Source organism: Sanguibacter suaedae (assembly GCF_016342785.1).
In the GTDB taxonomy this organism is placed as follows: domain Bacteria; phylum Actinomycetota; class Actinomycetes; order Actinomycetales; family Cellulomonadaceae; genus Sanguibacter; species Sanguibacter suaedae.
Window position 1 is genome coordinate 214,505 of record NZ_JAEINH010000003.1, and the last position, 56,365, is coordinate 270,869.

58 protein-coding genes and 1 tRNA gene (1 of these 59 only partly in view) are annotated in these 56,365 nt (G+C 72.3%); 25 read left to right on the forward strand and 34 right to left on the reverse strand.

All coding sequences use genetic code 11. The features are described 5' to 3' along the window. Positions 1-67 precede the first annotated feature (67 nt). Together JAV76_RS05050 and JAV76_RS05055 are read right to left on the reverse strand one after the other, a co-directional pair. Complete coding sequence (locus JAV76_RS05050) at positions 68-1,723, reverse strand: monocarboxylic acid transporter (protein WP_198732937.1); 1,656 nt, start codon at positions 1,721-1,723, stop codon at positions 68-70. Then, entirely contained in the window at positions 1,720-2,091 is a 372-nt protein-coding gene (locus JAV76_RS05055) for a DUF485 domain-containing protein (protein WP_198732938.1), read from the reverse strand. The genes JAV76_RS05050 and JAV76_RS05055 overlap by 4 nt, the downstream gene beginning before the upstream one ends. A 169-nt stretch (positions 2,092-2,260) precedes the next feature. Between JAV76_RS05055 and JAV76_RS05060 the strand changes: the two genes are divergently transcribed. After that, entirely contained in the window at positions 2,261-2,833 is a 573-nt protein-coding gene (locus JAV76_RS05060) for a type II toxin-antitoxin system PemK/MazF family toxin (RefSeq protein WP_307843997.1), read from the forward strand. A gap of 176 nt (positions 2,834-3,009) precedes the next feature. After that, positions 3,010-3,270 (forward strand): 30S ribosomal protein S20, encoded by a 261-nt coding sequence (gene rpsT / locus JAV76_RS05065; protein ID WP_198732939.1) that lies wholly within the window; start codon positions 3,010-3,012, stop codon positions 3,268-3,270. A 111-nt stretch (positions 3,271-3,381) separates the two neighbouring features. Here rpsT and holA read toward each other — a convergent pair whose 3' ends face one another. The 13 genes from holA to JAV76_RS05130 all read right to left on the reverse strand — a co-directional run bounded on the left by holA (position 3,382) and on the right by JAV76_RS05130 (position 19,485). Beyond that, positions 3,382-4,401, reverse strand: a complete 1,020-nt coding sequence (gene holA, locus JAV76_RS05070; protein ID WP_198732940.1) for a DNA polymerase III subunit delta — start codon at positions 4,399-4,401, stop codon at positions 3,382-3,384. 51 nt (positions 4,402-4,452) lie between these two features. Next, positions 4,453-6,996 carry a ComEC/Rec2 family competence protein gene (locus tag JAV76_RS05075; RefSeq protein ID WP_198732941.1) on the reverse strand — a complete coding sequence of 848 codons (2,544 nt, stop codon included), beginning with the start codon at positions 6,994-6,996 and terminating at the stop codon, positions 4,453-4,455. A gap of 1 nt (position 6,997) precedes the next feature. Further along, entirely contained in the window at positions 6,998-7,870 is an 873-nt protein-coding gene (locus tag JAV76_RS05080; protein ID WP_307843998.1) for a helix-hairpin-helix domain-containing protein, read from the reverse strand. Positions 7,871-7,933: 63 nt separating this feature from the next. Continuing rightward, the gene (locus JAV76_RS05085; protein ID WP_307843999.1) at positions 7,934-8,776 is read right to left on the reverse strand and encodes a DegV family protein; all 843 of its coding nucleotides are present in this window, start codon (positions 8,774-8,776) and stop codon (positions 7,934-7,936) included. Between the two features lie 35 nt (positions 8,777-8,811). Then, entirely contained in the window at positions 8,812-11,802 is a 2,991-nt protein-coding gene (leuS, locus tag JAV76_RS05090) for a leucine--tRNA ligase (RefSeq protein WP_372403158.1), read from the reverse strand. Between the two features lie 20 nt (positions 11,803-11,822). Next, positions 11,823-12,479: a vitamin K epoxide reductase family protein gene (locus JAV76_RS05095; protein WP_198732943.1), complete on the reverse strand. Its 657-nt coding sequence runs from the start codon at positions 12,477-12,479 to the stop codon at positions 11,823-11,825. Then, positions 12,476-13,855, reverse strand: a complete 1,380-nt coding sequence (locus JAV76_RS05100) for an MFS transporter (RefSeq protein ID WP_307844000.1) — start codon at positions 13,853-13,855, stop codon at positions 12,476-12,478. The genes JAV76_RS05095 and JAV76_RS05100 overlap by 4 nt, the downstream gene beginning before the upstream one ends. Continuing rightward, positions 13,852-14,541, reverse strand: coding sequence for a metal-dependent transcriptional regulator (locus JAV76_RS05105; RefSeq protein ID WP_198732944.1), 690 nt, complete (start codon positions 14,539-14,541; stop codon positions 13,852-13,854). Before JAV76_RS05105 ends, JAV76_RS05100 begins: the two co-directional genes overlap by 4 nt. A gap of 14 nt (positions 14,542-14,555) precedes the next feature. Next, on the reverse strand, positions 14,556-15,341 hold the full coding sequence (locus tag JAV76_RS05110; protein ID WP_372403199.1) for a metal ABC transporter permease: 786 nt from the start codon (positions 15,339-15,341) through the stop codon (positions 14,556-14,558). Positions 15,342-15,388: 47 nt separating this feature from the next. Beyond that, the gene (locus JAV76_RS05115) at positions 15,389-16,189 is read right to left on the reverse strand and encodes a metal ABC transporter ATP-binding protein (protein ID WP_307844001.1); all 801 of its coding nucleotides are present in this window, start codon (positions 16,187-16,189) and stop codon (positions 15,389-15,391) included. Beyond that, a complete protein-coding gene (locus JAV76_RS05120) occupies positions 16,186-17,160 on the reverse strand; it encodes a metal ABC transporter solute-binding protein, Zn/Mn family (protein ID WP_230401857.1) in 975 nt (324 codons plus the stop codon). Before JAV76_RS05120 ends, JAV76_RS05115 begins: the two co-directional genes overlap by 4 nt. Positions 17,161-17,191: 31 nt before the next feature. Further along, the gene (locus JAV76_RS05125; RefSeq protein WP_198732946.1) at positions 17,192-19,156 is read right to left on the reverse strand and encodes a metallophosphoesterase family protein; all 1,965 of its coding nucleotides are present in this window, start codon (positions 19,154-19,156) and stop codon (positions 17,192-17,194) included. Positions 19,157-19,158: 2 nt separating this feature from the next. After that, complete coding sequence (locus JAV76_RS05130; protein ID WP_198732947.1) at positions 19,159-19,485, reverse strand: histone-like nucleoid-structuring protein Lsr2; 327 nt, start codon at positions 19,483-19,485, stop codon at positions 19,159-19,161. Between the two features lie 133 nt (positions 19,486-19,618). On the opposite strand from JAV76_RS05130, the gene JAV76_RS05135 reads away from it, so the two are divergent. After that, positions 19,619-20,080, forward strand: coding sequence for a PPOX class F420-dependent oxidoreductase (locus JAV76_RS05135; protein WP_198732948.1), 462 nt, complete (start codon positions 19,619-19,621; stop codon positions 20,078-20,080). A gap of 8 nt (positions 20,081-20,088) precedes the next feature. On the opposite strand, the gene ku is transcribed toward JAV76_RS05135, so the two are convergent. Next, on the reverse strand, positions 20,089-21,084 hold the full coding sequence (gene ku / locus JAV76_RS05140; protein WP_372403162.1) for a non-homologous end joining protein Ku: 996 nt from the start codon (positions 21,082-21,084) through the stop codon (positions 20,089-20,091). On the opposite strand from ku, the gene JAV76_RS05145 reads away from it, so the two are divergent. The 3 genes from JAV76_RS05145 (at position 21,083) to JAV76_RS05155 (ending at position 26,057) form a co-directional block, all read left to right on the forward strand. Next, positions 21,083-23,428 (forward strand): ATP-dependent DNA ligase, encoded by a 2,346-nt coding sequence (locus JAV76_RS05145; protein WP_230401858.1) that lies wholly within the window; start codon positions 21,083-21,085, stop codon positions 23,426-23,428. The genes ku and JAV76_RS05145 overlap by 2 nt on opposite strands. Positions 23,429-23,518: 90 nt before the next feature. Then, positions 23,519-25,048 (forward strand): malate:quinone oxidoreductase, encoded by a 1,530-nt coding sequence (locus tag JAV76_RS05150; RefSeq protein ID WP_198733068.1) that lies wholly within the window; start codon positions 23,519-23,521, stop codon positions 25,046-25,048. 22 nt (positions 25,049-25,070) lie between these two features. Next, positions 25,071-26,057: an aldo/keto reductase gene (locus JAV76_RS05155; RefSeq protein WP_198732950.1), complete on the forward strand. Its 987-nt coding sequence runs from the start codon at positions 25,071-25,073 to the stop codon at positions 26,055-26,057. Between the two features lie 19 nt (positions 26,058-26,076). Here JAV76_RS05155 and JAV76_RS05160 read toward each other — a convergent pair whose 3' ends face one another. Then, the gene (locus JAV76_RS05160; protein ID WP_198732951.1) at positions 26,077-26,586 is read right to left on the reverse strand and encodes a flavodoxin domain-containing protein; all 510 of its coding nucleotides are present in this window, start codon (positions 26,584-26,586) and stop codon (positions 26,077-26,079) included. 106 nt (positions 26,587-26,692) lie between these two features. Between JAV76_RS05160 and JAV76_RS05165 the strand changes: the two genes are divergently transcribed. Next, positions 26,693-27,460: a hypothetical protein gene (locus JAV76_RS05165; RefSeq protein ID WP_198732952.1), complete on the forward strand. Its 768-nt coding sequence runs from the start codon at positions 26,693-26,695 to the stop codon at positions 27,458-27,460. Here JAV76_RS05165 and JAV76_RS05170 read toward each other — a convergent pair. From JAV76_RS05170 to idi, 8 genes are all read right to left on the reverse strand, one after another. Continuing rightward, positions 27,450-28,058: a thymidine kinase gene (locus JAV76_RS05170; RefSeq protein WP_198732953.1), complete on the reverse strand. Its 609-nt coding sequence runs from the start codon at positions 28,056-28,058 to the stop codon at positions 27,450-27,452. The genes JAV76_RS05165 and JAV76_RS05170 overlap by 11 nt on opposite strands. A gap of 60 nt (positions 28,059-28,118) precedes the next feature. After that, entirely contained in the window at positions 28,119-29,027 is a 909-nt protein-coding gene (locus tag JAV76_RS05175; protein WP_198732954.1) for a prenyltransferase, read from the reverse strand. After that, the gene (locus tag JAV76_RS05180; RefSeq protein ID WP_198732955.1) at positions 29,024-29,368 is read right to left on the reverse strand and encodes a lycopene cyclase domain-containing protein; all 345 of its coding nucleotides are present in this window, start codon (positions 29,366-29,368) and stop codon (positions 29,024-29,026) included. Before JAV76_RS05180 ends, JAV76_RS05175 begins: the two co-directional genes overlap by 4 nt. Then, entirely contained in the window at positions 29,365-29,694 is a 330-nt protein-coding gene (locus JAV76_RS05185) for a lycopene cyclase domain-containing protein (protein WP_198732956.1), read from the reverse strand. Before JAV76_RS05185 ends, JAV76_RS05180 begins: the two co-directional genes overlap by 4 nt. Further along, complete coding sequence (gene crtI, locus JAV76_RS05190; protein ID WP_198732957.1) at positions 29,691-31,259, reverse strand: phytoene desaturase family protein; 1,569 nt, start codon at positions 31,257-31,259, stop codon at positions 29,691-29,693. The genes JAV76_RS05185 and crtI overlap by 4 nt, the downstream gene beginning before the upstream one ends. Continuing rightward, the gene (locus tag JAV76_RS05195) at positions 31,256-32,110 is read right to left on the reverse strand and encodes a phytoene/squalene synthase family protein (RefSeq protein WP_198732958.1); all 855 of its coding nucleotides are present in this window, start codon (positions 32,108-32,110) and stop codon (positions 31,256-31,258) included. Before JAV76_RS05195 ends, crtI begins: the two co-directional genes overlap by 4 nt. Beyond that, on the reverse strand, positions 32,107-33,135 hold the full coding sequence (locus JAV76_RS05200; protein WP_307844002.1) for a polyprenyl synthetase family protein: 1,029 nt from the start codon (positions 33,133-33,135) through the stop codon (positions 32,107-32,109). The genes JAV76_RS05195 and JAV76_RS05200 overlap by 4 nt, the downstream gene beginning before the upstream one ends. A 107-nt stretch (positions 33,136-33,242) precedes the next feature. After that, positions 33,243-33,800, reverse strand: a complete 558-nt coding sequence (idi, locus tag JAV76_RS05205; RefSeq protein ID WP_198732959.1) for an isopentenyl-diphosphate Delta-isomerase — start codon at positions 33,798-33,800, stop codon at positions 33,243-33,245. An 87-nt stretch (positions 33,801-33,887) separates the two neighbouring features. On the opposite strand from idi, the gene JAV76_RS05210 reads away from it, so the two are divergent. Then, complete coding sequence (locus JAV76_RS05210; RefSeq protein WP_307844003.1) at positions 33,888-34,424, forward strand: MarR family winged helix-turn-helix transcriptional regulator; 537 nt, start codon at positions 33,888-33,890, stop codon at positions 34,422-34,424. A 186-nt stretch (positions 34,425-34,610) separates the two neighbouring features. Further along, entirely contained in the window at positions 34,611-36,419 is a 1,809-nt protein-coding gene (locus JAV76_RS05215) for a S8 family peptidase (RefSeq protein ID WP_198732960.1), read from the forward strand. Between the two features lie 132 nt (positions 36,420-36,551). Here JAV76_RS05215 and JAV76_RS05220 read toward each other — a convergent pair whose 3' ends face one another. Continuing rightward, on the reverse strand, positions 36,552-37,145 hold the full coding sequence (locus tag JAV76_RS05220; RefSeq protein WP_198732961.1) for a hypothetical protein: 594 nt from the start codon (positions 37,143-37,145) through the stop codon (positions 36,552-36,554). A gap of 210 nt (positions 37,146-37,355) precedes the next feature. Here JAV76_RS05220 and JAV76_RS05225 point away from each other — a divergent pair, with 210 nt between their 5' ends. Continuing rightward, a complete protein-coding gene (locus JAV76_RS05225) occupies positions 37,356-37,799 on the forward strand; it encodes an Hsp20/alpha crystallin family protein (RefSeq protein ID WP_198732962.1) in 444 nt (147 codons plus the stop codon). Positions 37,800-37,851: 52 nt separating this feature from the next. Further along, a complete protein-coding gene (locus JAV76_RS05230) occupies positions 37,852-38,490 on the forward strand; it encodes an alpha/beta hydrolase (RefSeq protein WP_198732963.1) in 639 nt (212 codons plus the stop codon). A 39-nt stretch (positions 38,491-38,529) separates the two neighbouring features. On the opposite strand, the gene JAV76_RS05235 is transcribed toward JAV76_RS05230, so the two are convergent. Further along, positions 38,530-39,171, reverse strand: a complete 642-nt coding sequence (locus JAV76_RS05235; RefSeq protein ID WP_198732964.1) for a CYTH domain-containing protein — start codon at positions 39,169-39,171, stop codon at positions 38,530-38,532. Positions 39,172-39,312: 141 nt separating this feature from the next. Between JAV76_RS05235 and JAV76_RS05240 the strand changes: the two genes are divergently transcribed. The 4 genes from JAV76_RS05240 (at position 39,313) to JAV76_RS05255 (ending at position 42,363) form a co-directional block, all read left to right on the forward strand. After that, on the forward strand, positions 39,313-40,293 hold the full coding sequence (locus tag JAV76_RS05240; RefSeq protein ID WP_198732965.1) for an NAD(P)/FAD-dependent oxidoreductase: 981 nt from the start codon (positions 39,313-39,315) through the stop codon (positions 40,291-40,293). A gap of 101 nt (positions 40,294-40,394) precedes the next feature. Continuing rightward, the gene (locus tag JAV76_RS05245) at positions 40,395-41,204 is read left to right on the forward strand and encodes a hypothetical protein (protein ID WP_198732966.1); all 810 of its coding nucleotides are present in this window, start codon (positions 40,395-40,397) and stop codon (positions 41,202-41,204) included. Next, on the forward strand, positions 41,201-41,629 hold the full coding sequence (locus JAV76_RS05250; protein WP_198732967.1) for a phage holin family protein: 429 nt from the start codon (positions 41,201-41,203) through the stop codon (positions 41,627-41,629). Before JAV76_RS05245 ends, JAV76_RS05250 begins: the two co-directional genes overlap by 4 nt. Continuing rightward, positions 41,626-42,363 carry a DUF3618 domain-containing protein gene (locus JAV76_RS05255; protein WP_198732968.1) on the forward strand — a complete coding sequence of 246 codons (738 nt, stop codon included), beginning with the start codon at positions 41,626-41,628 and terminating at the stop codon, positions 42,361-42,363. Before JAV76_RS05250 ends, JAV76_RS05255 begins: the two co-directional genes overlap by 4 nt. Before the next feature lie 70 nt (positions 42,364-42,433). On the opposite strand, the gene JAV76_RS05260 is transcribed toward JAV76_RS05255, so the two are convergent. Further along, positions 42,434-43,177: an MBL fold metallo-hydrolase gene (locus JAV76_RS05260; RefSeq protein WP_198732969.1), complete on the reverse strand. Its 744-nt coding sequence runs from the start codon at positions 43,175-43,177 to the stop codon at positions 42,434-42,436. A gap of 110 nt (positions 43,178-43,287) precedes the next feature. Between JAV76_RS05260 and JAV76_RS05265 the strand changes: the two genes are divergently transcribed. Beyond that, positions 43,288-43,728, forward strand: a complete 441-nt coding sequence (locus tag JAV76_RS05265; protein WP_198732970.1) for a pilus assembly protein CpaE — start codon at positions 43,288-43,290, stop codon at positions 43,726-43,728. On the opposite strand, the gene JAV76_RS05270 is transcribed toward JAV76_RS05265, so the two are convergent. After that, positions 43,716-44,126, reverse strand: a complete 411-nt coding sequence (locus tag JAV76_RS05270; RefSeq protein ID WP_307844004.1) for a YchJ family protein — start codon at positions 44,124-44,126, stop codon at positions 43,716-43,718. The two genes, JAV76_RS05265 and JAV76_RS05270, sit on opposite strands and share 13 nt — an antisense overlap. Before the next feature lie 78 nt (positions 44,127-44,204). Beyond that, entirely contained in the window at positions 44,205-44,828 is a 624-nt protein-coding gene (locus tag JAV76_RS05275; protein ID WP_198732971.1) for a hypothetical protein, read from the reverse strand. A 527-nt stretch (positions 44,829-45,355) separates the two neighbouring features. Here JAV76_RS05275 and JAV76_RS05280 point away from each other — a divergent pair. The 9 genes from JAV76_RS05280 (at position 45,356) to JAV76_RS05320 (ending at position 54,820) form a co-directional block, all read left to right on the forward strand. Further along, entirely contained in the window at positions 45,356-46,708 is a 1,353-nt protein-coding gene (locus JAV76_RS05280) for an extracellular solute-binding protein (protein WP_198732972.1), read from the forward strand. A gap of 37 nt (positions 46,709-46,745) precedes the next feature. Then, positions 46,746-47,693, forward strand: a complete 948-nt coding sequence (locus tag JAV76_RS05285) for a carbohydrate ABC transporter permease (RefSeq protein WP_372403202.1) — start codon at positions 46,746-46,748, stop codon at positions 47,691-47,693. Then, complete coding sequence (locus tag JAV76_RS05290; protein WP_198732974.1) at positions 47,693-48,595, forward strand: carbohydrate ABC transporter permease; 903 nt, start codon at positions 47,693-47,695, stop codon at positions 48,593-48,595. The genes JAV76_RS05285 and JAV76_RS05290 overlap by 1 nt, the downstream gene beginning before the upstream one ends. A 95-nt stretch (positions 48,596-48,690) precedes the next feature. Next, positions 48,691-49,281, forward strand: coding sequence for an NADPH-dependent FMN reductase (locus tag JAV76_RS05295; RefSeq protein WP_198732975.1), 591 nt, complete (start codon positions 48,691-48,693; stop codon positions 49,279-49,281). 8 nt (positions 49,282-49,289) lie between these two features. Then, entirely contained in the window at positions 49,290-50,159 is an 870-nt protein-coding gene (locus tag JAV76_RS05300) for a DUF72 domain-containing protein (protein ID WP_198732976.1), read from the forward strand. A 29-nt stretch (positions 50,160-50,188) separates the two neighbouring features. Beyond that, on the forward strand, positions 50,189-51,085 hold the full coding sequence (locus JAV76_RS05305) for an ABC transporter ATP-binding protein (protein WP_372403170.1): 897 nt from the start codon (positions 50,189-50,191) through the stop codon (positions 51,083-51,085). A gap of 80 nt (positions 51,086-51,165) precedes the next feature. Continuing rightward, positions 51,166-52,152, forward strand: a complete 987-nt coding sequence (locus JAV76_RS05310; RefSeq protein ID WP_198732977.1) for an ABC transporter substrate-binding protein — start codon at positions 51,166-51,168, stop codon at positions 52,150-52,152. Beyond that, positions 52,149-54,269 carry an iron ABC transporter permease gene (locus JAV76_RS05315; RefSeq protein ID WP_198732978.1) on the forward strand — a complete coding sequence of 707 codons (2,121 nt, stop codon included), beginning with the start codon at positions 52,149-52,151 and terminating at the stop codon, positions 54,267-54,269. Before JAV76_RS05310 ends, JAV76_RS05315 begins: the two co-directional genes overlap by 4 nt. Before the next feature lie 134 nt (positions 54,270-54,403). After that, on the forward strand, positions 54,404-54,820 hold the full coding sequence (locus tag JAV76_RS05320) for a VOC family protein (RefSeq protein ID WP_198732979.1): 417 nt from the start codon (positions 54,404-54,406) through the stop codon (positions 54,818-54,820). A 68-nt stretch (positions 54,821-54,888) separates the two neighbouring features. Here the strand turns inward: JAV76_RS05320 and JAV76_RS05325 are convergent. The 4 genes from JAV76_RS05325 to JAV76_RS05340 all read right to left on the reverse strand — a co-directional run. Beyond that, positions 54,889-54,961 (reverse strand) — tRNA-Ala (locus JAV76_RS05325). 45 nt (positions 54,962-55,006) lie between these two features. After that, entirely contained in the window at positions 55,007-55,687 is a 681-nt protein-coding gene (locus tag JAV76_RS05330) for a histidine phosphatase family protein (protein ID WP_198732980.1), read from the reverse strand. After that, positions 55,684-56,127 (reverse strand): ribosome silencing factor, encoded by a 444-nt coding sequence (gene rsfS, locus JAV76_RS05335; protein WP_198732981.1) that lies wholly within the window; start codon positions 56,125-56,127, stop codon positions 55,684-55,686. The genes JAV76_RS05330 and rsfS overlap by 4 nt, the downstream gene beginning before the upstream one ends. Positions 56,128-56,136: 9 nt before the next feature. Next, on the reverse strand, positions 56,137-56,365 hold the final stretch of the coding sequence (locus tag JAV76_RS05340) for a hypothetical protein (RefSeq protein WP_198732982.1). 1,073 nt of this gene lie beyond the right edge of the window; the window shows 229 of its 1,302 coding nt (coding positions 1,074-1,302); its start codon lies off the right edge, out of view; it ends in the stop codon at positions 56,137-56,139.

Genomic DNA, 56,365 nt, shown 5'->3' on the forward strand with positions numbered 1-56,365 from the left:
CCAACCTTTTAAACACCCCCCCCGGGCGCGGCTCCGCCCCCCCCGGGCCCCCCCCCCCGACGCCGGCTCAGTGGGACGTAGTGGCCTTCTCGGACCCCGCCCCCGTGAGCGACCGCACCTCCATCTCGGCGAACTTGGCCGCGTCGCCCTTCTCCTTGCTCGTGAGCGTCCCGACGATCCCCAGGAGGAACGCGAGCGGGATGGTGACGATCCCGGGGTTCTCCAGGGGGAACCACGCGACGTCGATCCCCGTGTCGCGGATCATCGACGCGCTGGTGCCGTCCGGGTTGACCTTCCCGGACACCACCGGGGAGAACGCGATGAGCACGATGCAGGAGACGAGCCCGCCGTACATGCTCCACAGCGCGCCGCGGGTGTTGAAGCGCTTCCAGAAGAGCGAGTAGATGATGGTGGGCAGGTTGGCGCTGGCCGCCACGGCGAACGCCAGTGCGACGAGGAACGCGACGTTCTGCCCGTTGGCGAAGATCCCGCCGACGATGGCGAGAGCCCCGATGACCACGACGGTGATCCGCGCGACGCGCACCTCTCCGTCGGGCTTGACCTCGCCCTTCTTGATCACGGACGCGTAGATGTCGTGGGCGAAGCTCGCGGCGGCGGTGATGGTGAGCCCGGCGACGACGGCGAGGATCGTCGCGAACGCCACCGCCGAGATGACCCCGAGGAGGATCTCGCCACCGAGCTCGAACGCGAGCAGCGGCGCGGCGGAGTTCACCCCGCCGGGCGCCGCGAGGATCGTGTCGGACCCGACGAGCGCTCCTGCCCCGTACCCGAGCACGAGGGTGAAGAGGTAGAAGATCCCGATGAGCCAGATGGCCCAGACCACCGAGCGGCGGGCCTCCTTGGCGGTGGGCACGGTGTAGAAGCGCATGAGGACGTGGGGCAGGCCGGCGGTCCCGAGGACGAGGGCGAGCGCCAGGGACAGGAAGTCGAGCTTGCTCGTCTCGCTCGCCCCGTAGCGGGCGCCGGGCTCGGCGAGCGCCGGGTTGCCCGACATGTCGATGGCGCCCTGGATGAGGTCCGAGAGGTTGAACCCGAACTTCGCGAGGACCCACACGGTCATCACGCCGGCTCCGGCGATGAGGAGGATCGCCTTGATGATCTGCACCCACGTGGTGCCCTTCATCCCCCCGACGAGGACGTAGAGGATCATCAGCGCCCCGACGACGGCGATCACGACGCCCTGCCCCACGGCGCCGTCGATCCCGAGAAGGAGGGCGACGAGCCCGCCCGCCCCGGCCATCTGGGCGAGGAGGTAGAAGAAGACGACCGCGAGGGTGCTGATGGCCGCGGCCATCCGCACGGGCCGCTGCTTGAGCCGGAACGACAGGACGTCGGCCATCGTGAACTTGCCGGTGTTGCGCAGCAGCTCGGCGACGAGCAGCAGGGCGACGAGCCAGGCGACGAGGAAGCCGATGGAGTAGAGGAAGCCGTCGTACCCGTTGACGGCGATGGCGCCGCAGATCCCGAGGAAGCTCGCGGCGGACAGGTAGTCGCCGGCGATGGCCGTCCCGTTCTGGGGTCCGGTGAAGCTGCGCCCCCCGGCGTAGTAGTCGGCCGCCGTCTTGTTGGTCCGCGAGGCACGGAGCACGATGACGAGGGTCACGGCGACGAACGCCAGGAAGATCCCGATGTTCACGACCGGGTTGCCGATGTCCTCGGCGGCGAGGACGACGACGGGCTGGGCGGTGGTGGAGGTGCTCATGCGACGTCCCGTCCCTCGATGCGCTGGCGGAGCTCGTTGGCGATGGGGTCCTGGTGCTTGTTCGCCCACCGGGCGTAGGCCATGGTGATGGCGAACGTCGACACGAACTGCCCCAGGCCGAGGACGAGACCGACGTTGACCGTCCCCCACACCGGTGTGCTCATGAAGTCGTGCGCGTAGTCGGCGAGGAGCACGTAGGCGAGGTACCAGACGAGGAAGAGCGCGGTCATCGGGAAGACGAAGCGGCGGAACCTGCGACGCAGGTCCTGGAACTCCGGGCTGTCCTGCACCGTCTGGTAGTCGGTCCGGGTGAGTCCGTCAGGACCGCGCTCGTCGTCGAGGGGGCCTGGCGTGGAGGGGTCGGTCATCGCGTCTCCAGTCGTCCGGGTGCCGCGCCTCGTTGCGCTTGCACACCGGAGCAAATGTGACGGAAAGCACGTTCCGCCGCAACCCGGAGGAGTCGGTTCCCTTGCGGCCGTGCTCGGAGCGCACAGCCCGTGCGCAGGGCACTGCCCGCGTGACGGGTAGATTTCGCGCGTGAACACACGATGGACGACCCTCCTCGGCGTCGCCGCTCGCGCGCTCCGCCGGGCGACCCGCACCTCCGGCAGCCAGGAACGACCGACCACAGGGCGACGGTCCCCCGCACCGTCGCCCCGGCCCGCCCCCGGGGCAGGCACGGGTGAACGCCCGGCGCCGAGCCCGTCCGGCTCGGGCTACCCCGGCGACTACGACGGTCGCATGGTCGCCCGGTACGCCCCGCGGCCCGACGGCGCCCCCGACCCCGGCGAGATCGTCTGGACGTGGGTCCCCTACGAGGAGGACCACACCCAGGGCAAGGACCGGCCCGTCCTGCTCGTCGGGCACGACGGGGCGTGGCTGCTGGGCCTCATGCTCTCGAGCAAGGACCACTCCGACGACGCACATCGCCGCGGCACGGGCGGGCCCCGGTGGACGGACATCGGCGCCGGGGCGTGGGACCCTCGCGGCAGGGAGAGCGAGGTCCGCCTCGACCGGGTGGTCCGCGTGGACCCGGCCGCGGTCCGCCGCGAGGGCGCCGTCCTGGACCGTCCGACGTTCGAGCGCGTCGCAGGGCTCCTGGACCGCTGATCGGGGCTGGTAGCACCCATCGCACGCCTGCTACTGTTGTGAGTTGCGTGCCCACCCGGGTCGGTGGACACCATTCCAGTGCCTCTCCACGGGTTCCCCACCCCAGTCCCGGCGCTGGAACTGCCTTCTACGACCTGTTCAGATCGCTTCGGCGACAATTACAAGAGAGTCCTCACGTGGCGAACATCAAGTCCCAGATCAAGCGGATCCGCACGAACGAGAAGGCGCGCCTGCGTAACAAGGCCGTCAAGTCCGAGCTCAAGACGCACGTCCGTCGTGTGCGCGAGGCCGTCGCCAGCGGCGACAAGGACGCTGCGACCGCTGCACTGATCAGCGCATCGACCAAGCTCGACAAGGCCGTGTCCAAGGGAGTCATCCACTCCAACCAGGCCGCGAACCGCAAGTCGGCTCTGGCGAAGGCCGTCAACGGCCTGTGAGTCTCCGCTCGTCCGCCCTCCGGGGCGGTCGAGCACCGCGAAGGCGCCACTTCCCGTGTCGGGGTGGCGCCTTCGTCGTCCCCGGACACCGTGCCCGGCGCGCGCCGGGCCTCAGCGGCCAGCGGCGCCCGCCACGGTGAGGACCGCGCGCTCGACCGCGAACACGGGGTCCCGGCTCGCGCCCTTCACCTCGGCGTCCGCCTGCGCCGTGGCCGTGATCGCCGTCGCGAGCCCCTCGGGGGTCCACCCCGCGAGGTCCTTGCGCGCACGGTCCACCTGCCAGGGGGCGAGGCCGAGGTCGGAGGCCGTCCCACCACGACCCCGGAGGCTGGCCACCTTGGCGAGGGTGCGCAGCTTCATCGCGAGGGCCGCGACCACCGGGACCGGGTCCGCGCCCGTCGCGAGCGCGTGCCGCAGCAGCGCGACCGCCTGCCCGGCGTCACCCGCGATCGCCGCGTCGGCCACCCGGAACCCGGTCGCCTCGACCCGGCCGCCGTAGTACTTCTCGACGGCCGCCTCGTCGACGGCCCGGTCCGAGTCGGCCACGAGCTGGGAGCACGCCGCGGCGAGCTCCCGCAGGTCGCTGCCGACCGCCTCGACGAGGGCCCGCACGGCACCCGCCGAGGCACGACGCCCGGCACGCCGGAACTCGGCGCTCGCGAACGCCACCTTGTCGGCGTCCTTCTTCACCGCGTCGCACGTCACCACGGGCGCGCCCGACGCACGGATGGCGTCGAGCATCTTCTTGCCGCGCACGCCGCCCCGGTGCTCGACGACGAGCCACACGTCGTCGGCCGGGCGGGGCAGGTAGTCGACGACGTCGGTGATGAGGGCGTCCGACGCCGTCTCGCACCCCTCGAGGACGACGATGCGCGGCTCCCCGAAGAGCGACGGGCTGGTGAGGACCGCCAGCATCCCGGGCTGGTACGCGGCCGCGGTGACCTGGGTGCGTTCCACCTCGGGGTCGTGGTCGCGCGCGAGACCGGTGAGCCGCTCGACCGCCCGGTCGACGAGGAGCCCCTCGCTGCCGTGGACGAGGACCACCGGTGCGAGGGTCGCCTCGTCCCACGTCAGCCCCGGCTGCTTGGCCGAGGACGATCGGGATGCGGGACGACGCGAGGGGGCAGCCATGCGCTGATCGTGCCACGGCCCCACCCACGTCTCCAACGACGCGACGGGGCCTCACAGGCACGAGCCGGCGACGAGGACGTCGTCACCCCGCACGACGAGGCCCACCGTCCCGCACAGGTCCGTGCGGACCACGGCCGCACCCACCGACCGGTAGAGGTCGAGCGCGTCCACCGTGGGGTGACCGTAGGTGTTGCCCGCACCCGAGCTCACGAGAGCGACGCGCGGCGCGAGGAGCCCTGCGAGCGCCCGGTCCTGGGTGGCGGACCCGTGGTGGGCCACCTTGACGACGTCGACGGGCTCGTCGGGGCCTGCCTCGAGCACGGCCCGCACCCCCGCCTGTCCGCTCGTCTCCAGGTCACCGAGCCCCACCAGGCGCAGTCCCTGGGCACGGACGTCGAGCGCGACGCTCCCGTCGTTCGCACCGAGCCCGGCACCCGTCGCCGGCCAGAGCACCGACCAGCGGACGTCACCTCCGTCGGGCCCGCCGCCCCCGGGGAGGGTCCCCTGCAGGTCCGGTCCCGCGACGCGCACCGGGATCCCCGCGTCGACGAGCGTCCGCATCGTCGCCCGCTCCTGGTCGGCGGGCTCCGCGACCGGTGAGACGAGCGCCCCGGTCACCGTCCGACCCTGCAGGGCCTCCTGCAGCCCGCCCACGTGGTCGGCGTGGAAGTGCGTGAGGACCAGGAGATCCAGGTGCTCCACACCGAGCGCGTCGAGGCAGTCCCCCACTCCCCCGTCCTGCGGGCCGACGTCGATGAGCAGGGCGTGGCCCGGTGACGTCCGGACGAGCGTCGCGTCCCCCTGTCCCACGTCGCACGACGCGACCACCCAGTCCTCCGCCCAGGGCACCTCGAGGCCGCCGGTACGTCGGACGAGGTCCCCGAGCCAGGCAGGGCGCACCACGGCGAGGACGAGCACGGCGACGAGGAGCAGCGCCACACACCGGACCGCGGGCAGCACGGGCCGGAGCGCGGCGCGCGCTCCGGCGTGGCGTGCCGCGCGTTCCACGTCGCGGGTGCCATCGTCCGAGCGCCACGACGGGGCTCCGCGCGAACGGTCCGCGCGCGACCGTCGCGCACGGGACAGGCGAGAGCTCAGGACCTCGACAGGTCGAACCGCCACGAGTGCCACGCCCGCCGCCGTGACCCCGGCGAGGAGCCACGCGCCTGCCGGCCCCGGGAGCCACGGGAGGCGAGCACCCGGGACGTCGGCGAAGACCTCGGCGACCAGGGCGATCCACGCGGTCGCCCATCCGGCGCCCGTGGCCAGGAGCAGGGAGACCGCGGGTGCCCACGGCGCGAGGAGCGCCCCGAGGACACCGAGGACCGTCGCGGGCACGAGGGCCGGTGCTGCGAGGAGGTTCGCCGGGACCGCGTACAGCGACACCGACGGGTCGAGGAGGACGACGACGGGAGCGCACGCCAGCTGGGCGGCGAGAGGGACCGCGACGGCGAGCGCGGCCCACCGGGGCACGAAGCGTTCGAGCCACCGGGTGACGGGCGCCGTGCCCACGACCAGTCCGGCCGTGGCGAGGACCGAGAGCACGAACCCGAAGGACCGGGACATCCACGGGTCCACGAGGAGCAGGACCAGGACGGTGACGCACAGTGCCGCCATCGACTGGGAGGGGCGCCCCAGGAGGATCGCGAAGAGCGCGACGGCGCACATGACGGCGGCCCGTAGGACGCTCGGCTCGGGGTGGACGAGGAGCACGAAGCCCGCCATGACGACGCCGGCGACGGCGACACGGACCCAGCGGGGTGCCGACAGCACCGTGCAGAGACCGAGCACCGCCGCGGCGAGGATCGCGAAGTGCGACCCGGAGACGGCCGTGACGTGCGTGAGGCTCGTGGCGAGCATCGCCTCGTCGAGGTCGGGGGGCAGCCGGGAGGTGTCGCCGATGGCGACGCCGGGGACCAGGCCACGGGCCTGCGGCGACAGGTCGGCGGTGACGTCGAGGAAGTCCGCCCGGATCGCGTTCACGGCACGCCCGAGCGGCCCGGGTGGTTCGACGACGCGGACCCTGCACGCCGTCAGGGACGACGGGTCGTCCTCCACGAAGGCGAGGGCGGCGCGGGTGTCCCCCGCGTCCGTGGCACCGAGCGTGGCCGGGAGGTCGACGGTCGCGCCGTATGCCAGGTCGAGGAGCTCTGGTCCTCCGAGGACGAGGACGGTGGCGCGCGCCGGGCCGCGCACGTCCCCCGCGTCCACGGTCGTGGCCACCGACGTCACCCGGACCGTGACGCGGTAGCGGTCCCCCTGCGCGCCCGAGCGCAGGGGGACCACCTCGGAGGCGACCACCCCTCGCAGGCAGCCGACGTCCCCGGAGGTGAGCATCTCCCCGACCAGGCCGCCCGACCGCGCGGCCCCCTGGACGGTGACCGTGGCGGCGAGGACGAGGAGCGTGCACGCGACGAGCAGCACCTGGCCCCGGACAGCACCGAGGCCGTGCGGAACGCCGAGCACGACGAGAAGGACGAGGGCCGCCGCGACCGCGACGCCTGTGACCACGCTCCCCGGTGCCGCGACGAGCACCGTGGCCGCGACCCAGCACGCGGCGGCTGCGGGGACCAGGCGGAGGTCGACGACCGGCACGTCACACCGAGACGAGGTCGCGGACCTCGTCGAGCACCTTGGGGCCGATCCCGGAGACGTCGGTGAGCTGGTCGACGCTCGTGAAGGGGCCGTTCGCGTCCCGCCACCCGACGATGCGCGCGGCGAGCGCCGGGCCGATCCCAGGGAGGGTGTCGAGGTCGTCGACGGTCGCCGTGTTGAGGTCCACGACGCCGCCCGCGGCCTGGCCCGGGCCACCACCAGGGCCCGTCGTTCCCGCTCCGGGGACGACGGGTGGGACCTCACCGGCCTGCGGCACGTACACCTGCTCGCCGTCGACGACCTCCCGGGCGAGGTTCACCGCTCCGGTGTCGGCGAGACCGGTCGCCCCGCCGGCGGCCTCGATCGCGTCGAGCACTCGCGACCCTGCAGGGATCTCCACGACGCCGGGTGTCACGACGTTGCCGGCGACGTGCACGAGGACCGTGGCTCCCGACCCCTCGCCAGGTCCTCCTGCAGGGTGGCTCTCGTCGCCGGGCCCGGCGGGCTCCGCCCCACCGTCCTCCCCGGCCCCAGACTCGCTCGCGGGGTCGATCACGGGGTCGATCGCGGAGAGGGGCACGGGGTCCTCGGAGGTCGTGACGAGCGTCCTCAGCACCAGCCCGCCGCCGAGGAGGGCGACGACGACACCGAGGGTGATAGCAACCCGGAGGCTCAGGGTCCAGCGTCGTCGTGCGGTCTCGCGGGCGACCAGCCCACCGTGCTCCATGGGGTGCCCGTGCGCCGCCGTGTAGGCCGTGGATACCGACCCCATGAGCCCGGAGACCGCCCTGAGGCGCTCGCCGTCGTCCGCGTGCGGGGAGGGGTGCTGCCGTGGTGGGAGCCGGGGGGTGGGCTCGAGCCGTCCTGTGGTCACGGGCCCGACGCTAGGTCGGTCGGTCACGGACGTCCCACGGCAGTGCATCACCCTGGGGAGAGGTCAGCCGTCCCCCGACCTGTGGGCGACGTCCCGGGAGACGACGAGCGCGACGAGACCAGGGCCGGCGTGGACGCCGAGGACCGCCGACACCGGTGAGACGAGGACGTCCTGACCGGTGGCGTCCCGCACCCGCCGCGCACAGGCCATGACGAGCTCGTCGTCCCCGAGGTGGTGCATCGCGACGCGTGCCCCCTCCTCCTCGAGCGCCTCCACGGCGGCGGCGACGAGACGGTCGAGGACAGCGGCCCGGCCCCGGACCTTCTGCACGACGTCCACCCGACCGTCGCGCACGCCGAGCACCGGGCGGAGCCCGAGGACGGACCCGACGGCCGCCGCGGCAGGGCTCAGGCGCCCCCCACGACGCAGGTGGTCGAGGGAGTCGACGACGAAGAGGGCGGTGCTGCCGCTGGCCGTCCGCAGGGCGGCCCGGACCACGTCGGCCGTCGGGAGCCCGTCCTCGGCCGCGCGGGCGGCGGCGAGCACCGCGTACCCGAGTGCCATCGCGACGGTGCGGGAGTCGACGACCTCCACCGGCACCGGGCTGGACCGCGCGGCGAGGGCCGCGGCGTGCACCGTGCCGGAGAGGTCGCCGGACAGGTGCACGGAGACGATCCTCTCCGCACCGGCGGACGCGGCGGCCTCGTAGGTGTCGAGGAACGCCTGGACCGACGGCTGGGACGTCGTGAGCCTCTCTCGGCGGCCGAGGAGCGCGGCGAGGTCCTCCGTGGTGAGGTCGACCCCTTCATGGTGGGGCGTGCCGTCGACCACCACCACGAGCGGCACCACGTGGACGCCCGACCTCTCGGCGAGGTCGGGCGGCAGCGACGCCGTCGAGTCGGTCACGACGTGCACCCGCCGGGGTGACGTGGCCACGGAGGCTAGGCCGGCACGATGTTCACGAGCTTGGGTGCCCGGACGATGACCTTGCGGACCCCGCGGCCGTCCATGGCCCGCTGCACGCCGGGGTCGGCGAGCGCGAGCGCCTCGAGGGTCGCGTCGTCGGTGTCGGGCGCCACGTCGGCTCGTCCGCGGACCTTGCCCTGGACCTGGAACACGCAGGTCACGGTGTCCTCGACGAGGTGCTGGGGGTCGGCGACCGGGAACGGCTCGCGGGCGAGCGACGTCTCGTGGCCGAGCCTCGCCCACAGCTCCTCGGCGATGTGCGGGGCGACGGGCGCCGTCATGAGGACGAGCGCCTCCGCCGCCGCTCGGGGTACGGCGTCCAGCCCGGTGAGGTGGTTGTTCAGCGTGATGAGCTTCGCGATGGCCGTGTTGGCCCGCATGTTCTCCATCTCGACGCGCACGTCGGCGATGGTGCGGTGCACCATCCGCAGGGTCTGCGTGTCGGGGGCGTCGTCGGTCACGGTGAGCTCGCCCGTGTCCTCGGAGACGACGTTGCGCCAGAGGCGCTGGAGGAACCGCTGCGAGCCGACGACGGCCCGGGTGTCCCACGGGCGGGACACGTCGAGCGGGCCCATGGACATCTCGTAGACGCGGAAGGTGTCCGCCCCGTACGCCTCGTACATCTCGTCGGGCGTGACGACGTTCTTCAGCGACTTGCCCATCTTGCCGTACTCGCGGGTCACGGCCTCCCCGCCCCAGGAGTAGGTGGTGGTCCCGTCCTCGGCGGTGGTCTCCTCGACCTCGGCTGCGGGGACGTGCTGGCCGCGCGCGTCGACGTAGGCGTACGCCTGGACGTACCCCTGGTTGAAGAGCTTGTGGAAGGGCTCGACGCTCGAGACGAACCCGAGGTCGAAGAGCACCTTGTGCCAGAACCGGGCGTAGAGGAGGTGGAGCACCGCGTGCTCCACGCCTCCGACGTAGAGGTCCACGCCACCGGCGGCTCCGGCGGTCGCGTTGTGCTGCGGCCCCATCCAGTAGGAGTCGAGCGTCGCGTCGACCGGGGCGTCCGCGCCGGCCGCGCTGTTGGTGGGGTCGAGGTAGCGCAGGTAGTACCAGCAGGACCCGGCCCAGTTGGGCATGGTGTTCGTGTCGCGCCGGTAGGAGCGCGGTCCGTCGCCGAGGTCGAGCGTGACGGTCACCCAGTCGTCGTTGCGGCCCAGCGGCGGCTCCGGGGAGGAGTCGGCGTCGTCGGCGGCGTAGGTGCGTGGCGAGTAGTCCGGGACCTCGGGGAGGTCCACGGGCAGCGCGGAGTCCGGCAGCGCGATGGGCTGGTCGTCGTCGCCGTAGACGACCGGGAACGGTTCGCCCCAGTAGCGCTGACGGCTGAACAGCCAGTCGCGCAGACGGTAGGTGACCGTGCCGGTCCCGGCGCCGCGCGACTCGAGCCACGCGATGATGGCGCTCTTGGCGTCGGCGACGGACATGCCGTCGAGGCTGATCTCGTCGTTGGACGAGTTGATGATGGCGCCGTCACCGGTCCGTGCGCCCTCCGGCGTGCCCTCGGGTGCGTCGACCGTGTGGATCACCGGCAGACCGAAGGCCTCCGCGAAGGCGTGGTCGCGCTCGTCGCCGCCGGGGACGGCCATGATGGCGCCCGTCCCGTAGCCCATGAGCACGTAGTCGGCGGTGAACACGGGCACCTGGGCGCCGTTGACGGGGTTCTCCGCGACGATCCCGGTGAACACGCCGGTCTTCTGCTTCGCGTCGGCCTGGCGCTCGACGGCCGTCTTCGCCGCCGCCTGTCGGGCGTAGGCGGTCACGGCGTCGGCCGGGGTGGCGCTCCCTCCGGTCCACGCCTCGGGGGTGCCCTCCGGCCAGGCGGCCGGCACGGCGCTCGCGAGCACGGGGTGCTCCGGGGCGACCACCATGAACGTCGCCCCGAAGAGGGTGTCCGGTCGCGTCGTGAACACCTGGATGCCCGCGGGAGCGTCGTCGACGGCGGGTGCGCCCGGCACGGTGAACGTCACGTGGGCGCCCTCGGAGCGGCCGATCCAGTTGCGCTGCATCGCCTTGACCTTGTCGGGCCAGTCGATGAGCTCGAGGTCGTCCGCGAGGCGGTCGGCGTAGGCCGTGATCCGCATGTTCCATTGGCGCAGGCTGCGCTGGAAGACGGGGTAGTTGCCGCGCTCCGACCGGCCGTCCGAGGTGACCTCCTCGTTGGCGAGCACGGTGCCCAGCCCCGGGCACCAGTTCACCGGGGCGTCCGAGACGTAGGCGAGGCGCTGGTCGTTGACGACGGCACGCTGCTCGCCGACGGTGAGGTCCGCCCACGCGCGGCCGTCGGGCGTCGCCCGCGTGCCCGCGGCGTACTCGGCCTCGAGCTCCGCGATCGGGCGTGCGCGGCCCGTGCCGCCGTCGGGGCGCGGCGCGCTCTCGTCGTACCAGGAGTTGAAGATCCGCAGGAAGATCCACTGCGTCCAGCGCACGTAGTCGCTGTCGGTCGTGGCGAAGGACCGGCGGTCGTCGTGCGCCAGGCCCAGCCGGCGCAGCTGGCGCTGCATGTTCGCGATGTTCTGCTCGGTCGTGACGCGCGGGTGCTGGCCCGTCTGGACCGCGTACTGCTCGGCGGGCAGACCGAACGCGTCGAAGCCGAGGGCGTGGAGCACGTTGTCGCCGAGCATGCGCCGGAACCGGCCGACCACGTCCGTCGCGATGTACCCGAGCGGGTGCCCCACGTGCAGCCCGGCACCCGAGGGGTACGGGAACATGTCCATGACGAAGAAGCTGGGGCTCGCCGGGTCGGCGTGCTGCCCCGAGGCGTCGGTGAGCCCTCCCGACGGGTTGGCGGCGTGGAAGGTCCCGAGCTCCTGCCAGCGCTGCTGCCACCGGAGCTCGATGTCCGTCGCGAGGGCCGCGGTGTAGCGGTGGGCGGGCTCACCGGGGACGCCGCCCGCTCCCTGCGCGGTCGGGGCGGCACCGTCACCGGTGGGAGGGACGGTCGAGCTGGGTGCATCCTGCGTGGTCACCCGGGCGAGTTTACCGCCCGTCAGGCCTGCTGGAGGTGCGCCGCGATCTCCGGGGCCATCCCGATGAGAACCCATGCGACGACCACGAGGACGAGCGCGAGCGCGAGGAGGAGCCGGTTCTTCGTCACGACGGACCGCACGCCCTCGGGGACGCGGATCATGCGCTCCTCGACGAGGTGCACGAACGTGTACCAGGTGAGCGGCACCACGGCGGCCCACACCACCATGCAGTACGGGCAGAGCTTGCCGAGGACCGCGACGGACGTGTGGACGAGGAAGACGACGAGACCGAGCGCCAGGATGGTGCCCACGAACAGCGACCACCAGTACCACCGGGGAAGGCGCGCCCCGGCGAGGACGACCACGCCGGTGGTCACGACCACCGGGAACGCCGCGACGCCGATGAACGGGTTGGGGAAGCCCAGGAGCGCGCCCTGCCACGAGCCCATGGCGACGCTGCAGTCGAGGAAGATGTTGATGGAGCAGCTGGCGACGTGGTCCGGGTCCGCGAGCTTGAGGACCTTCTCGATGGCCAGGGCGAGCGACGCCGCGAAGCCGACCGCACCGAGGACCACGAGGACCCATCCGATGCGCTGGGGCGAGGCGGCCGGCACGGTCGCGAGGCCGTCGTGCGCGTCCTGGTCGGTCGCGGGGGCGTCCGGATGAGGTGCGTTCACTCCGTGCTCCTTCGTGCCTGGTCACCTGCGGACGACGGGTCGCCCGCAGGGGGGGAGGTGCGACCGTCGTCGGTCGCACCTGTGGCGACGCTAGCGGGCGACCCTGGACGTTCGCTGGGGCGCGCACCGTCCGGTGCAGGGTCGTCGAGCACGCTCGCGTCGACCCGGGCGGTGCTCTGCCTCCCGAAGAGGAGGACGACCCCGAGCCCGAGGAGGGTCATGAGCGCTCCCGCCCAGGCGAGCGTCAGGTACCCGAGCCCGCCGGCGAGCATGAGGCCACCCACGAACGCGCCGTTGGCGTTGGCCGCGTTGAGGGACGAGTGGCACAGGGCCGCGCCGAGGGACGGCGCCGCCGGCGACAGGTCCATGAGCCGTGCCTGGAGCGCGATGCCGAGCACCTGGGACGTCACGCCGAGCGCGACGAGGGCCAGGACTGCCGGCACCGGGGACTCCCCCACCAGCGCGAGCACCACGAGGGAGAGCGCGGTGGAGACGTAGCCGATGTAGACGGCGCGCATGACGTCGAGGTCGACGAGACGCCCGCCCACGAGGACGCCCGCGGTCATGCCGACCCCGAAGAGCGCGAGGACCAGGGGCACGCTGCCCTCGGAGAGGCCGGTGACGAACATCAGGGTGGGCTTGACGTAGGAGTAGACGACGAAGAGCCCGCCGAAGCCCACGGCCGTGGCGACGAACGACACCCAGAGCGGACCGTTGCCGAGCGCCGTGAACTCCTTGCGGGCGCTCGCCCCGAGCGGTGCCGGCGTCGCGGGGAGCAGCGCGGCGAGGAACACGACGGTCACGAGGCCCAGCCCGCCGACGATGAGGAAGGTGGCACGCCAGCCGAGCTCCTGCCCGGCCCAGGAGGACAACGGGACGCCGATGATGTTCGCGACCGTGAGACCCGCCATCATCATGGCCACCGCGTGCCCCCGCCGTGCGGCGCCGACGACCGCGGTGCCGAGGACGGCGCCCACACCGAAGAACACCCCGTGCGGGAGGCCGGTGAGCAGCCTGCCCACGAGGAGGACCTCGAGCGACGGGGCCCACGCGGACAGGAGGTTCCCGACGGCGTACGCGCTCATGAGCCACACGGCGAGGGTCTTGCGGGCCGCGCGGGCGGCGAGGACCGTGATGAGAGGCGCTCCGATGACGACGCCGAGCGCGTACGCGGTGATGGCGTGGCCGGCGTCGGCGATGGACACGTCGAGCCCGTCGGCGATGTTCGTGAGGATGCCCATCGTGGCGAACTCGGTGGTGCCGATGGTGAAGCCGCCGAGCGCGAGCGCCAGGAGCGCGGCAGCGGGGTGCCCCGCGGCCCTGCCCCGGAGGCCCGGGGCCCGGCTCGACGTCGCCCCTCGCTGGTCGCTAGTCACTCGGCCACCACCCAGAGCGCGTGGGCGGCACGCAGACCCAGGTCGGTGCGCCGCACGTCGTGCGGGTCCTCGACGGGCGACCACTCGACGCACACCACCCCGGCGTAGTCGCGGCGCTCCACGACGAGCATGCGGGCGTCGAGGCCGATGCCGAGCTCCGTGAAGTACCGCAGGACCTCGGGTTCGGCGTCGGAGATGCGCGCGACGTGCCCGCGCGTCCCGGCGTCGAGGACGGCGAGCGTCCGCGCCGACGGCGACGGGACGCTCCCGTCCGCGGCCGGGATGGGATCCCCGTGCGGGTCCCGGACGGGGTGCCCGAGGCGGGCGTCGATGCGCTCCACCATGAGGTCGGACACCGCGTGCTCGAGGACCTCTGCCTCGTCGTGCACCTCGTCCCACGTGTACCCGAGCTCGGAGACGAGGAACGTCTCGATGAGGCGGTGGCGGCGCACGATCGACAGCGCGTGGCGACGACCGAGGTCGGTGAGCTCCACCGAACCGTAGGGGCGGTGCTCGAGGAGGCCCTGGCGGCCCAGCCGGCGCACGGTCTCCGACACGGTCGACGGACCGACCCCGAGCCTCTCCGCGAGGAGCTTGGTGGTCACGGGCTCGGTGGACCACTCCTGGGCGCTCCACACGACCTTGAGGTAGTCCTGGGCCACGGAGGTCAGCTCAAGATCTGTCACCTCGCAAGCCTAGGTCACGCCCGACGGGTCCTGCGGTGCCGTGTCACGGTGTGCACCACCCCGAAGGTGACGCCCTGGGCGAGCACCACCATGCCCGCCGTGGACGTGTCGAGGTGGTAGCTCCCGTACGTGCCGACGAGGGCGCAGAGTACGGAGACCGCCGGCGCGACGAGGAGCATCCGGTCGAACCGGTCGGTCACGAGGAACGCGGTGGCACCCGGGATGATGACCATCGCGACGACGAGGACGACCCCCACGGCCTGGAGCGCCACCACGACGGTCACGGCGAGGCAGACCAGGAGCAGTGCGCGCAGGCGACGCGGGGACAGCCCGATGGCGTGGGCGTGGATGGGGTCGAAGGCGAGGAGGGTGAGGTCCCGCCGCTTGACGAGGAGCACCGTGGTGGTGAGGACCCCGAGGACCACCACCTGCCAGATGTCGCCGTCGGTGACGCCGAGGAGGTTCCCGAAGAGCACGTGGGAGAGGTCCACGTGGCTCGGTGTCACGGACACGAGCACGAGCCCCAGCGCGAACAGCGACGTGAAGACCACGCCGATGACGGCGTCCTCCTTGAGGCGCGTGGTGTCGCGGACCGTCCCGATGAGCGCGACGGCCCCGAGGCCGAAGACGAGCGCACCGAGCGCGAACGGCAGGCCGAGGGCGTAGGACAGCACGACGCCGGGCAGCACCGAGTGGGACACGGCGTCCCCCAGGAGCGACCACCCGACGAGGACGAGCCAGCACGAGAGGACCGCGCAGACGACGCTCGCGACGACGGTGACGAGGAACGAGCGCTGCATGAACTGCAGCGCGAACGGGTCGGTGAACCAGGCGAGGACGTCGGCGGTCATCGGGCCACCTCCCCACCGAAGCTCAGCGCGAGGTTCTCTGGCGTGAGGACCTCCCCGGGTGGACCTGCGGCGAGGACCCGGTGGTGGACGAGGACGACGTGGTCGGCGAGGGCCGGGAGCGCCGCGAGGTCGTGCGTGGAGACGAGGACGGCTCCGCCGCGTGCGGTGAGGTCGCGCAGCACCCCGGTGATGACGCGCTCGGAGCGCGCGTCGACCCCGGCGAAGGGTTCGTCGAGGAGGAGGACCTGGGCTCCCTGGGCGAGCCCGCGGGCGACGAAGGCACGGCGGCGCTGCCCGCCGGACAGGCGGCCGACCTGGCGGTCGGCGAGGTCGCCGAGCTCGACCTGCTCGAGCGCGGCGTCCACGGCGTCGCGGTCCTCCTGCCGCAGACGGCGCGTGATCCCCAGCCGCCCGTACCTGCCGGTCGCCACGACGTCGCGAACGCTCACCGGGAAGTCGTCGTCGACGGCCTCCGCCTGGGGCACATAACCGACCAGGCCCGTGCGACGCGCCTCGTCCGGGGTGCGCCCGAGGATCTCCAGGGAGCCGGAGTCAGGCCGGAGGATGCCCATGAGGGCCTTGAACACGGTGGACTTCCCCGCACCGTTGACGCCGATGAGCCCCGTGACCTCACCGGTGCGCACGTCGAACGCGGCACGGTCGAGCGCAGGCGGCCCCTCGGCACGGCGCCCGGAGCCGGCCGGGTACCGGTAGGTGACGTCGCGCACCCGCACCGCGAGGTCCGCGGCGGCCCACACGGGGCCCGCGCCCCTGACGGAGCCCTGGCGCGCCCTCACCCGTCCACCTCCTCGCCGGTGAGCCCTGCCACGACGAGCTCGACGTCGTAGGTGAGGAGGTCGACGTAGGTGGGGACGGGGCCGTCCGCCGCGGAGAGGGAGTCGACGTAGAGCTCGCCGCCGTACGCGCTCCCGGCCTCCCTCGCGACCTGCTCCTGCGGACCGGACGAGACCGTGGTCTCGCAGAACACCGCCGGGACGTCCCTGGTCCTGATCGCCTCGATGGCGCTCTCCATCCGTCGTGGGGTGGCCTGCTGCTCCGCGTTCACGGGCCACAGGAAGATCTCGTCGAGCCCGGCGTCCCTGGCCAGGTAGGAGAAGGCGCCCTCGCACGTGGCGAGGACGCGCGCCTCGACGGGGAGCTCACCGAGCGCGGCGGTGAGGGTCGCGTGGAGCTCGACGAGCTCGTCGGCGTACTCGCGGGCGTTCGCCCGGTAGTCGTCGCCGTGCTCGGGGTCGAGCTCGGCGAGCGCGGTGGCGATGCGCTCGGCGTACCGGGCGCCGACGAGCGGCGACATCCAGGCGTGCGGGTTGGGTGGCGGGTCGCCGCCGGTGTCGGCCCGGGTCACGGGAACGGTCTCGATGCCGTCGGACAGCGTGAGGCGGGGGGCGTCGAGGCGTGCGGTGAAGTCGTCGAACCAGACCTCGAGGCCGAGGCCGTTCTGGACGACGAGGTCGGCATCGATGGCGCGGGCGACGTCGCCCGGGGTGGGCTCGTAGCCGTGGATCTCGGCACCGACCTTGGTCACGGACTCGACGTGGACGTGCTCGCGGCCCACCTGCCGGACCATGTCCGCGACGACGGTGAAGGTCGTCACCACGAGGAGGCGGTCCCCGGCGATGTCACGCGGCGAGGGTGCCGTCGTGGCGCAGGCGGTGGCCGTCGCCAGGAGGGTGGCCCCCAGCACGGCTCCGAGCACCCGCGGGGCGAAGCGTCGACGACAAAAGTTCGGCATACCGAACTTTTGCATGGGGGTTCACCCCTGTCCACCCGAGGAGCGGCTACTCCTCCGCCACGCCCTCCGTGGTCTCGTCCCGCGGCTCGTCCGCACCACCCGCGTCGTCCCCGGCACCGCCCTCGGTCGTCCCGCCCTCGTCGGCCTCGACCACGGGCGGCTGCGGGAACGCCAGCCGCGCCCCCACCTCGACGCTCGCGTCGGGGCGCACCTGGACGATCTGGTAGTCGAGCATCACGCGGCGCTCGCGGTCGAACCGGAAGACGGTCATCTCGGCGTCGCCGTTGAGCGGCCCGACCGTGGGCTGCCCCTCGACGGACCCCGCGGTGGACGACCCGATGTACCGGATGCCCAGGCCGTTGCGCAGCGGGCCGTACCGGGTGTGGAAGTGCCCGGAGAGCTGCACCGGGACGCACCCGGAGGCGAGGACCGGTTCCCCGACCTTGGGGGTGTGGATGAGGAGGATGTCCGCCGGGTCGCGCGCCTCGCACGCGACGTCGCGGAGCCGCTCCCCCGCCTCGAGGTAGGTCTCGCCGTCCACGGACGTCGACCCCTGGCCGATCCGGGTCTCGTTCGGGTCGCTGTCACCGAGGATGCGGACCCCGGCGACGTCGACGATCTGGCCGTCGAGGACGGTCACCCCTGCCTCCGCCGCGTGCTGGGACGTGAGCTCGGAGTCGTGGTTCCCGTCCGCCTGGACCATGCGGGCACCGCTCGGGACGGCGCTCGCGAAGGACTCCATGCAGAAGCGCTCGACGGCGGTCCCGTTGATGGTCGTGTCGCCTCCGTTGAGCACGACGTCCGCGCCGGAGAGCTCGGCGACGGACCGGATGAGAGGGGTCATCCCGGTGTTGCAGTGGAGGTCGGTGATCATGAGGAGGGTGACCACGTCCTGGTCCTGCGGCGCGATGACGTCCGGGACCTGCGCCGGCGGCTCGCCCGCCCCCTCCTCGGCCTCGTCGGTCTGCTCGCCCGCGGCGGGACGGTCGGACCCCTCCCCGGCCTCCTCAGGCCCTGCGGACCCTGTGCCCTCCGGGGCCCCCGCAGTGCCGTCGGTGCCCTCGGTGCCGTCAGGGGCGGGATCGTCCGGGTCGGTGCTCGACGCCGGATCCGTGGGGTCCGCCGTCGAGCGTGCGGGGACGTTCTCCTCGAGGCGCGTCCCCGACTGCTCGAGGAGCTCGGCGCGCTCCGCCCACGCCGTGTGGAGGTTCCTGTCGGCCTGGGCGTAGAAGCTCTCGTTGTCCCGGTACACGTCGACGAGCTGTCCGCCGTAGGTGTCGATGACACCCGAGAGCCGCCCGGTGATGCGGGCGCCCTCGAGGGGTGTCCCGTCGAACACCGGGGACGCCTGCGACCCGACGGCCTGGAGCCTCTCCTCGACACGGCCGGCCGTGGTCACCCCGGCGACGAGGGCGACGACCACCGCCACCGTGGTGAGCTCCCACGTCCGCCGGGCGAGCGGGCGCGAGAGCTCCAGGCGGCGTCCCGGGCCGAGCACGAAGTACCCCGCGACGGCGACCACGAGGACCACGAGGAGGGCTGCGACGGTGCGGCGGATCGCGTCCTGGACGAGCGCGCCGACGACGAACGCCACGGTCTCCTGCGGCCCGCCGAAGAACTGCAGGTACCCCTCGACGTCGGACGCGAGGGCGTCGAGCGTGGTCGAGGAGTCCACGAACTGCAGGTCGTCCGGGATCTCCTCGATGGTGACCCGGACCCCCAGCGGGCCGGGGGCCGGGGAGCGCAGCTGCACGGTCCCCAGGGGGCCGAGGTCGACGGTGGCGATGGCGTTCATCGTCACCTCGTAGGTGGCGTTGTGCGGTCCGAGGCTCGCCTCGGTGCGCGCTCCTGCGACGCCGAAGAGCGCGCAGGAGAGGACCACGAGCGTGACGACGAGCGTCCGGCGGAGCCAGCGGGGCGGCACGGGGGCGCTGTGCGGCGGGTGCGCGCGCACCCGGTCGAGGAGGTCCTGCGCACGGGTGCGGGGCGGGTGCGGCGGCTGCGGACCCACGCTCAGTTCCCCGCGGCCCGGTAGCGCGCGACGACGTCGTCGGGGATGCGGCCCCGGGCGGGGACGTCCACGCCGTGGGCCCGCGCCCAGGCGCGCAGCGCAGCGGGGTCGTGGTCGGTGACGACGTGCGTCATGCCCCTCGTCGTCCCGAGCCGGCCCACCCGGCGTGCCGCCGCGACGAACGGCGCGAGGTCCTCCCGCAGGCGTGCGGCATTGGCCGTCGAGAGGTCGATCTCGTGGTCGACGCCGTCGACACCGAAGCGCACGGTCTCGCTCGCCTCACCGCCGTCGAGGTCGTCGGTGAGAAGGATCGTCGTCTGGCGTGCCACGTCTGCTCCAAGCTCCGGTGCGACCCGGACGGGCCGCGGGCGCCCCGATCGTAACGCGCAGGTGCGGGCGTCGCCCGGCGCAGCCCGGGTGCTGCGCCGGGCGGTACGAGGAGGACGTGGTTAGCCTCGACGCATGGCCAGGACGATCGCGACAGCGCAGCGCACCACCCGTGACGAGCTCCTCGAGTTCGTCAGGCCCCGCCACCGGGCGGTCCTCACGACGTACCGGCGGGACGGGAGCCTGCAGTCCTCCCCCGTGGCGTGCGGCACGGACCCCGAAGGCAGGATCGTCGTGTCGACGTACCCGGACCGGGCCAAGGCGGTGAACCTGCGGCGCGACCCGCGCGTGTCGCTGTGCGTCCTCTCCGAGGACTGGGACGGCCCGTACGTGCAGGTCGACGGCCGGGCCGAGGTGCTCGACATGCCGGACGCCCTCGAGCCGCTCGTCGACTACTTCCGCTCGATCTCCGGGGAGCACCCGGACTGGGAGGAGTACCGGCAGGCGATGGCGGCGCAGGACAAGTCGCTCCTGCGGGTGACGATCGAGCGGTGGGGGCCGGTCGCCACCGGGGGGTTCCCCGCGCGCCTCGGCTGACGGGTCCGTCAGTCGGAGCCCGTCCTCGCCCGCCGCGTCTGCTCGACGCTGCGCCGCAGGACGTCCATGAGGTCGACGACCTCCGCGTCCTTCGACTCCCCCTCCTCCGGTTCCTCCCCGAAGGTCGCTGCCGTGTCGAGGGAGTCGCCCTGCTCGAGCTTGGCGTCGATGAGGGTCTGCAGCTGCACCTGGTACTCGTCGGTGAAGCGCTCGGGCTCGAAGTCGCTCTCGAAGCTCTTCACGAGCGCGGCGGACATCTCGAGCTCACGGTCGCTGATCCGCGCCTCCTCGGACAGCGCCGGGAAGTCGGCCTCGCGCACCTCGTCCCCCCAGCGCAACCCCTGGAGGGTGAGCACGCCCTCCCGGACGCGCAGCGCACCGAGCCGCGAGCGCTGCCGCAGGGAGAAGTTCACGACGGCGACCCGGTCGGTGGCCTCGAGGGTGCGGACGAGGAGCATGTACGACTTCACCGACCTGGAGTCGGGCTCCAGGTAGTAGGCGTGCTCGTACATGATCGGGTCGATCTGCTCGGAGGGCACGAACTCGACGACGTCGATCTCGCGGCTGCGCTCCACGGGGAGGGCGTCGAGGTCGTCGCCGGTGAGCACGACGGTGCGCTCGCCGTCGTCGTAGGCCTTGGCGATGTGGGAGTACTCGACGACCTGCTCGCAGACCTCGCACTGGCGCCGGTAGCGGATGCGTCCGCCGTCGGCGTCGTGGACCTGGTGGAGGCCGATGTCGTGGTCCTCGGTGGCGCTGTAGAGCTTCACGGGCACGTTGACGAGCCCGAAGGTGATGGCGCCCTTCCAGATGGCTCGCATGCGTCCATGATGCTCCCGCGTGCCGCTGCGCGCACGCGAGGCGATGATGGCTCCGAGGGGCGGGCGGTGCCCGCCCGCGTCGGACCGGGGGGTGGGCGTGCCCGCAGGATCGTCGAGCACCACGAGGCAGGTGGTCACCGTCGGGGGCCACCGGCTGGTGCTGACGAGCCTGGAGAAGGTCATGTATCCGGCGACGGGGACCACCAAGGCCGACGTCCTCGCGTACCTCGTAGCGGTCGCGGGGCCGCTCGTCGCGCACGCCGGCGGGCGGCCCGCGACGCGCAAGCGGTGGGTGCACGGCACGGACGGCCCGGTGTTCTTCCAGAAGCACCTCGACGGGACGACGCCGTCGTGGGTGCGCCGTGGCGAGATCGAGCACTCCGCGGGTCCTGGTGCCTACCCGTTGGTCGACGACGTCGCGACCCTCACGTGGCTCGGTCAGACGGCGGCCCTCGAGGTGCATGTCCCGCAGTGGAGGTTCGGTCCGGACGGGTCTGCGCTCCCACCGGACCGGATCGTGCTCGACCTCGACCCGGGCCCGGGCGTCGGGCTCGTGGAGTGCGCGCAGGTGGCGCACTGGGCTCGGGAGGTCCTCGAGGGCATGGGGCTGGCCCCGTTCCCCGTGACGAGCGGCTCGAAGGGCATCCACCTGTACGCGGCGCTCCCGGGCACCGACGACGCCGCGACCGTGCGGGACGTGGCCCACGAGCTGGCCCGGTCGCTCGAGGCGGACCACCCCGACCTCGTGGTGAGCGACATGAAGCGCTCGCTGCGTGCGGGGAAGGTGCTCGTCGACTGGTCGCAGAACAGCGCGAGCAAGACCACGGTGGCCCCGTACTCCCTGCGGGGGCTCGACCGGCCCACGGTCGCCGCCCCGCGGACGTGGGCGGAGCTCGACGCCCCGGACCTCGGCCAGCTCGAGGCCGACGAGGTGGTGGCTCGGCTCGCGCGGGACGGCGACCTCCTCGCGGGGCTCCTCACGGGCGAGCACGACACCGTCGAGGCCGGCGGCGGGACGACCTCGCGTGGGAGCGCACCGCCGGCGGACCGCCTCGCGGTCTACCGCTCCAAGCGCGACGCGTCGCGCACCCCGGAACCGGTACCCGACCGCGTGGCGCCGCCGTCGTCGTCGGCCCCGGTGTTCGTGATCCAGGAGCACCACGCACGACGCCTGCACTTCGACCTGCGTCTCGAGCGCGACGGGGTCCTCGTGAGCTGGGCGCTCCCCCGGGGCGAGCCGACCGACCCCGCCCGCAACCACCTCGCCGTGCGCACCGAGGACCACCCCCTGGAGTACGCGACGTTCGCGGGGACCATCCCGCGCGGCGAGTACGGGGCGGGCGAGATGACGGTCTGGGACCACGGCACCTACGAGACCCACACGTGGCGCGACGACGAGGTGGTCGTCACCCTGCGCAGCGACGGGAGCGCCGGCACCGACCGCGGGACCCGTCGGCTCGCCCTGGTCCGCACCGGCTCGGACACGTCACCGGACTCGTGGCTGGCACACCGGACGAAGGACGCCCGGCGCGCCCCGGCGGCGCGGGTGCCCGCCCTCTCCCCGATGCTCGCGACGGCCGGGACGTCGCGGGACGTCGACGCCGCGTCGCCGTGGGCCTTCGAGATGAAGTGGGACGGGATCCGGGCGGTCGTCACCGTCGAGGACGGTCGGGTGCGCCTCACGAGCCGCAACGGCCTGGACCTCACCAGGTCCTTCCCGGAGCTGGCGGCGGTCGCGGGCCTCGTCGACGGTGACGCGGTCCTCGACGGGGAGGTCGTCGCGCTCGACGGCGGCCGCCCGGACTTCGGCCTCCTGCAGACCCGGATCCACCTCTCGGAGCCGGCGGAGGTCGCGGCCGCGCAGGCACGGCAAGCGGTGGACCTCATGGTGTTCGACGTCCTCGACCACCGGGGCCGACGGGTCACCGGTGAGCCGTACGACGCCCGCCGCGAGCTCCTGGCCCGGGTGGTCACCGAGGGCGGACCAGTCCACGTGCCGCCCGCCTTCGAGGCGGACGCCGGACCGGACGTGCTCCGGCTCGTGACGGAGGCGATGTCGTCCAGCCGCGAGCTCGGGCTCGAGGGTGTCGTCGCCAAGCGCCGCGACAGCACGTACCGGCCCGGGCGTCGAGCGCGGTCCTGGATCAAGCTCAAGCACGAGCGTGCGCAGGAGGTCGTGGTCGTGGGCTGGCGTCCGGGGCGAGGCGAGCGCACCGGGCGCCTCGGGTCGCTCCTCGTCGCCGTCCCCGGGGACGACGGTGCGCTGAGGTACGCAGGTCGGGTCGGGTCGGGCCTCAGCGACCGCACCCTCGATCGTCTCGCCGCGGACCTGGGCCGCAGAGCCCGGCCCAGCCCGCCGCTCGACGACGTGCCGTCCGCGGACGCGTCCGACGCGTGCTGGGTGACCGCGGACCTGGTGGGCGAGATCACGTTTGCGGGGTGGACGGCGACGGGACGGCTGCGACACCCCGTGTGGGGAGGGTGGCGGCCCGACAAGGGCCCGGCGGACGTCCGCCGCGAGGGCTGAGCCCGGAGCGGGACCCGACTCGTCACACCTCGGGCCCTTCAGCCCTTCCCCACACGGCAGGGTCGTGATATTAGTCACTTCCCGCCGATCCTGGCGGTCGGCCGTCCTAGCATCGACGTCGTGGCAGACCGCAGAGAAGACCTGAGCACGCCGATCGACGTCGTCCTCGTCGGGGGCGGCATCATGAGCGCGACCCTCGGAACGATCCTCCGCCTCCTGGAGCCGTCGTGGACCATCCGCGTCTACGAACGCCTCGACGCCGTGGCCCAGGAGAGCTCGAACGCGTGGAACAACGCGGGCACGGGGCACGCCGCCCTCTGCGAGCTGAACTACACGCCCCAGCGCCCTGACGGCACGGTCGACATCACCAAGGCCGTCGCCATCAACGAGCAGTTCCAGGTCTCCCGTGAGCTGTGGCAGCACCTCGTCTCCGCCGACCTCCTCCCCGACCCCTCGGGGTTCATCAGCTCCACCCCGCACATGACGTTCGTGCGTGGCGCCGAGAACGTCGAGTTCCTCCGGCGGCGGCACGCGGCCATGGCCGCGCACCCGCTGTTCGCGGACCTCGAGTTCTCCGACGACCCCGACGTCATCGCCCGGTGGGCGCCCCTCCTGCTCGACGAGCGTGCCGACGGCCTGCCGGTCGCCGCGACGCGCGCGTCGGACGGCACGGACGTCGACTTCGGCGCGCTCACCCGCCACCTCACCGACTTCCTCACCGCGAACGGCGTCGACCTCCTCCTCGAGCACGAGGTCACCTCGATCTCCCGTCGCCGCGACGGCGGATGGCGCCTCAAGGTCGCCGACCGCAGCTGGAACGCCCGCGAGCGGCACTCGACCGTGGACGCGCGCTTCGTGTTCGTCGGCGCCGGCGGTGGCGCGCTCCCCCTCCTGCAGAAGTCCGGGATCCCGGAGATCAAGGGCTACGGCGGCTTCCCCATCAGCGGCGTGTTCCTGCGGACCACGAACCCCGAGATCGTCGCCCGCCACCACGCCAAGGTGTACGGCAAGGCCGACGTCGGCTCCCCGCCCATGTCGGTGCCGCACCTCGACACGCGCGTCGTCGACGGCGGGACGTCCCTGATGTTCGGCCCGTACGCGGGCTTCAGCACGAAGTTCCTCAAGAAGGGTTCGCTCCTCGACCTCTTCCGGTCCGTCCGCCCGTCGAACATCCTCACGATGCTCACCGTCGCCAAGGACAACTGGGACCTCACGGCGTACCTCATCCGAGAGGTCACCAAGTCGAGGTGGTCCAAGTTCCGTGCGCTGCGCGACTTCATGCCCACCGCGGACCCCAAGGACTGGGAGTTCATCACGGCGGGCCAGCGCGTCCAGGTGATGAAGACCAAGCCGGGCTCGCGCGGCGGCGTCCTCGAGTTCGGCACCGAGCTCGTCACGTCCGCCGACGGCTCCATCGCCGGCCTCCTCGGCGCCTCGCCCGGTGCGTCGACCGCCGTCCCCGCGATGGTCGACCTCCTCGAGCGCTGCTTCCCGGACCGCTTCCCCGCCTGGCACCGTGAGCTCGCGACCATGATGCCGAGCCTCGACAACGGCCAGTGGGACAGCGACGAGGAGCTCGCCCACCTGGCGGACGACGCCGAGGTCCAGCGCGCCGTCTGAGGCCCGCAGGTAGTGTGGCCGGATGGACATCAGGACCACCGCCAGACTCCCCCACGACCTCTCCGCGATCGGCCTCGGCTGCTGGCAGCTGGGCGCCGACTGGGGCGAGGTGAGCGAGGACGACGCGCGCGCCGTGCTCACCGCCGCGCTCGACTCGGGCGTCACGTTCCTCGACACCGCCGACGTCTACGGGGACGGCCGCAGCGAGCGCATCATCCGTTCCTTCCTCGACGAGCGTGGCAGGGACGGCGTCACCGTCGCCACGAAGATGGGCCGGCGTGCCGACCCCCACGTCCCCGAGGCGTACACGCTGGACGCGTTCCGCGCGTGGACCGACCGCTCCCGCGAGAACCTCGGGGTGGACACGCTCGACCTCGTGCAGCTCCACTGCCCGCCGACCCCGGTGTTCTCCGCCGACGCGACCTACGAGGCGCTCGACACCCTCGTCTCGGAAGGCCGGGTCGCCGCCTACGGCGTCTCCGTCGAGACGTGCGACGAGGCGCTCGCCGCGATCGCGCACCCCGGTGTCGCGAGCGTGCAGATCATCCTCAACGCGTTCCGTCGCAAGCCCCTCGAGCAGGTGCTCCCCGCGGCCGCCGAGGCGGGCGTCGCGATCATCGCGCGCGTGCCGCTCGCGAGCGGGCTCCTGTCGGGCAAGTACGACGAGTCGACGACGTTCGCCGCCGACGACCACCGGACGTACAACCGGTCGGGTGACGCGTTCGACGTCGGCGAGACCTTCGCGGGGGTCCCGTTCGAGGTGGGCGTGGCTGCGGCGCGCGAGGTCACGACGCTCGCCCCGGAGGGCGCCACGACGGCTCAGACGGCTCTGCGCTGGATCCTCGACCAGCCTGCGGTGACCACGGTGATCCCGGGGGCACGGAACCCGGAGCAGGCACGCGGCAACGCGTCGGCCGCCGGCCTCGCACCCCTCGACCCGGAGACGTCGCGCAGGCTCGAGGAGATCTACGACTCGTCGATCCGCCCGCACGTCCACGACCGCTGGTGACGGGGTGGGCGGCGCGGCCTCAGGCTGCGCCGCCCACCGACGCGAGGTGCCGTGACACGGACCTCGCCCAGTCCTTGATCTCGTCCCAGTCACGGTAGTCGCCCTCGGGCGCGCGGAGGGCGAGCGTCATCGCGCGCTCGGTGATCCGCAGGTCGTCCTTGACGAGCCTGCCGGCGAAGACGCGGTGCTCGATCGCGCCGGTCTGCTCGACCTGGTCGGTGACGTCGACGGTCGTCGGGTCGGGCTTCGCCGGGTCGCCGACGGGGCCGCTCGAGAACAACCACACGGGGCGGCCCTCGATGCGGCGGCTGAGGTCGGCGGTGAAGACCGTCGCGGACATGAGCCACCGCCCGTGGTAGACGGCGCTCCCGAGGAGGATGGCGTCGGCGTCGTCGAGATCGAGGATGCTCGCGGTCGGTGCGTCGTGCACGGTGACCTCGTGGGCGCCGGCCTCGAGCTCGTCGGCGACGACGTCCGCGATCTCCCGGGTGGACCCGTGCCTGCTGGCGACGACGATGCTGATCCTCATGCGGCCTCCTGACCTCGTCCTGCCAGCATCCTGCGGTCGGAGCGAGGCCACGAGGGACCTTGGACCCATACTCCTCCTGCTGGGAGAACCTGCGAGGATCGCGTGCATGCACCTCGCCTTCCTGCACACCTCGCACGAGCACGTCGCGTCCTTCGCGGCGCTGGCCGCCGAAGCGCCCGGCGTGACGAAGACGTCGGCCGTCGTCGACGTGGCGCTCCTCGGGACGGCCCGTGCGGGACGGGCCGACGAGGCGGCCCGGGGTGTCGCGGCCCACGTGGCGGATCTCGCCCGCGCGGGTGCGGACGTCGTGGTCTGCACCTGCTCGACGCTCGGCCCGGTCCTCGACGGTCTGACCGTGCCCGTGCCCGTGCCCGTCCCCGTGGTCCGTGTGGACCGCCCGATGGCCGAGGACGCGGTGCGGACGCCTGCTCGTGGGGTCGCGCCCGGCGGGCTCGACGTTCCTGGGACCACCCGTGTCCTCGTCGCGGTCACCCTCGAGTCGGCGGTGGGACCCGCGCTGGCGCTCCTCGAGAACGCCGCACGGGACGCCGGGCGCAGCGTCCGGATCGACGTCGTGCGGTGCGAGGCCGCGTGGGCGTCCTTCGAGGCCGGCGACGCCGCAGGCTACGCGGATGCCGTCGCGGTCGCGGTCCGGGAGGCCGCGGGAAGATCGAAGGACGAGCCGGTCGACGGCAGCGGGCCCAGCACCGGCGGGCCACTCGACGTCGTCGTGCTCGCCCAGGCGTCGATGGCTCCTGCCGCAGATCTCCTGCGGGACCTCGGCGTCCCGGTCCTGTCCTCGCCCAGGGCGGCCGTGCGCCGCGCCGCGGAGGTCGCCCTCCGGGGGCGGGACGCACCCGGGGTCAGCGGGTGAGCACGCCGCCGCTCTCGCGGAGGTAGCAGGCGGCGCACAACGACTCGTACCCCACCTCGACTCCGTCGATGGCCACCTGGGCGCCGTCGAACGTGAAGTCGCCGTCGACGGTCCTGGCGTTGAACACGGCCTTGCGGCCGCACCGGCAGATGGTCTTGAGCTCCTCGAGGGAGTGCGCGATCTCGAGGAGCCGGCGGCTGCCGGGGAACGCTGCGGTCTGGAAGTCGGTGCGGATCCCGTAGCAGATGACGGGGATCTTCTCGAGGGTGGCGATGCGCAGGAGGTCGTTGACCTGCTCGGCGGTGAGGAACTGCGACTCGTCGACGAGGAGGCAGCTCACGTCGAGGCCGGTGCGGGCCCGTGTGCGGGCCCGGTGGTCCGCGAAGAGGGCGACGACGTCGTCCTGCTCGCCGACGACGAAGTCCACCTGCCGGTCGACGCCGAGGCGCGAGAGGATGGCCCGGCCGGCCTTGGTGTCCACGCCGGGCTTGGCGAGGAGCACCTCGTGCCCGCGTTCCTCGTAGTTGTGGGCCGCCTGCAGGAGCGCGGTGCTCTTGCCGCTGTTCATCGCCCCGTACCGGAAATACAGCTTTGCCATGCACGCTCCTCCTGGTCGGCGCCTATCTCACCACACGGGCCGGGCCTCGCCGGCCGCTGTTCAGCGCAGCGCGATCCAGATGAGGAGCTGCGTCACGAGGAACCCGCTCACCATGTTGAGCCAGAGGAACCTGCGCCACCCGGCGTTCGCGTCCTCGCAGCGCGAGTCGGGCAGGGACCGGTAGGGGGCGACGTTCACGAGGTAGAGCACGGGGACGACGGCCGCGAGCGCCCCGGGCCATCCCGTGGTGAGCAGGAGTGCCGAGGAGAGGGCGTAGAGGACCATGGTGCCGCGCACGGTGGTCGTGGAGCCGAGGACGGTGGCGACGGAGCTGATGCCACCGGCACGGTCGGCGGCGACGTCCTGGACGGCACCGAAGGCCTGGGAGGCCATCCCCCAGAGGAAGAAGGCGCCGAGCGCCGTGAGGACGGCGGGCTGGACGGTGCTGGTGACGAGGAGGAGCCCGACGACGGCGGGGCTCACGAAGTGGGTGCTCGACGTCGCGGAGTCGAGGACGGGGCGTTCCTTGAAGCGCAGGCCGGGGGCCGAGTAGGCGACGACGGCGAGCACCGAGACGGTGAGGGCGACGGTCGACTGCCACGTGCCGACGGCGACGAGGTAGACGAGGAAGGGGACGTTGCTGAGGACGGCCGCCCACAGGGTGGTGCGGTGCAGGCTGGTGTCGAGGACGATGCCCTCGACTCCGCCCTTGCGGGGGTTGCGCAGGTCGGACTCGTAGTCGAAGACGTCGTTGATGCCGTACATGAGGAGGTTGTACGGGACGAGGAAGTAGAGGGTGCCGACGGCGAGGGTCCAGTCGAGCGCTCCCCCGGTCATGAGGTACGCGGCGGCGAAGGGGTAGGCCGTGTTGATCCAGCTGATGGGTCGCGACGAGGCGATCAGGCGGCCGACGACGGTGCCGGCGCCCTGGGGGCGGGCGTCCGCGTGGGGCGGGTGCGGGGCGGTCATCGCGAGTCCTCCGGTGGGGTGGTGCGGCGTGCGGCGTCCCACAGCGTGGGCAGGAGGAGCGCGGCGGCGACGGGCCACGCGAGGTCCTCGACGGGGGCGAGCCAGACGCGCAGGCCGGTCATGTGCTCGTCGGAGAACCGGAAGAGGTCGGCGGCGATCATCACGGAGTCGAAGACGACGGTGAGGATCACGAGGACGGCCATGACGATCCCGACGAGCAGCCACCACGGGCGGCCGTGCGGTCGCGGTGGGGGTCCGGTGCGTCGGGCGCGGAGGCGGACGCCGGCGACGACGGCCAGGACGACGACGAGGAACACGGCGTTGAGGAGGAGGTACGTCATGGTCGGGTCTCCCTCGCGGGCAGGAAGCGCTCGAGGAGCCCGTGCAGGACCATCGTGAGGTAGCACAGGAACGTGACGAAGAAGAGCTCCTCGATCGGGAGCTCGGGGAGGATCTCGATGCCGCTCATGCCAGGGCTGTCCCCTCGTTCGAAGACCCCGAGCCCGATGCCGGCGAGGTCCCAGAGGAGGAAGAGGACGATGCCGGCGCCGAGGACGGCGGCAGCACGGCGGGGCGCGTCCCAGAAGAACAGGCGCCACCGGTGGTCCATGAGCGCCATGCACCCGAGCGCCGCGAGCAGCGCGGCGAGGTACTCCCAGCCGGTCATGCGGGCTCCTCGAGGGGAGTGGTGGACCGGTCCCCACGGAGCCGCTTGACGACGAGCTCGGCGCTGATGAGGCACATGGGGAGCCCGATGCCGGGGATGGTGCTGCCGCCTGCGTAGAGGAGCCCGTCGACCTTGGCGGAGACGTTGCGGCCGCGGAGGAAGGCGCTCTGGCGCCACGTGTGGGCGGGGCCGAGGGCGCCGCCCGACCAGGAGTTGAGGTCGGCGGCGAAGTCGGCGGGGCCGACGGTGCGGCGCACGACGATCCGGTCGGCGAGGTCGGGGATCCCGGCCCAGCCGGCGATCTGGGCGATGGCGGCGTCGGCGATCCTCTCCACTGCCGGGTCGCCGTGCCCGTCGATGCCGCCGGACCCGATGGTGGTGTCGGCGGGGACGGGGACGAGCACGAAGAGGTTCTCGGACCCGTCGGGGGCGACGTCGGGGTCGGTGGCGGAGGGGCGGCACACGTAGGAGGAGGCCGGCGTGGGGACGCGCGGGGGGCTACCGAAGATGTCGTCGAAGTTCGTCGCCCAGTCCTCCGTGAAGAAGAGGGTGTGGTGCAGCAGGGAGGGCAGCTCCCCGCTCACCCCGAGGTAGACGAGGACGGCGCCAGGGCCGGAGACCTTCCGGTCCCACCACGTCTGGGGGTAGGTCTGGAGCTCTCGGGGCAGGAGCGTGGTCTCGGTGTGGTGGAGGTCGGCGGCGGAGACCACGACGTCGGCGTCGAGGGTGTGGACCTCACCGCCGCTGGTGAAGGTGACGCCCTCCACACGGGCTCGGCGGCGGCGGCCCCCGGACGCACCGGCGGTGCGCACCGCGGTGACGGTGGCACCGGTGCGGATACGCACCCCCTGCTGGCGGGCGACCCGCTCGACGGCCGCGATGACGGCGGTGAACCCGCCCTGGGGGTAGAGGACGCCGTCGGCGAGGTCGAGGTGGCTCATGAGGTGGTACATGCTCGGGGCGCGGTCGGGCGACGAGCCGAGGAAGACGGCGGGGTAACCCATGACCTGCCGCAGGCGGGGATCGCGGAAGTGCCCGGCGACGAACGACTGGAGGGGGCGGGCGAGGAGCGACAGGAGACGCCCCGCGCGGGTGACGACGTCGCGCCGCACGAGGGTCGTCATGGACTGGAACGTCGTGTAGAGGAACCGGTCCTTGGCGATGTCGTAGGTCTCCCGGGCGGAGTCGAGGTAGGCGCGCAGCCGCTCCCCCGCGCCTTCCTCGAGCTCCTCGAAGCGGGCGACCGTCGTGTCGAGGTCGCCGCTGACGTCGAAGGGGACGTCCTGGTCCTCGAAGTACACGCGGTAGGCGGGGTCGAGGCGCACGAGGTCGAGCTGCTCGCGGGCGCTGGTGCCCATGAGCCGGAAGAAGTGCTCGAACACGTCGGGCATGAGGTACCACGAGGGGCCGGTGTCGAAGCGGAAGCCGCCGCTCTCCCAGGAACCCGCACGTCCCCCGAGCACGTCGCGCTGCTCGAGGACCTCGACGTCGTACCCGTCACGGGCGAGGAGCGCTGCGGTGGCGAGCCCCGCGATGCCGCCACCGACGACCACGGCGCGCCTCACGAGCGTACTCCGGAGGTGGCGAGGGCCGACGCGAGGATGCGCGCCTTCACGGCACCGGGCACCCGCACGCGGGTGCGGAGGAGCTCGCGGGCCGGGGTGCTTCGCAGGCGTTCGGTGAGCTCGCCGAAGAGGCCGTGGGCCGCGCGGACAGCGGCCCGGCTGTTGGCCGGGAGCGACGGGATGACGGCGGCCGCGGCGGCGAGATCGGCGTCGATCTCGGCGAGGAGCGCGTCCCGGTGGGTGTCGTCGAGGTCGTCGAGGTCGACGCCGGGCAGGTACACCCGGCCGAGCTCGTCGTGGTCGGCGGCGATGTCGCGGAGGAAGTTGATCTTCTGGAACGCGGCCCCGAGGCGGCGGGCCCCGTCGGCGAGGTCGTCGTAGTCGTCACGACCAGCGGACCCGAGGAACACGCGCAGGCACATGAGGCCCACGACCTCGGCGGACCCGTGGACGTACGTCTCGAGGCTGCTCGGGGTGTGCTCGCGGACGGTGAGGTCGGCGCGCATCGACGCGAAGAACGGGTCGACGAGGTCGTCACCGATCCCGAACCGGCGGGCGGTGAGCGCGAAGGCGTGGACGACGAGGTTGGTGCTGTACCCGGTCCGGCGTGCGGTGCGGGTCTCCTCCTCGAGGTCGTCGAGGAGCCGTGCACTGCGCTCGGGGTCGACGGAGCTGTACGGCCCGTCGACGATCTCGTCGGCGAGCCGCACGAGGGCGTACACGTCGCGGACGTGGGCGCGGACGGGCCTGTGGAGCATGCGGCAGGCCCACCCGAACGACGTCGAGTACCCGCGGATCACCGCCGAGGCGGCGTCCTGGGCGACAGCGTCGTAGAGGTCCTGGTCGCTCACGCGACCCTCCGGACGAACGCCTCGGTCATCGAGTCGAACCACGTGTCGAACCCTTCTGGGAGGTCAGGGCCGCGCGCGAGGTCGCGTGCGGCACGGAGGTAGTCGTCGGCGAGGTCCTCGACGAACGCCCGGGACCCGGAGGTCTCGAGCGCACGACGGACGTCCTCGACGTCGGCCTCGGTGAGCTCGGGGTCGCCGAGCACGGGCTGGAGCACGGCCCACGCGGCGGTGGTGCGGGCGTGGGTGACGAGGGGCGTGTGCTTGCCCTCGCGGAGGTCGGTGAGGACGCTCTTGCCCGTGTCGGCACTGGCGCCGAACACCCCCTGGACGTCGTCGAGCAGCTGGAAGGCGATGCCGACCTTCCGTCCGAAGCGACCCAGGTGCTCGAGGACGTGGGGTCCGGCGCCCGCGAGGACGGCCCCTGCCTGCAGGGGCAGCTCGAAGGAGTAGACGGCGGTCTTGAGGGCTTCCATGGTGATGACGGCGGCAAGGTCCACGGGGGTCTCCCCCAGGCTGTACCGGACGTCGGCGAGCTCGCCTGCGGCGGTCGCGAAGAGCGCATGGTCCACGAGGTCGAGGAGCGTCTGTCGGGCGTGCGGCGCGGCGTCGCTGGTGGCGACGAGACGGACCGCCGCCCCGAGCGCGAGGTCCCCGGCGAGGATGCCCGCGGCGGCGCCGAGGGCGTCCGCGCGGCCGACGGCCGAACCTGCGGCGAGGGCGCTGTCGGTGAAGCGGCCGTTGACGGTGGGGCGGCCCCGGCGCGTGTCGTCGTGGTCGATGACGTCGTCGTGGAGGACGAAGGCGGCGTGGAGGAGCTCGACGGCGGCGCCGACGGTGGCAGCGAGGGGGTGGTCGTCCCCGCCGAGGAGGCGGTAGGTGCCCATGAGGAGCTCGGGGCGGAGCTGCTTGCCCCCGAGGGTGGTCTCCCGGATGGCGGTCCAGAGGTCGTGGTAGTCCCGGCCGTAGGGGGTGGCGCGCTCGACCTGCTCGTCGAGGTAGGCGGTGAGGACGTCGCGGGGGGTCACGCGCGCGGAGTCCACGACGTGCAGCGAGGGAGTCCCGCTCCTGGGACCCGAGGCCTCTGGACCGCCTCCTGGGTCCTGGCTCCCAGGTTCGGGGGACGTCTCGGCACTCACACGGACGCCGCGGCGGGGATGTCGACCTCGGCCAGGTCGGTGAGCTGGGCGACCATCCAGGCGCTGAAGGCCCACGGCGCGGCGGAGACCGCTCGCCCGAGGTCCTCCATGCGGGCCCACCGGGTCTCGGCGACCTCGTCGGGGTTGGGCGCGAGGTCGTCCTCGGTGGTGGCGAAGAAGACGGGGCAGTACTCGTTCTCGACGACTCCGGAGGCGTCGACGGCGTGGTAGCGGAAGTCCGGCAGGACGAGGTCGATCCCGGTGACGGTGACCCCGAGCTCGTGGGCGGCGTGGCGCTCGACGGCCTCGGTCATGGTCTCGTGGCTGCGGGGGTGCCCGCAGAAGGAGTTGGTCCACACACCGGGGAACGTCCGCTTGGTCAGGGCCCTACGGGTGAGGAGGACCTGCCCGTCGGGTCGCAGAAGGTAGCAGGAGAAGGCGAGGTGGAGCGGCGTGGTCCGGCTGTGGACGGTGGCGCGCGGTGCGGTCCCGGTGCGGTTCCCGTCCTCGTCGAGGAGGACGACGTGGTCCTGCGCCTGGTCTGGATCCGTCATCGCTGCGTACCTCCGGTGCGTGAACCGACCGGCTGACCGACCCGATTCGCTAGCCTCTCTAGTTGCTAGACAAGGTAACATATTGGCGTGGAGACCAACGAGGGCACCGGGGACGAGCACGGCTACTGGTACGACAACACTGCCGCGACCACCGCCATCCTGCACGCCCTGCGCCGCTTCCGGCGCGCCGACCAGGAGATGCGGCGGCGGATGAGCGCGGACATGGACATGAACGTCAGCGACATGCAGGCGCTCCAGCACGTCATCGCCGCCGAGGCCCAGGGCGAGCCCGCGACGCCGCGGGACCTCTCCGCGCTGCTCGGCATCTCCAGCGCCTCCACCACCAAGCTCCTCGACCGGCTCTCCGCGTCGGGCCATCTCGAGCGCCACCCCCACCCCACCGACCGTCGGGCGCTCGTCCTGCGGTCGACGCCCCACGCGCACTCGCAGATCCGCGCACGGATGCAACGGATGCACTCGGGCATGGAGCAGGCCGCGGCCGCGGTCCCGCCCGAGAGCCGAGCGGCCGTCGTCGCGCTCCTCGACGCGATGGCGTCCGCCATGGCGGGGGCCGACGCGGGCGAAGGGTCGGACGGCACCCGCCCGCAGAGCCCTCGCGGATGAAGTTACGCACCGGTAACACAAGATGTGTTGACGTTGTGAGAAACCGACATTTAGTGTCCTTCTCACGACGCGCCGTCGCCGTCGCAGGGGGCTGAGAAAACGACGGGCGTCGATGCCTGCCGTGCCATTCCCCCTGCCTCGCGGAGGCCGTCACCCGTGACGTACTCCCGAGAGGCAGAACAACGCATGCACTCTTCATTCCTCGCACGCACCTGCTCGGTCGTGGCAGCGAGCGCGCTCGTCGCCACGTCCTGGGTGCTCGCCCCGTCGGCCACCGCCGACGACCCCGACCCCGCCGCAGCCCCGGCGACCGCCCCGCCGGTCGACGCCGCGACCACGGACCGCATCATCGTGAAGTACCGGTCGCAGCCGCTGGGCGCCACGGCCGGCGCCGCCACGCAGGACGACCGCGAGACCGTCATCGAGACGCCCCTCGGACCCGACGCCGACGTCGAGTTCGTGCGGGACACGAGCCTGGGCTCCCAGGTGTGGGCCCTCGGCGAGGAGCTCCCCGTCGCGGAGGTCGAGGCCCTCGTCGCCGAGATCGCCGCTGCCGACCCGACGGTCGAGTACGCAGAGCCGGACCGCCTCATGCACCCCCTCGCGGCCGCTCCGAACGACCCGCGGTGGAACGACCTGTGGGCGCTGCGCACGAGCTCGGTCGGGATCAACGTCCTCGGGGCGTGGGACCTCACCCGGGGCGCCGGCGTGAACGTGGCCGTCATCGACACCGGCTACCGGCCGCACGCCGACCTCGCCGCGAACATCGTCGGCGGCTTCGACATGATCGCGGACTCCCGGATGTCGAACGACGGGAACGGTCGCGACTCGGACGCCCGGGACCCGGGTGACTCGTGCGAGGGGCGGGGCTCGAGCTGGCACGGCACCCACGTGGCGGGCACGATCAGCGCGGTCGCGGACAACGGCACGGGGCTCGCGGGAGTGGCGCCCGCATCGAAGGTGGTCCCGGTGCGCGTGCTGGGCACGTGCGGCGGGTACACGTCGGACATCGCCGACGGCATGGTGTGGGCGTCGGGGGGCAGCGTGGCGGGGGTCCCTGCCAACCCGAACCCGGCGCGGGTCCTCAACCTCTCCCTCGGCGGGAGCGGCGCGTGCGACACGACGAGCCAGCGGGCCATCAACGCAGCGCGCTCCAACGGGTCGGTCGTGGTGGTCGCGGCGGGGAACTCGAGCACCAACGTCTCCGGGTCCAACCCGGCGAACTGCTCCGGGGTGGTCGCGGTCGCGTCCTACGGGCCGACGGGCTCGAGGGCGTACTACTCGAACTACGGGTCGCTCATCGACCTGGCCGCGCCGGGTGGCGACACGAGCAGCGGGTCCGCCGGGGGCATCCTGTCCACGGTGAACACGGGCACCACGGCGCCGGCCGCGGACTCGTACGCCTACTACCAGGGGACGTCCATGGCGGCCCCGCACGTCGCGGCGGTCGCAGCCCTCATGCTGTCGGTGAACCCGGCGCTCACCCCGGACCAGGTGGAGAGCATGCTGCGCTCCACGGCACGTCCGTTCGTCGCGAGCTGCGGCAGCTGTGGCTCGGGGATGCTCGACGCGAACGCGGCGGTGCGCGCCGCCGCTGGCACGGGGAACCCCGGTCCGACGCCGGAGCCCCCGGCGGGCACGGTCGAGGTGGAGCCGAACGACACGCTCGCGTCGGCGAACCGTGTCGCCGCCCCGGGGACGTGGACGGGGTCGATGGGGTCGCGCTCCGACACGGACTTCTTCTCGATGAGCGTCCCCGCGGGCAGGACGGTGTCCGCGTCGCTCACGCCGGGGGCGTCGTCCGACTACGACCTCTACCTGTACGACGGTGCGGGCCGTCAGGTCGCGCGCAGCACGCTGGGCACGGGTCGGGTCGACTCGGTCTCGGTGCGCAACTCCGGCGGGTCCACGGCGACGTACACGGCACGGGTCGTGTACTACAGCGGCGGGACGGGCGCGTCGGCGGGGGCCTACAGCCTGCAGCTCGGCTGGTGACCAGCGATGACTGAGGGACGCTGATCCCGGCAGTCCCGCGATGCCCGGCACGACCACCGCCCGGGGGCGCCGTCACGGCGCCCTCGGGCGGTGCCACGCCCGGCGGCGGCGCGGGTCAGACGACGGTGTGGGTCAGACGGGCCCGACGAGCAGGAGGATCACGACGAGCAGGACAGCCGCGAGCGGGATCTGCCACACGAGGAAGGACAGGACGGTGTTGAAGAGTCGTGGTGCGGGCGGAGGGCCGCCGCTGCCGGCGGTCGCACGCTCGGGCGCCGCGCGCCGGGCGCGGCGCTGACGCACCGAGTGCTGGAGCGCCTCGAGGAGCGGCCCGAGGAGCGTCACGGCACCGACGATGGCGAGCGGTGGCCACGCGACGGACAGGTGGACGGACGGCAGGAGGTGGAGCGCTCCCACCACGAGGGCGCACACAGCGAGGAAGACGCCGGTGACGGAGGGCCACGGCGCCGCGACGACGAATCCGAGCAGCGCCTCTCCGCGCCAGGCGAGGAGGACGGCCACGAGGAGCACGACGGCGGCGATGACGATGCCCGGGGTGCCGAGCACGACGTCGCCGTCGCGCTGCCACGCGAGGCACGACCCGAGGACGAGGAAGAGGCCGAGGACCTGGAGCAGGGCCGGGGTCACTGAGTGCAGGATCTCGCCCTGAGCAGGGGGGACGTCCGTCGGCCCCGTCGCTCGGGCCGTGCTCGCCCGGTCGGTCATGGCTCGAGGGTAGCCCCCACCCGGGGGTGGTCTGTCCGGTTCTGCCCGGGGCCGTGCGCAGACCGCGCTTCTCGCGACAGATTTTCGCTCAGGGCGAAAAACACGCGCTGGCACTCGCGGGGGTCGAGTGCTAAAACAGTGGTGTAGCAGCATCTGCGATGCACGCACCGAGCCCGGAAGGTCCGGGCTCATCCTGAGGAGGTGATCGGTGTGGCTACCCGTCTCGACCCCTTCGTCGACCTCGACCGTCTGCTCGGTTCGGTCATGAGCTCCACGCGCAGCGCGGCGAGCAGCATGCCCATGGACCTGTTCCGGTCGGGCGACCACTACGTGCTCAACCTCGACCTGCCCGGCGTCGACCCGGGCTCCATCGACGTCAACGTCGAGGACAGCACGCTGACCATCCGCGCGCAGCGCTCCACGCACGCCGACTCGGACGTCCAGTGGTTGGCCAAGGAGCGCCCGTCGGGCACGTACGCGCGGCAGATGACGCTGGGCCGCGGGCTCGCGCTCGATGCCATCACGGCCACCTACACCGACGGCGTGCTCTCGCTGAGCATCCCGGTGGCCGAGGACGCGAAGCCGCGCCGCATCGAGGTGTCGCACGGCTCGACGCCCACCGCCATCGGTCGCTCCGCCGAGCAGCCCGCATGACCGGAGGGCGGTGAGGGCCGCCCGGCCCTCACCGCCCCGATAGGGTGCGGTCATGTCCATCAGCATCTCCGAGGCCGCCACCGTCTGGTCGGAGCCGGCCGACCGCCGGGACTCCTCCGAGCCGCTCCTGCTCCTCATGCACGGCTACGGCGCCGACGAGGCCGACCTCGTGGGGCTCGCCCCGCACCTGCCGCGCGGCCTGGCGACGGTGTCCGTCCGGGCGCCGCTCACCGCGGGCCCCGGCTTCGCGTGGGTGCCCATCGACGAGCCCGGCCGGCCCGACCCGCAGGCGACGCAGGACGCAGCCGACGCCGTCCTCGCCTGGCTGGGGTCCCACGTCCCCGAGTCCCGCCCCGTCGGTCTCCTCGGGTTCTCCCAGGGCGGCCTCATGGTCACCCACCTGCTGCGCAGCGCGCCGCGGCGCTTCTGGGCGGGCGCCGTGCTCTCGGGCTTCGTGGTCGACGCACCGCACCCCGGGGACGACGAGGTCGCCGAGGTCCGCCCGCCGGTGTTCTTCGGGTACGGGGACAGGGACCAGATCATCGCCCCGGACGCGTTCGCCCGCGCCCACGAGTGGCTGTCGGCCCGGACGGACCTCACGGAGGTCGTGTACCCGGGCCTGCCGCACGGCATCTCGCCGAAGGAGCTCCAGGACGTCTCGACGTTCCTCACGGAGCACGCCCCGCGCTGACGCAGGCGGGCACGCGGTGACCGCACGGACGGACGCGCGTCAGCGGGTGTCGGTCTCGAGGGTGTTGTGCCCGAACCCCTGGAGGAACCGCGGTCCTCGCTCAGTGAGCTCGCGCTCGTACTCGCCCGCCCACGTGCCGTAGGGCGTGGTGGAGAGGGACTCGTTGGAGAAGCGCCGGTCGTCGGTGATCTCCGTGACGCAGAACGCGGGGACGGTGAGGTCGGTGACGGGCCCGCCGCGTTCGCACTCGGCGACGACGAGCGGCCGGTTGGCGCCGCCGAAGACATCGACGACCCATCCGTCCCCGCCGAGCCACAGGGCGTAGCGGTTCTTGATGATGCGCGCGCCACCCAGGCGGATCATCTCGAGGCCGACGCTCACGTCGATCTCGCGCTCCGCCTCGTAGCGGGTGCCGCCGACCATCGGCCCCTTGACGGTCATGGCGCAGAAGTCGAACTCGGACGCGAAGTCCCCGAGCACCTGGAGCTCGTCCTCGGTACCGTCGAGGTCGAGCAGGACGGTGCTCGACTGGACCCTCAGGCGCATGGCGTAACCCTCGGCGGCGAGGTAGTAGCTCTGCACGATGAGGACGGGGTCCGGTTCCGCGAGCGCTGCCGCGGGGAGGGAGTCGACGAAGAACCGCCGCTCGAACTCGAAGTCGCCGAAGCCGCAGTCGCTCACGGGCCTGGCCTCCTTCCGGGGAGTCTCCTGCTCGGAATCTACCACCGTGGGCCGCAGCACCCCAGGACGAGATCCGCTCGGAGGGCGGCACGTGTGATCCGTGCTCCGACGGGGAACAGCACGACGGATGGAAGGACCACGATGACCTCACCAGCACCCGCCCCGCCGACCGTGACCACACTCCCCTATGACGCGCTCGTCGTGGGTGGTGGCGTGGCCGGACTGTCGGCAGCCCTCGTCCTCGGCAGCGCCCGACGTCGGGTCCTCGTCGCGGACGGGGGTGCCCCGCGCAACGCTCCTGCGGCGCACAGCCACGGCTTCCTCACCCGGGACGGGGTGGAGCCCGGTGAGCTGGTCCGCCTGGCGCGCGAGGAGGTGGAGGGCTACGGCGTCGAGGTGGTCCCGCTGGCGGTCGAGGACCTCGACCGGTGGGGCGAGGGCTTCCGGGCGACGCTCGGTGACGGGTCGTCGGTGACGGCGCGCACCGTCCTTCTCGCGACCGGCCTGGTCGACGAGCTGCCCGACGTCCCCGGGGTCCGCGAGCGGTGGGGGCGCGACGTCCCGCACTGCCCGTTCTGCCACGGGCACGACGTGGAGGGCACGCCGATCGCGACGCTCGCGTCGACGGAGGCGTCGTTCCACCAGGCGCTCCTGCTGCGGCAGTGGTCGGACGACGTGGTGCTCTTCACGCACACGGCGCCGAGCCCACCGCCGGACGTGGCCCGGCAGCTCGCGGCGCGGGACGTGCGCGTCGTGGAGGGGCCGGTGGAGTGCCTGGTCGTCGAGGACGACCGGCTGGTGGGCGTCCTGATGTCGGACGGACGGACGGTCCCGCGCTCGGCGGTCTTCGTGACGCCGACGTTCCGCGCCCGCGACGGGCTGGTGACGCCCCTCGGAGCGCGCACCACGCACGACGAGTGCGCGCGGTGGGTGGAGGTCGACGACCACCAGCGCACGAGCGTCCCGGGGTTGTGGGCCGCGGGGAACGTCACGGACCCCGGCGCGCAGGCGATCACGGCGGCCGCGGAGGGTTCGCGGGCGGGCGTGTCGATGAACGTCTTCCTCGTCGACGACGACGTCGAGAGAGCCGTGCAGCGCCGTGTCCATACCTCAGGCGGGTGAAATCTGCGACCTCTCCCACAAGATGCCGGACCGTGTCAAGGGGCACATGATGGAACGGACGTCAAGAAAGGGCGTAGCAGGAACGACCGAAAGGAACGACCATGACAGACGCATACAGCGGCACCTCGCGTCCGGCCGAACCAGCCTGGGCTCCTCCCGCCCCCACCACGCCGACGACGGACTCGACGAGCTCCTCGTCCGGCACGCGGGCAGCCGCGAAGGACGAGGCTCACCAGGTCGCGGGCACGGCTCGTGACGGCGCGGGCCGCGTCATGGACTCCGAGAAGCAGATGGCGTCCGACACCATCGGTGAGGCCAAGGACCGGGCCCGCGAGACCGTCTCCGAGGCGAAGTCGCAGGCTCGCGACCTCTTCGAGCAGGGCCGCACCGAGCTGTCCGACGGCTCCAGCCAGCAGCTGCAGCGCCTCGCCGGTGGCGCGCGCTCCCTGTCCGGCGAGCTCGGGTCGATGGCCGAGGGCTCCCAGGAGCAGGGTCTGGCGAGCGACCTGGCCCGCCGGGCGTCCTCCTACCTGGACCAGGCGGGTTCGTGGCTCGAGGAGCGCGAGCCCGGTGAGGTCCTCGACGAGGTCACCACGTACGCGCGCCGTCACCCGGGCACCTTCATCGCGATCGCCGCAGGCCTCGGCCTCGTCGCAGGTCGCGTGGTGCGTGGGCTCAAGGACGACAGCTCCGACCAGGGCGAGAAGGGTGCGTCCCGCGCGTCGACGCGGACCTCGACCCCCACGCCCACGACCACGCCTGCGGGCTACGCTCCCGCAGCGGGCACGGGCACGACGGGCACCGGTGTCGGTGACACGATGCCCGGCGCCTCGACCGGGGCGGCCCCCGCGACCCCGACCACGCCGGCGAACCCGGCGACCGACCCGGCGTACGGAGGTGGCCTTCGATGACCACGGGACCGACGACTCCCCCGGCGCCGGACGCGTCGGTCGGCGAGCTCCTCGGTGACGTCACCAAGGACCTCTCGCTGCTCATCCGGCAGGAGTTCGAGCTCGCCAAGGCGGAGACCCAGCAGTCCGCGAAGAAGGCCGGTGCGGGCGCCGGGATGCTCGGTGGCGCTGCGTGGGCCGCGAGCTTCCTCGTGCTCTTCCTGTCGCTCGCCCTCTGGTGGGCGCTGGGCGCCTGGATCGGCGCGGGCGACGCACAGCCCGCCCTGGGCTGGTCCGCTCTCATCGTCGCCGTGCTGTGGGGCGCCGTCGCGGCGGTCCTGGCACTCAAGGGGAAGAAGGAGCTCGAGAAGACTCCTGGCCTCCCCCGCACCGCAGACACCATGAAGAAGATCCCTGATGCCCTCAAAGGACAGGAGCCGTCATGACGAACGACCCGGACCAGATCCGCGCTGACATCGAGAACACCCGCGCTGCGCTGAGCCACGACGTGGACGCGCTGGGCGACAAGGTGAGCCCCAGCAACGTGGTGCACCGCCAGACCGACAAGGTGCGCTCCGCCGTCTCCGGCGCCAAGGACAGGGTCTTCGGCGCCGTGCACGACGCGAACGACTCCGTCCACGGCTCGGCGAGCGCCACGGGCGACCGTGTCCACGGTGCCGCGAGCTCGGTGAAGGGTGCCGCCAAGAGCGCGCCCGGATCCGTGAAGAACAAGGCCGAGGGCAACCCCCTCGCCGCGGGCGTCATCGCCTTCGGTGTGGGCCTCCTCGCCGCCTCGCTGCTCCCCTCGACGCAGAAGGAGCGGGACGCCGTGCACTCCGCCAAGGAGAGCGACGCCCTGCACGACGTCACCGAGGGTGTGAAGTCGGGCGCCAAGGAGATGGCCGACCACCTCCGCGAGCCCGCCATGCAGGCCGCCGAGCAGGTCAAGGGCACCGCGACCGAGGGCGCGCAGCAGGTCAAGGACACGGCGACGGGTGGAGCCCAGGACGTCATGGCCGAGGCCAAGCACGCGTCGGACGACGTGAAGAGCCAGGCGCAGCAGAGCCAGCAGAACGTGCTGGCCACGCGCCCTTTACCATCTGGTGCAGCACCCCGGTGCCGCGAGCGTGAACGAGAGGGGCCCGGTCCATCGGACCGGGCCCCTCTCGTCGTGCGGTGAGGTCCTCGTGCGGTGGGGGGACCTGTTGCGCGGTGCGGCCCTGAGCCACGTCAGCGGGCGGCGCGCTACGTCAGCGGGCGGCACGGCGCGCTGCGTCGACGGCGGCCTCGGCGCCGTCCCGCCACGGGTCGCCGTGGCCCGGCAGGAGGACGCGGGCACGTGTGGCGGCCACGGCGTCGAGCGACCGCAGGGCCAGGGGCGTGTCGGCGGTCGCGGCACCGGCGACCACACGGGGTCCGTCGTCGCCGGTGTACGGGTCGAAGGTCACGAGGCAGTCGCCCGTCAGCAGGACGTCGCGGTCGGGCAGGTGCAGCGCGCAGTGTCCGTGGGTGTGCCCCGGTGTGAACACGACGTGGGGGCGACCGGGGACGTCGAGCGCCTCCCCCGGCGTCATCGCCGACGTGCTGCGCACACCACGGACCCGCAGCGCACCGGCGCGCGCCATCGACCCGAGGACCCGGATGCTCGACGGGTGCCGCACCGGGTAGATACTCCGCGCGTCCTCGTGCGCGTACCGGTAGGGGTGCGCCGCGAGGTAGCGCTCGCGGTCATGCGTCCAGACGGGGACGCCGTAGGTGGTCCGCAACCGTTCGGCGACGCCCACGTGGTCGAAGTGCCCGTGGGTGAGGACGACGGCCTCGAGGTCGTCGGGCGTGCGGCCGAGGCGCCGCAGGGCGTGGCCGAGCTGGGGCCAGGCTCCGGGGAGCCCGGCGTCGACCAGGGTCAGGGAGCGCCCCTCGCCCTCGACGAGGTAACAGCTGACGTAGGCGTGGTCGATGCGGTGGATCCCGTCGGCGACTCCGAGCTGCAGCATCCTTCCACGATAGGGACGCCCTCGGAGGCATGCATTCCGTGGCCTCCCGGGATCGGGTGGGCCGGGGTGGTCCTGTGGCGGACAGGTGCGTGGCGTCGGAGACTGGCGGCATGATCTCTGCCGACCTCGCCCAGGACCTCGCCCTCGCCGGGCTGCGCTGGTCACCTGCTCCGGGTGACCGGTTCGCGATCGCCGCTGACGGGCTCTCGGAGGTGTTCACGGTCTCGGAGATGACGGTCGAGGTGCACGACTACCCGACGGGGCGTGTGCTGGGGTTCAACGGGACCACGGAGTGGGCGTTGGACTCGGTGACGATCGACCAGGCGTTGTGGTTCCCGTCAGAGGAGCAGCTGCGCACCCTGCTGGGTGGCACGTTCCGGTCGTTGGTGCGGACCGACGCGGACGGCGAGGGCCGGTTCACGGTGACGGTGGATTCCGGGGGCGGCGTGGAGGAGTTCAGCGCCGCTGATGCGGCGGAGGCGTACGGGCTTGCCGTACATACCTTGGTGTTGGCGGCGACGGACGGTGTGGTGGAGGGTCAGCCGACCTGACCGTCGACGTAGCTCCAGGCGCCGTCGTCGCGCGCGAAGCGGCTGAGCTCGGTCTGGTCGCCGCGGACTCCGTCGAGGACATAGTGGGCGCGGAACCGCACGGTCCCGGACGCGTCGAGGAGTCCCCCGCCGTGGGTGTCGAGGATGTCGAGGCCGAGCCACCGGGTCCCGGGGTCGAGGTCGAGCGCGTGGGGCCGGGTGGTGGGATGCCACGTCCGCAGGAGGTAGGGCTCGTGGCCGACGACGAACGCGCTGTACCGGGACCGCATGAGCCGCTCCGCGGTGGGCGCGTACGCCTCCTCCCGGTGGAAACGGGCGCAGCACGCCCCATACGAGTCGCCCGTTCCGCAAGGGCAACGGGAGTCGTCGGCGAGCGGGGCGATGGGCTGGGACGTCACGGGACCATCGTGGCAGGAGCCACGCGTGCGCACGAGCGGAGCGCTTGGTGGGCTCACTGCGGATTCGATGTCAGATCATCAGTCACTCGGGCCGCTACCGCGCCTGCTGATGTTCCGCCAGAACGTCTCGAGATCAGTGTCCGACAGAGGCATCCCCCAACCCGGGGGCGATCGGATATCGGACAGATCGAAGAAGCCGGCCCACCCCGGGATGTCGCAGTTCAACCACGGCCCTTCTTGCCGCTCGGCCAGTAGCACCGCGATCTCCCAGTCCCTCTGCCCCAAGAGCGACCACTGACCCGAGGAACCCACTATGCCGATTGAGTCCGCGGTGAATCCAAGCGACCCAGTGGCATCCCCGCCCGGCTCCCACCTGATCGCGGAACAATAATCGTCCGACACAGACTCTCCACGGAGAGAGAATCCCGCGAAATAGTTGTACTCTCTCTTGTAGTACTCCCAAGACGGCTCGATGCCCAGAACGAAGACCTTCTCGTCGTCGAATACGCTCACGAGGGCTTCAAGGACCTCGCCGAAGTCCCCGCCAAGCAGGCGATCGTACTCGTAGACCGTCGCAAACCCGCTATCTGCTTGGAAGGGCCACGCGGGAAGCTCTGTCCCTAGACGGATAAACTTCGATACTTCACGCCTCACCTCTAAGAACTCATGCTCATCGCTGGCGTAGCATGGATGGTTATTCATGAATCTCCCAATCGAATCATCCGGGACTAAGGGATTGTCTCGGCGGACTTGGGGCGAGGTAGATCAGGCATGGAGCGGATCGCTGTTTCGACCACGCTCCAGGGGATGTCCTCGCTGGTCGGGTGGCTTGTCGGGTGTGTACGCCATGTCCGTCCTCCTGTCAGCCGGCGTCCGCGACGACGAGCGGCTTGATGCACCCGTCGAGCTTGGCGGAGAAGATGTGGCACCGAGTCGGGGTCCTTGGCCTGGCTCCGGCCGACGACGACGTGATCGGGCCACGAGCGCGACTGGTCCCGCCATGTCAACGGGCCGACGGGGAGCCCCCTGGCCCTCCATCGGTCGGTGCGGTTGACGATCGGGAACAGTACGGGACCACGACCAGCGCATGGACACACCATCCGCGCAGAGCGATAAAACCAGGCGAACCAGTCCACTAGCAGGACCGACACGTCCGGAACGCCCCTTGCCACCTGGTTCTAACGATGTAATGTCATGCCCTGTGACCACCATCACAAGGGAGTGACCACGTGGATCGTGCATCGACCAGCCCATCGACGGCATCGGCAGCAGGCGGCATCAGCCGCCGCCAGGTGCTCCTCGGCGGCCTCGCCCTCGTCGGCGGGACCGTCCTCGGACCCGCCCTCACGTCCTGCTCACCCAGCCCCTCCGCGACAGGGACACCCGTCCGGTACTGGCACCCGCTCAGCGGCGGCGACGGCATCACCATGGCCGACCTCGTCGAGTCCATCAACGACGAGCACGGGTTCGCCGCCGAGCAGACGGTCCTCACCTGGGGGACGCCGTACTACACCAAGCTCGCCATGGCGAGCGCCGGCGGTCGCGCACCCGATGTGGCCGTCATGCACGCCTCACGCATCCCCGGGTACGCACCGGGCGGTCTCCTCGACCCCTGGGACACCGACCTCCTCGCCGAGCTCGGCGTCACCGAGGCCGACTTCCCCGCCGCCGTCTGGGAGAAGGGCATCGTCGACGGCAAGCTCTACTCCCTCGCGCTCGACTCCCACCCGTTCATCCTCATGTACAACACGGACGTCGCCGAGCAGGCGGGCGCCCTCGGCGACGACGGCCTCCTCCAGGACATCACCTCCCCCGAGGAGTTCCTCGACGTCGCCCGCCGCATGCAGGAGGTCACCGGCAAGCACGGCGTGTCCTACGGATACCTCGGTGACGGCGCCCAGATGTGGCGCCTGTTCTACACCCTCTACCTGCAGATGGGCGCCGAGATGACGCTCGACGGCGACACCGTCTCCCTTGACGAGCAGGCCGCCGTCACCGCCCTCGAGTTCATGACGCAGATGCTCGACGGCACCGTCGCCGCCTCCACCGGCGACTACGGGACAGCCGTCGCCGAGTTCCTCAACGGCGAGAGCGGCATGTTCCTCACCGGCGTGTGGGAGCTGCCCACCCTCGCCGCGTCCGGCATGGCGTTCGACGCCCGCACCATCCCCACCCTCTACGGCACAGATGCCGTCTACGGCGACTCCCACGCGTTCGTCCTCCCCCACCAGGACGACCCCGACGAGGAGCAGCGCCGCGAGACGTACCGCTTCGTGTCCGAGATCCTCAAGGGATCCATCGTCTGGGCCGGCGCCGGCCACATCCCCGCCTACCAGCCGATCGTCGAGAGCCCCGCCTACGACGACCTCCTCCCCCAGGCGCACTACGCCGACGCCACCGCGAACCTCAACTACGACCCCGAGGCCTGGTTCTCCGGGTCCGGCAGCGACTTCCAGGGGTACTTCGCCGAGAACATCCAGAACGTGCTCCTCGGTCAGACCGACCCCGCCGTCGGCCTCCGAGGGTTCGTCGACCGCCTCAATTCGATCCTCGCCAAGCCCAACCCCGTCACCGGCACCTGAACGCGACCCACCCCGCACGTCCGGACGAAGGAGTCTCATCGTGTCCACCGAAGTCGCCCGCGGCGAGGTCGCGCTCTCCAAGACGGCCCACGCCGCCGAACGCCCCGGCAGCGCCGCACGCCGATCACGCGACAACCGTGCCGGCCTGGCGTTCGCCGCCCCGTTCCTCGCGCTCTTCCTCGCATTCCTCGTGTGGCCCATCGCCCACGGCGTCTACCTGAGCTTCACCGGGCAGACGCTCACCGGCGCAGGCGGCAGCTGGGTGGGGCTGTCCAACTACACGGAGGCGTTCGCCGACCCCGTCATGTGGCGGTCCCTCGCCAACACCGCCCTCTTCACCGTCATGTCCACCGTCCCCCTCGTCCTCGTGGCCCTCGCCATGGCGCTCCTCGTGAACCTCGGCATCCCCGGGCAGTGGCTCTGGCGGCTGTCGTTCTTCATGCCGTTCCTCCTCGCCTCCACCGTCGTCGCACTCTTCTGGACGTGGATGTACAACCCGCAGCTCGGCCTCGTGAACTGGCTCCTCGCGCCCCTCGGCATCGACCCCGTCGCCTGGCTCCAGGACGAACGGTGGGCCATGACCGCCGTCGTCGTCACCACCCTCTGGTGGACCGTCGGCTTCAACTTCCTGCTCTACCTCGCCGCCCTGCAGAACATCCCCGAGCAGCAGTACGAGGCCGCCGCCATCGACGGCGCCGGCCCCTGGCGGCAGCTCTTCTCCATCACCATCCCCCAGCTGGGGCCCACCACCGTGCTCATCGTCATCCTGCAGGTCATCGCCTCGCTCAAGGTCTTCGACCAGATCTACATGATGACCAACGGCGGACCCAACGGCGTCACCCGACCCGTCGTCCAGTACATCTTCGAGGCCGGGTTCACCGGGTACCGGTTCGGGTACTCCGCAGCCATCTCCTACGTGTTCTTCGCCCTCATCATCGTCGTCTCGCTCGTCCAGCTCCGCATCACAGCCAGGAGGAGTGCCTGATGCCCACCGACGTCCTCACCCCGGAACCCAGCACCACCACCGGCGCACCCCACACCGTCGTCCGACGCACCCGACGGCGCGTCACACCCGGGCGCATCGCCGCGCTCGTGGTCCTCGTCGTCCTCGCCGTCACCTGGCTGCTGCCCTTCGCCTGGGCGCTCGTCACGTCCCTCAAGTCCGAGGCCGCCGCCGGGTCCACGCCCCTCGCCTGGATCCCCGCCGACGGGTTCCGCCTCGACGCCTTCACCTCCGTCCTCTCCGAGGGCAACATCCCCCAGTGGACGCTCAACAGCCTCTTCACCGCCACAGCCATCACCGTGGTCACCGTCGCCACGTCCGCGCTCGCCGCCTACGCCTTCTCACGGCTCGAGTTCACCGGGCGGCGCTGGTTGTTCGTCGTCGTCATCGCGTCGATCATCGTGCCGCCGCAGGTGCTCATCGTGCCGCTCTTCTACCAGATGCTCACCCTGAACCTCGTGGACACCTACTGGGGGATCATCCTCCCGCAGGTCATCGCACCGGCCATGGTGTTCATCCTCAAGAAGTTCTTCGACCAGATCCCCGAGGAGCTCGAGGACGCCGCCCGCATGGACGGCGCCAGCCGCCTGCGCGTCTTCACCTCGATCGTCCTGCCCCTGTCACGCCCCATCCTCGCGGCCGTGTCGATCTTCGTGTTCATCGGCGCCTGGAACAACTTCCTCTGGCCGTTCATCGTCACCAACGACACGAGCCTCATGACGCTGCCCGTCGGCCTCCAGACCGTGAAGAGCGCCTACGGCGTGCAGTACGCCCAGAACATGGCATCCGCGCTCCTCGCCGCCGCCCCGCTCATCATCGTCTTCCTCTTCTTCCAGCGTCAGATCATCAAGGGCATCGCCACCACCGGGTTCGGCGGCCGGTGACGCCCCCCCCGGCCGGGCGGCCTCCCCCGCGCGCACCTAGCCTGGGGAGGACGACCGGTCGCAGCGCGGCCGCCACCGACGCGAAGGAGCACCCAGTGACGACCACCACCGAGCACCAGACGTCCTACCGCATCGGATACATCGTCGGCAGTCCCGCCGCCGCCTCCATCAACAGGCGCCTCGCAGGCGCGCTCGTCCGCCTCGCACCCGCCGAGCTGCAGCTCGAGGAGATCCCCATCTCCGACCTGCCCTTCTACAGCTACGAGCACGACGACGACTACCCGCAGGTCGCCCGCGACCTCAAGCAGGCCATCGCCGACGTCGACGCCGTCATCGTCCTCACCCCCGAGTACAACCGCTCCGTCCCGGGGTTCCTCAAGAACGCCCTCGACTGGGCGTCACGCCCCTACGGCGAGAACTCCTTCGCCGACAAGGCGACGGCCATCATCGGCGCCTCCCCCGGCGCCATCGGCACCGCCCTCGCCCAGCAGCACCTGCGCAGCATCCTCGCCTACTGCGGCGCCCGGCAGCTCACCACGCCCGAGGCCTACATCCAGATGACCCCGGGCCTCGTCGAGGACGACGGCACCGTCACCGTGGAGAGCACCGAGGAGTTCCTCCGCACCTGGCTGGACGCGCTCGCCGACCACGTCCGACGGTCGCTCGCGCCCACCCCGCAGGCCTGACCTCGGCCGTGGCAGGCCGCGAGCGCCCCCCGGAGGTCCGGGTCGGGATCTCCGGGTGGCGGTACGCGCCGTGGCGCGGCGTGTTCTACCCGGAGGGGCTGGTCCAGCGGCGGGAGCTCGAGTACGTCGGCGAGCGCCTGTCGAGCGTGGAGATCAACGGGTCGTTCTACTCGTTGCAGCGTCCGTCGAGCTACGAGCGGTGGCGGTCGCAGGTGCCCGACGACTTCGTGTTCTCGGTGAAGGGCCCGCGGTACGTGACGCACATGCTGCGCCTGGTGGGCGCGGGGACGGCCGTGGCGAACTTCTTCGCGTCCGGGGTGCTAGCCCTGGGCCCGACGTTGGGTCCGGTGCTGTGGCAGCTCCCCGAGCGGGCGGTGTTCGACGCAGGCGTGCTGTCGGGGTTCCTCGCGGCGCTGCCCCGGTCGACGGACGCGGCCGCGGAGCTGGCGCGCGGCCACGACGACCGCCTCGAGGGACGCACCTACCTGGAGACCGATGCGGACCGACCGGTCCGTCACGTCCTGGAGGTCCGCGGGCAGGCGTTCACCACGCCGGAGGCGCTGGACCTGCTCCGGGAGCACGACGTGGGGATCGTCGTCGCGGACACGGCGGGCCGGTGGCCGATGGTCCTCGACGTGACGAGCGACGTCGTCTACGTGCGGTTGCACGGTTCCTCAGAGCTCTACGTGAGCGGCTACACGGATGACGAGCTCGCCCTGTGGGCGGGGCGGGTGCAGGGGTGGCTGGACGGTTCGGCGTGCCCGGACGGCCGGGGCCGGGACGTGTTCGTCTACCTCGACAACGACGCGAAGGTCCACGCACCGTTCGACGCGCTGCGTCTCACGGAGCTGCTCGCTGTGGCGGACGCCACTTCCTAGAAGCGGCTCGTAAGGTTATCCTCACCTTTGTGAGGACAACCTTTCTCGACCCCGACTCGCCCCGTACCGACGGGGGCTCCACCGACAGCGGCGACGCCACCGGGCCGTCACTGTCCGGTGCCGACCTCGTCCTCGGGTACGAGCGCGCGACCGTCGTCCACGGTGCATCCCTCACCCTCGCCGCCGGGCAGGTGACCGCGCTCATCGGCCCCAACGGGTCCGGTAAGTCGACCCTCCTGCGGTCCCTCGCCCGCCTGCACAAGCCCACCGAGGGCACCGTCAGCCTCCCCGACGTCCCCGACGCCCTCGCACTGCGCCCCAAGGACTTCGCCCGACGCGTCACCCTCCTCTCGCAGAGCCGGCCCACACCCAACGGCGTGACCGTCCGTGACATCGTCGGCTACGGTCGCCACCCCTATCAGGCGCGGTACCGCCGCACCGACGCCGACGGCCCCCGCGCCGTCGCGCACGCCATGGAGGTCACCGGGGTCGCCGGGATGGCCGACCGCGGCGTCGACGAGCTCTCCGGCGGCGAGCTCCAGCGCGTGTGGCTCGCCACCTGCCTCGCGCAGGACACGGGCGTGCTCCTCCTCGACGAACCCACCACCTACCTCGACCTGCGCTACCAGGTGGAGATCCTCGACCTCATGCGGGACCTCGCCGACGACCACGGCGTCGCCGTCGGCGTCGTCCTCCACGACCTCAACCAGGCCGCCGCAGTCGCCGACCACGTGGTCCTCCTGCGCCAGGGCGTCGTCCTCGCGTCGGGCGCACCCGCCGACGTGCTCACCGCCGACGCCCTGAGCGAGACGTACGGGCTGCGCATCGACGTGAGCACCGACCCCTGCACGGGCCTGGTCCGCACCGAACCCGTCGGGCGCCACACCGCGCGCCGCGCCGCCACGGTCAGCGCCGTCCCCGCCTGACCCACCCCACACCTCCCGGGCCCCGGCCCGGATACCGCACGCCTCGGCGCCCCCGCCGAGCACACAGAAGAAGGACACCCATGCGCCCCACCCGACTCCTCGCCGTGCCCGCGGCGCTCCTCGCCGCAACCCTCGCGCTCACCGCGTGCGGCACCACCGAGAACGCCCCGGCAGAGACCACCGGCACCGCAGCCGCGAGCGGCCCCGTCACCTACACCGACGAGCGCGGCGAGCACACCCTCGACGCACCCGCCACCGCCGTCGTCTCCCTCGAGTGGGGCCTCACCGAGAACCTCGTCGCGCTCGGCGCGACCATCGTCGGGCAGGCCGACGTCGAGGGCTACAACACGTGGGTGACCACCGCGCCCCTCGACCCCTCCACCCCGGACGTCGGGACGCGCGGCGAGGCGAGCCTCGACGCGATCTCCGCGCTCGAGCCCGACCTCATCGCGGTGACCACCGACACCGCCGACACCGTCGTCGACCAGCTCGAGGACATCGCCCCCGTCGTCCTGCTCCGCGGCTCCGACGGCGCCGACCCCATCGGGTACATGCGCAGCACCGTCGAGACGCTCGCCGCAGCCACCGGCACCACCGAGACCGGCGAGGAGCTCCTCGCGTCCTTCGACGAGAAGGTCGCCGCGGCCACTGCCGAGCTCGAGGAGGCCGGCGTCGCAGGGGCCACCTTCACCATCGCCGACGGCTGGGTGAACAACGGCGCCGTCCAGGTCCGCATGTACACCTCCGGGTCGTTCTTCGGGGCCATCGCCGACGAGCTCGGCCTCGTCAACGGCTGGACCGGCGAGGGCGACCCCGACTACGGGCTCGCGACCACCGACGTCGAGGGCCTCACCGTCCTCAGCGGCGAGGAGGACCTCCACTTCTTCCACACCGCGAGCGAGGACGACGACTTCACCGACGCCCTCGAGGGCAACGCCGTCTGGGAGCAGCTGCCCTTCGTCACCTCCGGGAACGTGCACCGCACCCCGGTGGGCATCTGGATGTTCGGCGGTCCCGCCTCGGCCGAGGCGTACATCGACGCCCTCGTCTCCGCGCTCACCGCGTGAGCACCGCGCAGGAGCGGGTGGGCGACCTCCCGCTCGCCACCGGACCGCTCGGTGAGAAGCCGGAGATCACCGGTCACCACCCGCTCCTGCGCACCGGCGGCATCTTCGCCGCCGTCCTCCTCGTCACCCTCCTCCTCGCCGCTGTGCACCTCACGCAGGGCACCGCGGACCTGAGCATCGCCGACGTGGTCCGCGCGGTGCTCGGGCTCGACGGCGAGAGCCAGGCCGCCGCCGTGCTCGTCGCCTCACGCCTCCCCCGGCTCCTCGCCGGGATCCTCGTCGGCGCCGCCCTCGGCGCCGCGGGCGCCGCGCTGCAGTCCGTCGCGCGCAACCCCCTCGCCTCCCCCGACACGCTCGCCGTGAACGCCGGCGGATACCTCACCGTCGTCCTCGCCGCCGTGCTCGGCATCACCGTGCCCTTCTACCTCTCCGGGCTCCTCGCCTTCGCCGGTGGCCTCACCGCCGCCGGGCTCGTGCTCGCCCTCGCCCGCGGCGGGGGCTCCGGCCCCACCCGGCTCATCCTCGCCGGCTCCGCCACCACCCTCGCGCTGAGCGCGCTGACGAGCGTCCTCCTCGTGATCTTCGAGCAGGAGACCCTCGGGCTGTTCGTCTGGGGCAGCGGGTCCGTCGTCCAGTCCGGGACACGCACCGTGGCCCTCGCGGCTCCCGTCGTCGTCGCCGGGCTCCTCGGCCTCGCTGTCCTCGCCCACCGCCTCGACCTCCTCGCCCTCGGCGACGACGCCGCACGCGTCCTCGGCGTCGACGTCCGCACCACCCGCGTCCTCACCGTCGGCGTCGCCGTGCTCCTCGCCGCAGCGGCCGTCACCGTCGCAGGCCCCATCGGCTTCGTCGGGCTCTGCGCACCCGTCCTCGCGCGGCTCGTCGCCCGCACGGTCCCCGGCCTCAGCCGGCACACCACGCTCCTGCCCCTCGCGGCCCTCACCGGCGTCGTCGTCGTCCTCGGGGCCGACGTGCTCCTGCGGATCGTGCTGCCCGGCCAGCTCAGCGCCGCCGTGCCCACCGGCATCGTCACCACCGTCTTCGGCGCCGCCACCCTGGTGATCCTCGCCCGACGCATGCGCGACTCCGGACCCGCCGCCGGCGGCAGCACCGCGCACGTCCGCCCACGCACCGTGCGCCGCGCCGTCGTCGTCGCCTCGACCCTCGTCGTCCTCCTCGTCGGTGCCGTCGTCGCCGCCCTCCTCCTCGGGGACCGCCTGCTGCTCCTCGGGGACGTCGCCAACTGGGCCGGCGGACAGGCCGGCCGGCAGGTCGGATTCGTCCTCGACCAGCGCGTCCCCCGCGTCCTCGCCGCCCTCCTCGCCGGCGCCGGGCTCGGGCTCGCCGGGACCATGGTGCAGGCCGTCTGCCGCAACCCTCTCGCCGAACCCAGCCTCCTCGGCGTCACAGCAGGCGCAGGCCTCGGCGCCGTGTGCGTCATCCTCCTCGTGCCCGGGGCGCCCGTGTGGATCCTGTCCGCCGCCTCCACCGCCGGCGCGTTCGTCACCTTCACCATCGTCTACCTCCTCGCGCACCGCGGCGGGCTCAGCTCCGACCGCCTCGTCCTCATCGGCGTCGGCATGAGCGCAGGCGCCGCCGCGCTCACCACCCTCGTCATCGTCGTCGCCGCCCCCTGGAACGTGAACGCCGCCCTCACGTGGCTCTCCGGGTCCACGTACGGGCGCACCCTGTCGCACGTCCTCCCCGTCCTCATCGCACTCGTCGTCGTCACGCCCCTCGCCCTCGTCCACCGGAGGGAGATGGACGTCCTCTCCCTCGACGAGGACACCCCCCGCGCCCTCGGCGTCGACGTCGAGCGCACCCGGCTGCTCCTCCTCGCCGGCACCGTCGTCGTCACCGCCGGAGCCGTCTGCGCGGTCGGGGTCGTCGGCTTCGTGGGGCTCGTCGCCCCGCACGCCGCCCGTGCCCTCGTCGGATCGCGCTCCGCACGCACCCTGCCCGTCGCCATGCTCCTCGGCGCCCTCCTCGTGAGCGTCGCCGACACCCTGGGCCGCACCGTCATCGCACCCGCCCAGATCCCCGCCGGGCTCACCACCGCGCTCATCGGCGCCCCGTACTTCGTGTGGCTCCTCTGGCGGCAGCGCAGCTCCCGATAGGCCCTCCGCAGCCGTCCCACGTCGGGTGTGGCGCCTGAGGGACACCGCGGCGCCCTGATGGGCCTCTAGCGATCCTGCGTGCCGTGGTGCCATCCTGGACGCGTCACCTTCTCGCACCGACGCACGGAGGACCCATGAGCACCCAGCTCGCCCCGCACCTGAGCTTCGAGGACACCGCCCGCCAGGCCATGGAGCACTACCAGCGGGTGTTCGGGGGTGAGCTCGCCGTCGGCACATACGCCGAGGGTCACCCCGGCCACGACCCCCGGGACGCCGACAAGGTCATGCACGCCATGCTCACCACGACGAGCGGGTTCGTGCTCATGGCCGCCGACACACCCGCGCGCATGCCCAGGACCGAGCGCCCATGGGTGCAGCTCGCCCTGAGCGGCGACGACGAGCCGGAACTGCGCGGCTACTGGGACGGCCTCGGTGACGGGGGCACCGTCACCGCACCGTTGGAACCGTCGCCCTGGGGCGACATCTTCGGGATGGTCACCGACCGGTTCGGTGTCGAGTGGATGGTGAACATCTCCGCGCCCGCCGCGTAGCCGTGCTCAACGTAGCCGTCTCAACGACGAAGGGCCCGACCGTGATGGTCGGGCCCTTCGTCGTTCGGTGGAGCTGAGGGGACTCGAACCCCTGACCCCCTGCATGCCATGCAGGTGCGCTACCAGCTGCGCCACAGCCCCGAGACTCCGGAGAGTCCGGCGCTTCGTTTCCGAAGCGTCGTAATCTTAGGACGAAGTCGGCTCCAAATTCCAATCGGGGCCCGCGTTCCACGCATCCGGGGCATATCCGGCACCACTGTTGTGCGCCGTGAGGCGCCATCCGGTGACCGATCCGGACCTCGCACGCTCCACGCAGGACCAGTGCACGTTGTTCAGCCCGGAGAGCCCCCGCCACGCGTCCGGGTCGAGCCCGAGCAGCGCGGTCACCGCGATCGTGATCGCGGCCCCGTGGGACACCACCACGAGCGTGTCCGAGGGTCCCAGGTCGTTGCCGTGGGCCTCGATCGCCTCGACCATCCGCGACGCGACCGCCGCGCGCGCCTCGACGTTCACGCCCTGCGGCTCGTGCCCGCGTCGCCACACGTCGAACTCCTCGGGCCAGCGCGCCTCGATCTCGTCGCGCTCGAGCCCCTCCCAGTCACCGAAGCTGCGCTCGCGCAGCCGCGGGTCGAGGGAGATCTCCGCACCGGTGACCTTCGCGTAGTGCTCGGCGGTCGCCGCCGCGCGCACGAGGTCCGACGCGACCACGCGCGTCGGCTCGTGCAGGACGGCGAGCGCCGCCGCCCCCTGCTCGGCCTGCCACAGCCCCACCTCGTCGAGGGGGATGTCCACCTGGCCCTGCAGGCGTCCCGCGGCGTTGTAGGCGGTGCGCCCGTGCCGCAGGAGGACGACGGAGCCGACGCTCACTCGTCGACGTCCTCGCTCGAGGTCAGGGGGTACCCGAAGTCGTCGGGCTCGTACTCCGGAGCCGTGCCGTCGCCACCCCGTGCGTCCTCGGGCAGCTCCACGACGGGGCAGTCCTTCCAGAGGCGCTCGAGGGCGTAGTAGACCCGGTCCTCGGAGTGCTGGACGTGCACCACGATGTCGCCGAAGTCGAGCAGGACCCAGCGGGCCTCGGAACGGCCCTCGCGGCGGATGGGCTTCACGCCCTCCGCGTGGAGGGCCTCCTCCACGGCGTCCACGATCGCCGAGACCTGCCGCTCGTTGTTCCCCGACGCGATGAGGAACACGTCCGTGAGGACCAGCTGCTCGCTCACGTCGAGGGCGATGATCTCGGCCGCCTTGCGCGACGACGCCGCGCGGGCGGCGGCGATGGCCAGGTCGACGGCACGCTCAGTTGCAGGCACAGCTCTCCTTCAGAGATACGGGTGGTGCGAGGTGTCGGGTGACACGAGAGCCACTCCCGTTCCCCCGGTGGACGAGCCGTCCGACGACGCGACGTCGCGGCCCTCCAGGCCGACCTTCCAGATGATCAGTCCCAGGACGAACGCTACCGCGACGAGGATCAGATAGTGCAACCACGTGTACTTGTGGTCCGGCTCGTCGTCAAGATCGTCGTCGTCGAAGTCGTCCTCGTCGAGATCG

Coding starts and splice junctions, on each gene's coding strand:
- JAV76_RS05310 (WP_198732977.1), top strand. CDS start 51,166: ATGCGCCCCACCCGACTCCTCGCCGTGCCCGCGGCGCTCCTCGCCGCA.
- JAV76_RS05120 (WP_230401857.1), bottom strand. CDS start 17,160: ATGCAAAAGTTCGGTATGCCGAACTTTTGTCGTCGACGCTTCGCCCCG.
- JAV76_RS05135 (WP_198732948.1), top strand. CDS start 19,619: ATGGCCAGGACGATCGCGACAGCGCAGCGCACCACCCGTGACGAGCTC.
- JAV76_RS05170 (WP_198732953.1), bottom strand. CDS start 28,058: ATGGCAAAGCTGTATTTCCGGTACGGGGCGATGAACAGCGGCAAGAGC.
- JAV76_RS05165 (WP_198732952.1), top strand. CDS start 26,693: ATGCACCTCGCCTTCCTGCACACCTCGCACGAGCACGTCGCGTCCTTC.
- JAV76_RS05180 (WP_198732955.1), bottom strand. CDS start 29,368: ATGACGTACCTCCTCCTCAACGCCGTGTTCCTCGTCGTCGTCCTGGCC.
- JAV76_RS05160 (WP_198732951.1), bottom strand. CDS start 26,586: ATGAGGATCAGCATCGTCGTCGCCAGCAGGCACGGGTCCACCCGGGAG.
- JAV76_RS05230 (WP_198732963.1), top strand. CDS start 37,852: ATGTCCATCAGCATCTCCGAGGCCGCCACCGTCTGGTCGGAGCCGGCC.
- JAV76_RS05155 (WP_198732950.1), top strand. CDS start 25,071: ATGGACATCAGGACCACCGCCAGACTCCCCCACGACCTCTCCGCGATC.
- JAV76_RS05320 (WP_198732979.1), top strand. CDS start 54,404: ATGAGCACCCAGCTCGCCCCGCACCTGAGCTTCGAGGACACCGCCCGC.
- JAV76_RS05215 (WP_198732960.1), top strand. CDS start 34,611: ATGCACTCTTCATTCCTCGCACGCACCTGCTCGGTCGTGGCAGCGAGC.
- JAV76_RS05265 (WP_198732970.1), top strand. CDS start 43,288: ATGATCTCTGCCGACCTCGCCCAGGACCTCGCCCTCGCCGGGCTGCGC.
- ku (WP_372403162.1), bottom strand. CDS start 21,084: ATGACCTTCTCCAGGCTCGTCAGCACCAGCCGGTGGCCCCCGACGGTG.
- JAV76_RS05275 (WP_198732971.1), bottom strand. CDS start 44,828: ATGAATAACCATCCATGCTACGCCAGCGATGAGCATGAGTTCTTAGAG.
- JAV76_RS05220 (WP_198732961.1), bottom strand. CDS start 37,145: ATGACCGACCGGGCGAGCACGGCCCGAGCGACGGGGCCGACGGACGTC.
- JAV76_RS05240 (WP_198732965.1), top strand. CDS start 39,313: ATGACCTCACCAGCACCCGCCCCGCCGACCGTGACCACACTCCCCTAT.
- JAV76_RS05245 (WP_198732966.1), top strand. CDS start 40,395: ATGACAGACGCATACAGCGGCACCTCGCGTCCGGCCGAACCAGCCTGG.
- JAV76_RS05175 (WP_198732954.1), bottom strand. CDS start 29,027: ATGACCGCCCCGCACCCGCCCCACGCGGACGCCCGCCCCCAGGGCGCC.
- JAV76_RS05110 (WP_372403199.1), bottom strand. CDS start 15,341: ATGCAGCGCTCGTTCCTCGTCACCGTCGTCGCGAGCGTCGTCTGCGCG.
- JAV76_RS05185 (WP_198732956.1), bottom strand. CDS start 29,694: ATGACCGGCTGGGAGTACCTCGCCGCGCTGCTCGCGGCGCTCGGGTGC.
- JAV76_RS05145 (WP_230401858.1), top strand. CDS start 21,083: ATGTATCCGGCGACGGGGACCACCAAGGCCGACGTCCTCGCGTACCTC.
- JAV76_RS05055 (WP_198732938.1), bottom strand. CDS start 2,091: ATGACCGACCCCTCCACGCCAGGCCCCCTCGACGACGAGCGCGGTCCT.
- idi (WP_198732959.1), bottom strand. CDS start 33,800: ATGACGGATCCAGACCAGGCGCAGGACCACGTCGTCCTCCTCGACGAG.
- JAV76_RS05260 (WP_198732969.1), bottom strand. CDS start 43,177: ATGCTGCAGCTCGGAGTCGCCGACGGGATCCACCGCATCGACCACGCC.
- JAV76_RS05290 (WP_198732974.1), top strand. CDS start 47,693: ATGCCCACCGACGTCCTCACCCCGGAACCCAGCACCACCACCGGCGCA.
- JAV76_RS05050 (WP_198732937.1), bottom strand. CDS start 1,723: ATGAGCACCTCCACCACCGCCCAGCCCGTCGTCGTCCTCGCCGCCGAG.
- holA (WP_198732940.1), bottom strand. CDS start 4,401: ATGGCTGCCCCCTCGCGTCGTCCCGCATCCCGATCGTCCTCGGCCAAG.
- JAV76_RS05255 (WP_198732968.1), top strand. CDS start 41,626: ATGACGAACGACCCGGACCAGATCCGCGCTGACATCGAGAACACCCGC.
- JAV76_RS05250 (WP_198732967.1), top strand. CDS start 41,201: ATGACCACGGGACCGACGACTCCCCCGGCGCCGGACGCGTCGGTCGGC.